Here is a 57206-nt window from a genome sequence, read left to right on the forward strand (position 1 = left end):
ACAGATCGGCAATGGCAATACGTCACGCGTCACCCAGCTGACTGGCCAGGCCGATGTGCTCAACAGCGCGACGGTGACCCAGAGCGGTGATTTCGGCCTGTCCGAAATCACGCAGACGGGCAGCTCGAACGCGGCGACCCTCAGCCAGGGTGGACTGAACAACGAGAGTTACATCGCGCAGACCGGAACGCTCAACACCGCGAGCGTGACGCAGACCGGTACGGATAACCTCTCGACCATCGACCAGAACGGTAACGGCAACACCGCGACCGTCACTCAAGGCAACTGAAACCAGTGATCCGGGAGGGCGATTGAGCTCTCCCGGCATTCTTTCTTAGCGAGTAAACATCATGAAAAAGACAATCCTTGCCGGCGCATCGATCCTTGCGCTCGGCCTCGCAGCTCCCGCCCTCGCGCAGAGCACTTCGGACATCGACCAGACCGGCAACGGCAATGGCGCAACGGTCGGTCAGACCGGTTCAAGCACCTCAGACATCGATCAGGACGGCGACGGCAACAACGCTGGCGTCGACCAGGACGGCGATGGCAACAGCTCGACCATCGACCAGGATGCATTCGGGGCCTCTGCCGACGTGAGCCAGACCGGCGACGACAATTCGTCGATGGTCGACCAGAACGATGCCAACCCGCTGCCCTCGGGGGTGTTCGATCCGACCGCCACGGTCACCCAGAACGGTTCGCTCAATGGATCGACAATCACGCAGACAGCGGCCGGCGACGCCACGCTGCTCGACGCCTCGGTGGACCAGAGCGGCTCGGGCAACATGTCGATGATCACCCAGAGTGCCGACGGTGCGGGCGCAGCGACGGGCAATCTCAGTGCCTCGGTCGTCCAGACCAATGGTGCCATGTCGAGTATCAGCCAGAACATCACCGCTGATGGGGCCAACAACGCCGCGGCCAATATCACGCAGGACGGAGCGAGCTCCAGCTTCGTGATCCAGAACCTTACCAAGGACGATTCCAACACTTTCGACGCCACGGTCAACCAGACCGGCGATGCGCACATGTCGACCGTCCTGCAGGAATCCGCTGGCGGAGGGACGCCGAACGATCTCCAGGCAGTCGTGACCCAGACCGGGTTCGACAATACATCGACTGTCACCCAGAAGGGCAGCCGCTCGCGCGCGGGCGTCATCCAGTCGAACTCCGGCAACACGTCGAACATCCTTCAGGGCCCGTTCGACCAGGAGGTCGACGTCAACCAGTCGGGCGCCGACAACTTTTCGGATGTCTTGCAACGCGGCTTCGGTGAAGATGCCACGATCGATCAGTCGGGTGATCGCAACTCCTCCTATGTCACGCAGGTGAATTCGACCAACCGCTCGGACGCCTTCATCAACCAGACGGGCGACGACAATACGTCGAACCTTCTGCAGAACGGCGGAAGCCTGAATGTCGCCACCGTCAACCAGGGCGGCCAAGGCAGTTCGTCGGACATTCTGCAGACCGCGAGCTCCTGGGAGGACAGCGCAACCGTGAACCAGTTTGCCGGAGCCGACCAGAACAGTGCGTCGATCACCCAGCGCGGCGTCGGCACTGGCGGCAACCTCAGCCAGAACAGCGCCGAAATCACCCAGGATGGAGGGCTGTTCAACACGTCCTCGATCGAACAACTGGGCCGGCTGAACGATGCAACCAGCTGGCAAGACGGTTCCAACCTGGCCTCGACGATCTTCCAGGATGGAACGAGCAATGCGGCCACCGTCATGCAGTCCGGCGACGGTAACGTGTCGAATGTCAGCCAGTCCGGGGATGGCAACAGCGCAAGCGTCAATCAGGGTACGGTCGCACCGCCCGTACTGTAACCGTTCGAAGCGGGCGGCGGCTGCCGCCGCCCGCCGACTTCTTCATCGGAGCACGCGATCATGGCTAGCCTCAAATATGTACTTGCCGCATTCGCCGGTCTTGCTCTGGCCGCCACCCCAGCGCTCGCCGGCAACAAGGACGGTCATCGCAGAGGAGGCGGTGCCGGAGAGCATGTGCCGCCCGGCGATCCGTGTGGAGACGGCCCCGGCAGGGGTACGGGGAACCCATGCAAAGGCAACAACGGCAATTCCGGCAGGAACGGCAATGTCGGCGATCCTTGGCAATTTCAGGAGATCGAGTTGCCGGTGGCAGAGGATGCAGGGGTGTTCATAACGCAGATCGGCGCGACCAACTCCGCCACCGCCCGCCAGACCGGCTCGCAAAGCTATGCCGAGGTCGTGCAGAAGGGCGAGGACAACGTGGTCGACATCGACCAGCGGACGGGCAGGCATTACGCCACCGTGGCGCAGGATGGGAACGGGAATGGTCTGACTCTCGAGCAGACCGGAGCCGGACAGACGGCGCTCATCTTTGCGCAACAGGGTAACGGCAATTTGGCCGAACTTCTCCAGAACGACAACGGAGCTTCCTATACTGCTGCGGCAGTTGCCCAGAATGGCAATGACAACAGTCTGACCCTCATACAGGATGGCGACGACAATCAGGCTCGCCTTACCCAAAACGGGTCTGGCAATGCCATGACGGCAACACAGTTGGGTACTAGCAATCGGCTCGAATGGACGCAGAATGGCGATGGCCTGTCTGACCTGCAGATCGAACAGACGGGTAGCGCCACGATGCAAGTGACCCAGTCCAACGGCGGCCAGGGCAACGCCTACGGTCATGGCCAGGGCAACGGGCACGGCAGCGGGAGCTGAAAGGACCGGCAGGCATGATACTATCAGCTACCATCGCGCTTCTTCTGATGGGACAGGACAGCATTTCGGTCACCCAGATCAGGCCCAAAGAGCCCGAAAAGCGCGAGGCGCCGATCGAGCAGCTCAGCGAACCCGGTGAGGGACTGGCCGAAAGCGCGCCCGACCTGGAAAACGACCAGACTCCAGGCGTTGTCCCGCAGCTTTCGACCAGCAATGGCGACGTCGAGCTCGGTCGGGTGGAGGGCATGGATCGCTGCAGTGCCGAACTGTTATCCGCTGCCGACGCGGAGTTTTGTGCCCGGCGACTGGAAACGCGGTCGGCCGAGTTCGCGACCGACAACAAACCCCAGCTCTCGGCGGAGCAGATCTTGATCGGCGAGCGATTTGCCTCGGCCGCGGATGGCGATGTCGCCGAACGTTCCCGCACGATCGGACGTCGCGATGCCCGCGCTGACGACCGCGATCTTCAGGCCCTTGCCTTGATCACGCTCGGGTCGGGGGCAATCATCGAGGAGCCTGCGGAAGATGATGGCGCGAGCGGCCTCCCATCGGAAACCCAGGCCTTGATCGAGGCGATCGTCGAAAGGCTCGGGGATCCGTCAGGGGGCGGCACGTGAGTGCGGTTTCGGCGGTTTATGCAGTGCTACTGGGAGGGACGATGATGAACGGCACGGAACCCGTTGAGCGCGCCATCGACATGGAGATTTCGCGCGAGGGTGAAACGATCGAGGTCGTCCTTAGGGGAAACTCACCTCGCGACCAGCGGGTCCAGTACGAGCTCGAACTGACTGGCGCCTCGACCAGCCGCCACAAGGGCAGCACCATGTTGCGGGCCAATGATGCTTCTGTGCTGTCGACGATGCGAATGAGCGCTGCACCCAGTTGGTGTGTCACTGCGCGAGTCACCGAGCAGGACGGCACGACCTACGAGTTTCTGGAAGGCACCTGCGCTTGATCGCCTGAAGGTAATTCGATCAGGAATTCGTCATACACCGGGTCATAACGAATGGGGATGCCCATCGCCGCAAGTACATCGACGGCAACGTACTCGGATGCTGCGGAAGATTGCGAAAGGCGCTCGAATTCCGCTGCTTCGAACCGGTCGGAAACCAAGTTGAGCAGTGACCCCAAGCGCACGCTAAGGATCTGGGATTCATCAGAGAACTCCAACTTTCCAGCGGAGCTGCCGGAAACAATGGCCTGTAGCGTCTTAGGTTTGTGGGTTCGTTCGACATCGGTCCACGACGTGGTGTCGGATTTGGGCAGCGACACGAAGTCATCCTCGGCTGGAAATGAGACAACCTCATCCGCGGCGATGCTGACTGCAGGGTAAGAATTGCGTTTGCCTCGTGTGATCGGCTCCGGCGCCTGCTGCGGCTGGTGTCGAGTGACTACCGACAATGCCGAATTCACGGCACGGCCAGTCTCTTGGAAATCCCCTACGGACCCAAGGGAACCATCGGCTGCTTTGGGCAGGACGACGCGCGAAACGAAGCCGACCTGGCCCAACGAATATTGTGCGGCGGGCTGTCCGACTAACAAGCAGATCAACAGGCATGGGGCGAGACCGGGATACGATCTACCGGTACGGTTCTGCGGTGGAAAGCGCCTAAAGGCAGGACAATCGGGAAACGTTGCCGCGAGCGCCTCAGCATTCCCGGCCAGCGCCTGGGAATGCAAGCTCGCTTGCCATTCGAATTGGCGAAATGTCCCGTACATGCCCCCTCCCCGTCAGGAGCCTAGCACGGCACCCAGCAATCAAGAAGCGAGCTGTACGCTGGCAATGGAAATCTCGATGAGATGCTCCTCTATACCGGCTGCTTCGGCAATGGATTTTCGTCCTCTGGCTATCGCCTCGGCCAATGAAGGCTTGCTGTCGCCAGAAGATCCTTCGAGGGGTGAGGCCATACCCGCTGCCGCCCCATATGCGAGTTCCACCTCAGCAACGCGCAATGCGCCGCACAGTCCCCTGAAATGGTGCTGTGATGGTAGAATCTTCCCAGTTTCCCACTTCCATATGGTCGGTTTGCTCACGCCAATCGCTCTTGCCAGGCCAACCATCGACAGACCGGCTTCTTGACGGAGTCGCTTGATACGCGGTCCGATCGGCTCGAGTTCGCGTGCATTGGGTCCGTCACTGCGAAGTGCCGAATTGACCAGGTCGACCCGGCGAAGCGGTTTCTCGAAATGGCATCCGACAAACTGTCCCGAGGACCAAACAACTTTGGCACGCCGTAAATCGACGTCAGGTATAACCACTGTAATAGGCTCTAATTCATGAAAACTAAAGCTTGTCTCAAGCAACATTCCGGTGCGTGAAATATTTAAAATTCGCGCATTACCTTGGACGGATCCCTGACGAACGCCGGCCAAAACATTGAGGCTGAGACGCGGCTCTCCCCGCCTGGGTTCGGAAGTCTCGGCGATTTGCCCTAGAATCGCGCCTGCGCTCATGAATTTCAGTCTGGCAAAGAGCTGATGTGCTGGCAACCACTCTATTACTTCATGAATTGAGTAACGCTGTGCCTGAATTTTCGGAGTCAGCCAGTCTTTTCATCTCGACTATGCTCTTGGCCCCTTCCGAAAAGATCATTCAAATTGTCCGCTTTCAGGCCAGCTCAAACATGAGCGGTATATCCGACTTAGGGCGCAAAGCGGCCGTATGCTTCGGTCCCGAAACAATCCACAACACCCGCCCCACTGCCGCACTTACCCCACCCCCCATCTCGCACCCGCAAAAAACAACAAGCCAAACCGGACATTTGTCGCTATAGGCGCGGCACCCCCGTGCGCCCCGAGCCGTGCCCCCCGCATCGCCGCGCCGGACAAGATACGAGATTCCATGGCTTTCGATACCCTCCCGCCGATCCTCGGCGAAGCATTGGCCGCACGCGATTACGATGCGCTCACCCCCGTCCAGCAGGCGGTCACCGCGCCCGATGCCAAGGGCCGCGACCTGATCGTCTCGGCGCAGACCGGCAGCGGCAAGACCGTCGCCTTCGGACTCGCGCTGGCCGACCAGCTGCTCGCCGACCTCGGCGCCGCGCCGCTGGTCGAGCGCCCGCTCGCGCTGGTCATCGCCCCCACGCGCGAACTCGCGCTGCAGGTCAGCCGCGAGCTCGGCTGGCTCTATGCCGGCGCGCATATCCGCATCGCCACCTGCGTCGGCGGGATGGACGCGAGCAAGGAACGCCGCAATCTGCGCGGCGGCCCGGCGATCGTCGTCGGCACCCCCGGGCGCCTGCGCGATCACCTCGAACGCGGCGCGCTCGACCTCTCCGACCTCACCGCGGTGGTGCTCGACGAGGCCGACGAGATGCTCGACATGGGCTTCCGCGAGGACCTCGAGGAAATCCTCGACGCCACGCCCGAAACGCGCCGCACGCTGCTGTTCTCGGCCACCATGCCGCGCCCGATCGAGCGGCTGGCCGAACGCTACCAGCGCAATGCGCTGCGCCTCAGCCTCGTCGGCGAGACGCGTGGCCATGGCGACATCGCCTACCAGGCGATCACCGTCAGCCCCTCGGAAATCGAGAATGCGGTGGTCAACATGCTGCGCTTCCACGAGGCCGAGACCGCGATCTGCTTCTGCGCCACGCGCGAGAGCGTGCGGCGGCTGCACACCACGCTGCAGAACCGCGGCTTCGGCGTCGTCGCGCTGTCGGGCGAGCATTCGCAGAGCGAGCGCAACACCGCGCTGCAGGCGCTGCGTGATCGCCGCGCGCGCGTCTGCGTCGCCACCGACGTCGCCGCGCGCGGGATCGACCTGCCGACGCTGAGCCTCGTCATCCATGTCGAGATCCCGCGCGATGCCGAAACGCTGCAGCACCGTTCGGGCCGCACCGGGCGCGCGGGCAAGAAGGGCACCGCCGCGCTGGTCGTCCCCTACAACCGCCGCCGCCGCGTCGAGGGCATGCTGCGCGGCGCGCGGATCGAGGCCGAATGGCTCGATGCGCCGACCCCCGAGATGATCCGCGCCAAGGATCGCACGCGGCTGATCGAGAAGCTGACCGAGCCGCGCGAGATCGAGGATTACGACCGCGAGCTCGCCGCCGACATCATGGCGCGGATGACGCCCGAGGACATCGCCGCGGCGCTGGTCCAGGCCTGCCGCGCCGAAATGCCCGAGCCCGAGGAACTGCTCGCCAACACGCCCGAGGCGCGCGAGCAGGCCAAGGCCGAGCGCCACCGTCCCGGCTTCGACGACGTGGTGTGGTACAAGATGGACATCGGCCGCCGCCAGAATGCCGAACCGCGCTGGCTGCTGCCGCTGATCTGCCGCCGCGGGCACATCACCCGCAACGAGATCGGCGCGATCCGCATCGGCCAGCACGAGAGCTGGTTCCAGGTGCCGCGCGCGGTCGCCGCCAAGTTCGCCGATGCCGTGGCGCGCACCGCCAGCCCCGAGGACGAGCAGGACGCGATCGCCATCATCGAGGCGCCCGAGGGCCCGCGCATGGAGGCGCGCGAGAACCGCAAGCAGGGCGGCCCGCGCGTGCACGCACGCCCGATGGGCAAGGGCCCGGGTGGCGGGTTCAAGGGCAAGGGCCCGGGCAAGCGTCCCGGCGGCGACAAGCCGTTCAAGGGCAAGAAGTTCGCCGGCAAGCGCAAGCCCGGCGGGAAACCGCGCGACTGACACCAACCGCTTGGGTTTCCCCGCCAAAGCTTGCTAAGACGTGAGCCGAGAGGGGAAACCGGGCATGGCGAACGAAGCGGGCGCGCAGCGCGCGAAGTACTGGCTGCTTGTAGCGGGACTGCTGCTGGCACTGGCGGGCGGCTGGCTGGCGCAGAGCGTGCGGACCACGGGCGGGACGGCGGTCACCGACGTGCGCTTCACCGGCGCGGGCGGCCAGCGGATGAGCGCGCTGCTCTACGTCCCCGCAGGCGCGTCGCCCGAGAGCAAGGCGCCGGGCATCCTCGCGGTTCACGGCTACATCAATTCGCGCGAGACGCAGGACGGCTTCGCGATCGAGTTCGCGCGGCGCGGCTATGTCGTGCTCGCGCTCGACCAGACGGGGCACGGCTATAGCGACGGACCGGCATTCGCGCATGGCTTCGGGGGGCCCGACGGCCTCGCCTACCTGCGTTCGCTGCCGATGGTCGACACCGACAACATCGGGCTCGAGGGGCATTCGATGGGCGGCTGGACCGTCCTCGCCGCGGCCGCCGCCATGCCCGATGCCTACAGATCGGTGGTGCTCGAAGGCTCCTCCACCGGCGCGCCCTTCGCGCAGGAAGGCTCGCCCCAATGGCCGCGCAACCTCGGGCTGGTGTTCAGCACGCATGACGAATTCTCCGCGCTGATGTGGGGCACGCCCCGCGCGCTCGATGTGGCCAAGAGCGAGAAACTGCAGGCGGTCTTCGGCACCGAGGGGCCGGTGGTCGCTGGGCAAACCTATGGCGACATCGCCGCGGGCACCGCTCGGCGCCTCTATCAGCCCGTGACCACCCATCCGGGCGACCATTTCTCGCATGCCGCGATCGGCGATGCGACCGACTGGTTCGCGCGCACGCTCGAGGGCGGCAAGCCGCTTCCCGCGACCGACCAGACCTGGCTGTGGAAGGAGATCGGGACCGGGATCGGCCTCGTCGGCTTCGTCTTGGTGCTGCTCGGCGCCTTCGACCTGCTGCTGCGCCTGCCGGGCTTCGCCGCGCTGCGCGGCGTGCCCACCGCCGCCCGCGAGACGCGCGACAAGCGCTGGTGGCGCGATTTCGCGCTCGCCACGCTGGTCCCCGCGCTGCTGTTCTTCCCCGTGTTCGGAGCAGTCTACCTGCTCGTCCCCGTCTCGGCAGCGCTGCCGCAGCAGGTGACGACACAGGTGACCGCCTGGGCGCTGCTGGTCGCGGCGATCGGGCTGGCCATCGCCCGCTTCACCGAACCCAAACTGCCCGACACACGTCCCCACTGGCTGCGCACGGCTCTGCTGGCGATCGCGAGCGTTGCGGCAGGTTACGCCGCGCTGTGGCTGGCCGATGCGCTGTTCCTCACCGACTTCCGCCTGTGGGTGGTGGCGATCAAGCTGCCCGCAATGCATCACTGGACGAGCGTGGCAATCTACCTCGTTCCGCTGACGCTCGCCATGCTCGCGATCATGCGCACGCTGGCGGGGCTGACGGTGGCGCAGGACGGGACGGGCAAGCGGATGCTGGCCGCCGTCGCCGCGCTCGCCGCGGGCATGGCGGCGATGCTCGCTGCGATCTACGGCATCTTCTTCGTCAGCGGGACGCTGGTCACAGCCTTCGACCCGCTGAGCACCGTGATCGCGATCCAGTTCGTGCCCGTGCTGGCGGCGCTGGCGGTGATCGGCACCTTCGTCTGGCGGCGGACGGGCAGCTATCGCCCGGCGGGGCTGATGGCAGGGCTGCTGGTGACGCTCTACGTCGTGGCGGGCACCGCGACGCAGGCCTGAGTGCCGCCCCGGCCGCTAATGCGTCATCAGCAGCGGCAGGCGCACCTTGTCGAGCATGGCGCGCGTAACACCGCCGAAGATCCGCTCGGCGAGCCGCGTGCGACCATAGGCCCCCATCACCACCAGACCGCATTGGCGCTGTTCCGCGGCCTCGACGAGCGCGCCCGCGACGCCTTGCTTGCCCGGATCGGGGAGTTCGACCACGTCGCAGGCGATCCCATGCCGCGTGAGATAGTCCGCGCCGCCTAGCGGGGGCAGTTCGCTGTCGCCGGCCCTTTCCTCTGCCACGCTGGCAAGAAAGACGCCTTCCGCCCGCGCGAGGAAGGGGAGCGCGGCGCGCAGCGCATGGCTGGCCTCGGCCGATCCATCCCACGCGACCAGCGCGGGCGCCGCGACGTCGAACCGCTTGCTGTCTTCTGGCAGGACCAGCACGGGGCAGCGCGCCGAGATCGCGAGTTCGCCGGCGGTCCACGAGGGCGCGCGACCAAGGTCGACGGGCTCGCGCGCGCCGAGTACGATCAAATCCATCAGCGAGGAGTGCTGGAGCAGGCCGAGCGCGGCGGGTCCGATCGCCTCGTGCCAGTCCCACGGCACGTCCTCGTTCGCCATGTCCGCCGCAACCTTGGCGCGCATCTCTTCCGCCTGCTCCTTCCATATCGGCGCCATCGCGGCGAAGGCGGCGCCCTGCAGGTCGGTCATCGTCCCGACCGAATAGGGGAAGGTATGGAGAATCGTCAGGTGGCCGTCGAAGGCACGGGCGAGATCGAGCGCGACGTCGAGCCGCCTGTCGAACGAACCGTCGTCATGGGCGTGGAGGAGTATCGAGCGCATGGGGTCTCTCCTTGTGGGCAGACCGCCGAGGCACGCGCGGCCTTGCTTCGGATGAGAAGCTAACGCGAGTGCGCAGCGCGGGTCATTGATCTGCATCAATTTGCGGCCATTCTCCGTCGCCGGCCCGCGCACCCGGAGGGCGCGGGCCTTTGCAAGCATGGGCGCAGCCGGTTAGGGTCGCCCTGCCCTCAACCGGAGATTTCCATGTTCCTTCGCAGCCTTGCCGCATCGACGGCGCTTTTCCTCGCGACATCCGCCATCGCGCAGCAGGAGGCGGACACCAGCGGCATCGACACCGAGCACCTGGTGGAGACCGTGCGCACCATGGCGTCGGACCAGTTCGAGGGGCGCGCGCCGGGGACGGTCGGCGAGGAGCGGACGATCGGCTATCTGATCGGGCGCCTGCAGGGGCTCGGCCTCGAACCGGCGGGCGAGGACGGCACATGGACGCAGAAGGTCCCGCTGCTCCACACCCGGCTGGGCGAGCCGCAGACGCTCGCCTTCGCGCATGACGGCGCCACGACGGCGCTGGAATTCCCCAAGGACATCTACGTCTCGACGCTGCAGCCTTCCGACACCGCGCGGATCGACGACGCGCCGCTCGTCTTCGTCGGCTATGGCGTCGATGCGCCCGAGCGCGGCTGGGACGATTTCAAGGGCGTCGACCTCAAGGGCAAGGTCGCGGTGTTCCTGGTCAACGATCCCGATTTCCATGCCGGCGAGGACGAGCCGGTCGCGGGCAGCTTCGGCGGGCGGACGATGACCTATTACGGGCGCTGGACCTACAAATTCGCCGAGGCCGCGCGGCAGGGCGCGGTCGGCGCGCTGATCGTCCACGAGACCGAGGCGGCGGGCTATGGCTGGAACGTGATCGAGAGCCCCGGCGGCGAGAATTACGACGTCGTCCGCAAGGCGGAGGACGTCACCAGCCTCGCGCTGCAGGGCTGGATCTCGGGCGAGACCGCGACGGCGCTGTTCGCCGATGCGGGATACGACCTAGCCGAGCTGAGCCAGGCCGCGCGGCGCAAGGATTTCAAGCCGATCGACCTCGACACCACCCTCTCCGCCTCCTTCCCGGTGACGCAGGAGGTGGTCGACAGCCAGAACGTGCTGGCGAAGATACCGGGCACCGCGCGACCCGACGAAACCGTGATCTATGGCGCGCACTGGGATGCCTATGGTGAGGGCAAGCCCGATGCGCAGGGCCGCATCTACCGCGCGGGCGCCAACGACGACGCGCTGGGCGTGGCCGGCCTGTTCGAGATCGCGCGCGCCTTCAAGGCTGCCCCCGCGCCCGAGCGCAGCGTGGTCTTCGCCTTCTGGACCGCCGAGGAGCGCGGGCTGCTCGGCTCCGAATATTACGCCGCCAATCCGCTCTTCCCACTCGCCAAGACGGTCGCCAATTTCGACCTCGACATCCTCCAGACCGCGGGGCTGGCGAAGGACGTGATCCTCGTCGGCAAGGGCCAGGGCACGCTCGAGGACGATCTCGCGCGCTTCGCCGCCGAACAGGGCCGCACGGTGAGCGAGGAAAGCCTGCCCGAACGCGGGCTGTTCTTCCGCGCCGACCATTTCAGCCTCGCCAAGCGCGGCGTGCCGGTGATGCTGATGATGGGCATCGCGGGCGCTTCCGACCTGGTCGAGGGCGGCAAGGAGGCCGGCCAGGCCTGGGTCGATGCCTATACCGGCGATTGCTACCACGCCGCCTGCGACGCCTGGAACGAGGACTGGAACCTCGCGGGCGCGGCGCAGGACATCGCCCTGTTCCGCGACATGGGCGCCGAACTGGCCAACAGCGATAGGTGGCCGGGGTGGAAGGACGGTTCGGAGTTCAAGGCCGTGCGCGAGGAGAGCGCGGCGGTGCGTGGGGAGTAGGCTGGTCTTCGAGAGACTAGGCTTTAGCGCCCGCCAACACTAAAGCGGTGCTCTCCACCGAATTAATCCGTCAGACTTCAGTTCATTATGCACGTCAAATGATTGGCGTTGCAGTCGCTTGTCTATGAAATGTCTATCACTAATCTTGTTTCCGATAGCTAGCGCTTCGGCTTGAGTGACAACAGCATCGTTAATTGCTGTAATGAGCTTTCCCGAAGGCTGATTCGCGAAGGCATCCGGCACATCACGACTTTTTGCGAGAATTAGAAGTTTGTTCGGGCCGATAGGAAGCATCACAAAACTGTGAATGTGATGCAGTCCGTCTGACAAAATGGTTGGTCGATCTGACGTCATAAGACGATGCTTATTTTCGCCTACAGACAACAGGAATATCGAAAAACGAACTAACTCCGAGATCATCATGTCGGATGCCACGAGATCGGTGAACACCCCTAAAGCTGAATGTCGGAAAAAATCATCGGGCAACTGCTCAGGATTGAAATCCTTCGGCAATCGATTCCTCAGTTCGTTCTGCAGAAATTGGATTCTTCCTGGAGTACGATGAATGAAGGAAAGGAGCAGCTGAACGATATGTATTTTGTCATTGGGACTTGCAGCTTCACCACCTTCCAGTTTTTTGAGGGAGGCCGCGCCCTTTGAATCGATCTTTTGAAGAAAATCGGCTTCAATAGTTTGGCGATGGCGAGGGTCTTCCGGACGGGGATAGGCATATAAATTAGGTTGGAAACCGATCGCTTTCGGGGCGACGCGGCGTGCGTGAATTTCATGCTTCGGACCTCTCGGTCGTAAAAACCTCCAAAGCACTCCATCGACGGTCCAGCGAGAAAGATAGAACTCTGGGAGGTAGTGGTGGCGATTTGGCTCAGACAATGCTTTCCTCACCCACCCGCGTGGTAGAAATCGTAGATCTGCTGCGCCACGCCCTCGCTGATCCCCGGCGCGCGCTTCAAGTCGTCGAGCGCCGCGGCGCGGACCTTCCCCGCGGTGCCGAAATGCAGCAGCAGCGCGCGCTTGCGCGAGGGGCCGATGCCGGGGATCTCGTCGAGCGGTGAGGCGGTGATCGCGCGGCTGCGCTTGGCGCGGTGCGCGCCGATGGCGTAGCGGTGGACCTCGTCGCGCAGCGTCTGGAGATAGAACAGAAGCGGCGAATTGACCGGCAGCGTCTTCTCGCGCCCGTCGGGGAAATGGAACACCTCGCGCCCCTCGCGCCCGTGATGCGGCCCCTTGGCGATGGCGATCAGCGGGACGTGCTCGATGCCCATCTCCTCGAGCGTGTCACGCACCGAGGACATCTGCCCCTTGCCGCCGTCGATCAGCACGAGGTCGGGCCAGACGGTCTCGTGGCTGTTGGCCTTTCCCTCCTCGCCCTCGGGGTTTTCGGCGAGGTTGCGGAAGCGACGCGCCATGACCTCGCGCATCATCCCGAAATCGTCGTTGGTCTGCGCGGTCTTGATGTTGAACTTGCGGTACTGGCCCTTCTCGAAGCCCTCGGGGCTGGCGACGACCATCGCCCCGACCGCCTTGGTGCCCTGGATATGGCTGTTGTCGTAGACCTCGATCCGCTGCGGCGGCTCGTCGAGCTCGAGAAATTCGGCGAGCTCGCGCAGGATCTTCGCCTTGGTGCCGCTTTCCGCCAGCCGCCGGTCGAGCGCCTCGACCGCATTGCGGCTCGCCTGCTCCATCAGCTTGCGCCGTGCGCCACGCTGCGGGATCGAGATCGCCACCGCGTGACCCGCCTTTTCCGCCAGCGCCTCGGCTACCAGCTCCTGCTCGGGCAGTTCGCGATCGGTCAGGATGGTGCGCGGCGGCGGCACTTCCTCGTAGAATTGCAGCAAGACGTCGGACAGCACTTCGCCCAGCTCGAGATCGCCCGTGTTGCGCGGGTAGAAGGTGCGGTGGCCCCAGTTCTGGCCACCGCGGATGAAGAAGGCCTGCACCCCGACCTGCCCGCCCTTGGCGGCAAGCGCGAAGACGTCGGCATCGCCCACGCCTTGCGCATTGATCGCCTGGCTGCCCTGGATGAAGGTCGCCGCACGCAGTCGGTCGCGCAGGATCGCCGCAGTCTCGAAGTCGAGATCCTCCGCGGCCTTCGCCATCTGCTTCTCGATCTCCGCCTGCACCGCCGATGACTTGCCGCCGAGGAAGTCCTGCGCCTCGCGCACCAGCGAGGCATAGCCCGCCTCGTCGATCCGCCCGACGCAGGGGGCCGAGCAGCGCTTGATCTGGTAGAGCAGGCAGGGCCGGTCGCGATTGGTGAAGAAGCTGTCGGTGCAGCTCCGCAGCAGGAAGAGTTTCTGCAGCGCGTTCAGCGTCTTGTTCACCGAGCCCGCGCTGGCGAAGGGGCCGTAGTAATTGCCCTTCGCCCGCCGCGCGCCGCGATGCTTCTGGATACGCGGGAAGGCGTGATCGGCGCGGAGCAGGATGAAGGGGAAGCTCTTGTCGTCGCGCAGCAGCACGTTGAACGGCGGGCGATAGCGCTTGATCAGCTGCGCCTCGAGCAGTAGCGCCTCGGCCTCCGAATTGGTGGTGACGATCTCCATCGCGCGGCACTGGCTGATCATCCGCTGGATGCGGTTCGAAAGCCCCTTGATCTGCGTGTAGTTCGCCACCCGCGCCTTGAGGCTGCGCGCCTTGCCGACATAGAGCACGTCGCCGCGCGTATCGAGCATGCGGTAGACGCCCGGGCGCGGCTTGAGCGTCTTCACCGTCTCGCGGATCGCGGTGATCCCGGCTTCCAGATCGGGCTGCGCGCTGGCGACCGTATAGGTGGCGCGTTCCTCGTGGAACCGCTCCTGGCCTCTCGGATCGTGCGGGGAACCTGCCTTGCTGCGCGACATGGCGGTGGAGATAGGCGGGCAAAGCCCATTGCACAATCGCGTGCCTTGCCAATCATTTGTCATGCTGTATTGCTACACCAACACAGAATGGGGAATGCATGCAGGCCACCGCCACAATCCAGCCGCTCGAGACAGAGCGCACCGCAAACTGGTGGGTCGTCCCCGAAGTGCTCGCCTTCGCCGCGCTGGCCTTCGGGTCGCGACTGGTCTTCGCGCAATTTGCCTGGGCCTATTCGGGGCCGATGTCGCTCCTGCTGACGCTGGTGGTGCTGACGCTTTATTTGCGCGCCCGCGGCGTCGCCTGGCGCGACATGGGCCTGATCCGCCTGCCCGGCTGGAGAGCAAAGGCGCTGGTCTTGCCCAAGGCATTGGTACCTTTCGCGCTGTTCGCCGCAGCGGTGGCACTGGTGATGTTCGTCGGCGAACCGATGGGTCTGACGCGCACCGATACTGCCGGGGTCGAGGAGCGCTGGGGCAACGTCGAGGGCAATTTGCCCATGCTGCTGCTGTGGCTCGGCCTCGTCTGGACCAGCGCGGCCTTCGGCGAGGAGATGTTCTTCCGCGGCTACATGGTCACCCGCCTTGCCGCCGGACTGGCGGGTGTGCCCGGCCGGCTGGCGATCGCGGTGCTGCTGCCCGCGCTGATTTTCGGCTACGGCCACTATTACTACCAGGGGCTGTTCGGACTGGTAATGACCGGGCTCATCGGCCTCGCCTTCGCCATCTCCTTCCTGCTGCTGAAGCGCAATCTGTGGCCGCTGGTGCTGGTCCACGGGACGATCGACACGATCAACTTCGTCGCGCTCTATCTCGGCGAAGCCTGAGGCGGCGACAAGCCCGCTTGCGCGGGCAGGCGTTTGCGGGCACCCCAGCGCCCATGGACGGGACCAAGATCGCACCGCCGCGCACAGTCGGCTTCTGGGGCACATCGCTCTTTCCGCTCAACGGGATGATCGGCGCGGGGATTTTCGCACTGCCCGCGGTCTTGGTGGCGGCGGTGGGCAGCTTCGCACCGTGGATGATGCTGATCGGCGGGATCCTCTTCCTGCCGCTGGCGCTGTGCTACGCTTGGATGGCGAGCCGCTTCGAGCACAGCGGCGGCTCGGTCCTCTATGGCGAGGCCGCCTTCGGGCGCTTCGTCGGTTTCCAGGCCGGCTGGGCACGCTATGCCAGCGCGATCGTGACCGCGGCGGCGAACATGCATGTGATGGTCGCCTATCTCGCCGCGCTGTTCCCCGGCCTCGCCGGACCGATCGCCGCGCCGGTGGCGGTGGCCATCGGCCTCGCGCTGATCACGCTGGTCAATCTCTACGGCATGCGCGCCTCGGTCGGCACGCTGGGAGTGATGACCGCGATCAAGCTGCTGCCGCTTGGCGCGCTGATCGTGGCTGCCGTCTTCGCCGATGGCGGCTTGGGGGCAGTCGCACTGCCGCAGTTCAGCGCGGTCGAAAGCGTGGTGCTGCTGACCTTCTACGCCTTCATCGGCTTCGAGGGCGTCGTCGAGGCGGCGGGCGAGTTCAAGGACCCGAAGCGCGACGTGCCGCGCTCGATCGTCACCATGGTGAGCGGGGTGACGCTGCTCTACATGGCGATCATCTGGGCCTTTATCGCCATCGGGCCGCAGTTCGCGGGCGAGACCAACGCGCTGGCCGGCGTGGCCGAGGCTTCGATGGGCCCGCTCGGCTCGCTCGCCATCGTCGTCGCGGCGAGCTTCAGCATCGGGGCGAACAATTTCGCCAGCGGCGTCGCACAGCCGCGACTGATGTACGGCATGGCCGAGCGCGGCATGCTTCCACGCTGGTTCGAATACGTCCACCCACGGTTCCTCACGCCCTTCAACGCGATCCTGTTCTACGGCGTGGTGTCGATCCTGTTCGGCCTGTGGGAGGGCTTCGAGGTGCTCGCAATCGCGGGCACGCTGGTACGGCTGGTGACCTATGTCGTGACGAGCTGCGCGCTGCCCGTGCTCGAACACCGCGAGGGGCGGATCAATCCGTGGCACCTCGCCTGCGTGATCATCGCCGTGGCGAGCTCGCTCTACATCGCGCTGCAGGCGCAGGCGCAGGCCTGGCTGGTGCTGGCGGGCTTCGTCGCGGCGGGAACGCTGCTCTATTTCATCGCCGCGCGGCAGCCCCCCGAATACCCGCTCGACGAGGCGTAGATGTCCGACAGCTACGATGCGATCGTCCTCGGCGCCGGCGCCGCGGGCCTGATGTGCGCGGCTCGTGCGGGGCAGCGCGGGCGACGCGTGCTGGTGCTCGAAAAATCCGACAGGCCGGGCAAGAAGATCCTCATCTCGGGCGGCGGGCGGTGCAATTTCACCAATATCGGGGCCCGCCCGGCGAACTACCTCAGCGCCAATCCGCATTTCGCCAAGTCCGCCCTCGCCCGCTACACGCCGCGCGACTTCCTCGACCTGGTCGAGAGTTACGGGATCGCCTGGCACGAGAAGACTCTGGGGCAGCTGTTCTGCGACGGATCGGCCAGGCAGATTGTCGACATGCTGCTGGAGGAATGCGCCAAGGGCGACGTGACCTTGCGCTGCGGCGAAGAAATCGGCTCGGTCGAGCATGGCAATGGCTTCACCGTCACGACGCAGTCGGGTCGCTTCAGCGCCCGCGCCCTCGTCATCGCCACCGGCGGCCCCTCGATCCCCAAGATGGGCGCGACCGGTTTCGCCTACGACCTCGCGCGGCAATTCGGGCTCAAGCTGGTCGAGCCGCGCCCCGCACTCGTCCCGCTGACGCTGGGCGGCGAGGAAGTGCTGTTCCGCGAGATTTCGGGCGTGGCCGCCCCGGTCGTCGCCATCGCCGGCAAGACCGGCTTCGCCGAAGCCGCGCTGTTCACCCATCGCGGGCTCTCGGGTCCCGCGATCCTGCAGGCGAGTTCCTACTGGCGTCCGGGCGAGCCGCTGCTGATCGATTTCGTGCCCGATCGCAGCGCGGAATGGCTGCTCGAGGCCAAGCGCGACACGCCGCGCACGGGCGCCAGAACGCTGCTTCGCGAAGCGCTCCCGGCCCGCCTCGCCGACATTCTGGCGGAAAAACTCGGTCTCGACGGCGACATGGGCAATCTGCCCGACAAGGCGCTCCGCGCTGCGGGCGAGCGGCTCAAGCGCTGGACCTTCCGCCCCAACGGCACCGAGGGTTTCGCCAAGGCGGAGGTCACGCTGGGCGGCATATCGACCGCCGGGCTTTCGTCCAAGACGATGGAATCCAAGCGTATTCCGGGCCTCTTCGCCATTGGCGAGGCGGTCGACGTGACCGGCTGGCTGGGCGGCTACAACTTCCAGTGGGCCTGGGCGAGCGGCGTCGCCGCGGGCGAGGCGATCTGAGCAGCGACTTCCGCAACGTCAGCGATTGACCGGCGCGGCAAGTTGACGGCGCTCCGCCGCGTGCTAGCCTTCCCCTTCGCACCCGCAAAAGCGGGGCATGCAAGGGGAACAGGATGCAGCAGCTCCAGGGCATGGATGCGAGTTTCGTCGCGCTCGAGACGCGCAATTCGCCGATGCATATCGGCTCGATCCTGATCTACAATCCCGAAACCGCGCCCGACGGCTTCGTGCGGTTCAAGGACATCCTCGCCTTTTTCGAGAGCCGCCTGCAGCTTTCCAAGACCATGCGCCAGCGGATGGTGCGCGTGCCCTTCGATCTCGATTATCCCTACTGGATCGAGGATCCCGACTTCGATCTCGAATACCATGTCCGCCATGTGGCGCTGCCCGCGCCGGGCGACTGGCGGCAATTGTGCATCCAGGCGGCGCGCATCTTCGCCCGCCCGCTCGATCTCGACCGCCCGCCGTGGGAATTCACCGTGGTCGAGGGGCTCGACAATGTCGAAGGCCTGCCCAAGGGCTGCTACGCCTATATCACCAAGGTCCACCACGCGGCGATCGACGGGATGAGCGGGATCGACCTGATGGAGGCGACACATACGCTGCGGCCCGACGAGCCGCCCCCGCCCGGGCCCGACGAGTGGAAGCCCGAGAAGGTCCCCAATCCGATCGAATTGCTCGGCAAGAGCTATTTCAACGCGATCGCCAATCCGCTCAAGCAGATCGAGGTTGCGGCCAAGGCAGCCCCTGGCCTCGCCAAAGCGCTGAGAGGCCTCGCGGCGAAGGAATTCGACGTCTCGACCGAGATGATCGCGCCCAAGACGCGCTTCAACCGGAAGATCAGCCCGCACCGCGTGGTCGAGGGCGTCAGCGTCCCGCTGGCCGATATCAAGACGATCCGCGGCGCGGCCGAGGGCGCCAAGGTCAACGACGTCTTCCTCGCCATCATCGGGGGCGCGATGCGGCGCTACCTCGACAGCAAGGGCGAGCTGCCGAAGAAATCGCTCACCGCGATGGCGCCGATCTCGGTCCGCTCGACCGACGAGAAGAACGCGATGGGCAATCAGGTCGCTGCGATGATCGCGCCGCTCGGTACGCAGATCGCCGATCCGATCGAGCGGCTCGCGTGGGTCCACGACCGGACGACCAATTCCAAAGCCATGACCGACGCCATGGGCGCGCGCAACATGACCGAGATGAGCAAGGTCAGCCCGGCACTGTGGATGAGCCTCGGCGCGCAACTCTATACCCGCCTCAGCCTTGCCAACCGCGGCGTCGGTCCGATCTTCACCACTGTGGTGACCAATGTGCCCGGCCCGCCGGTGCCGATCTACTCGGCCGGTGCGCGGCTCGAGAGCATGATGGGCCTGATCTGCCTGACCGACGGCATGGGCCTCGCCCATGTGGTGCAGAGCTACACCAAGGAAGCGACCATCGCCTTCACCGCCGACCGCGAGATGATGGACGATCCGGAATTCTACGCGGCCTGCATTCGCGAAAGTTTTGAGCAATTGCGCGATGCTGCAGCGGGAAATGCCGCGCCTGCGGAACAAAAACCTGCGGCAAAGAAGAGCTTAGCCAAATCCGCACCCAAGAAGCCCGCCGCCAAGAAGCGGGCTGCACCGAGGAAAAAGCCGTCCGAACCCGCAAAAGGAGGCACAAAGACCTCCACGGGGCGTTCGAAGAAGCCTGCCCAGCCCCTGAAAGGTCCGACCACCGAATGACGACAACCACCACCGAAGCCCGCCCGCCCAGCCGCCTGCTGACGCTGGCCGAACCGGGCCGCGCGATGGGCGAACTGGCCAGCTTCTACGCGCTGCGGCCGCTGCTTTCGATGTTGCCACGCGGCGACGGCCATGGCGTGCTGGTGCTGCCCGGCTTCATGGCGTCGGATTATTCGACCGCGCCGCTGCGCTCGCTGCTGTCGGATCTCGGCTACGACGCGGTCGGCTGGAACCTCGGTCGCAACGTCCGCGTCGACAATGCCCGGATCGAGGCGATGATGGGCTGCGTCGATGAACTGAACGAACGCACGGGCGGAACGATCAGCATCGTCGGCTGGAGCCTCGGCGGTGTCTTCGCGCGCGAACTGGCCAAGCTCGCACCCGAAAAGGTGCGCGGGGTGATCAGCCTCGGCTCGCCGATCAGCGAAGATCGCGGGCATACCAACGCTGCTCGCCTGTTCGAATATCTCAACGGCAAGGAACCCGAGCCGATGCAGGGCGGCAATTTCCGCAAGCTGGCCGAAGCGCCCCCGGTGCCGACCACCTCGATCCTCACGCGGACCGACGGCGTCGTCCACTGGCGGGGATCGGTGCAATGCGGCGATCATGCCGAGTGCGAGAACATCGAGGTCCACGCGAGCCATTGCGGGCTCGGGGTGAACCCGGCGGCCGTCTATGCCATCGCCGACCGGCTGGCGCAGCCCGAAGGGGCTTGGAAGCCCTTCCGCGCGGCAGGCCTCGCGAGCCTGTTCTTCCCGCGCCGCGCGCTCGCCTGACCGGTCAGAACATCTTCCGCAGGTCGATGCCGAGATAGCGGCCCACCGGATCGATCCGGCGCGGGTCGTAGGCATCGGGCACGTCGCCATTGGCGTCGACCACGCGGCGCTGACCGTCGAAGATATTGTCGACCACGAAGGCGACGCGGAAGCCCTTCAGGAAGCCCTCCTCGCGCTGGAGTATCTCGCCGAGGTCGGCGAACAGCCGCAGGTCGAAGGTGACCAGATCGCCGAAGAAGAGGTCGCTCGATCCGGGCAGCCCGCTGCCGCGCAGCACCGCCTCGCCGAGGTAATTGCCCGAAAGGCGCGCGCCATAACCGTTCATGAACATGCCGCCTTCGAGCCGCGTGCTGTGCCTGGGGATCGCCCCGCTGCCGAGCACATAGCCGTCGAGCTGGTCGAACACCGGCCCGCCTTCGGCCAGTGTGACCTCGTTCTGCAGGGCGATGGTGTGGTTGAGATTGACGAAATAGCGCCCGCCTCCGCCGCGCCGGGCGAAGGGATTCATCCCCGCCCCGCCGCCGCGCTGGCCGCCCTCGCCGCGCGGCGGGCCGCCGGCACCGTCTGCCGCGCACATGCGGGTGCGGAACTGGCCGAGCCGCTCCTGGTCGATCTCGCCATCCTCGCCGCGCAGCCGTTCGAGCATCTGCAGGGGTAATTCGTCGATCCGCGGCGGTTCGGCACACAGCGCCTCGCGCATGGCAGCGAAGCGGCCGACATCGGCCTCGCCATCGGCGCTGCACAGGCGCTGGCGCAGCATCTCGACCCGCACGGGATCGGGATTGCCGTCGGCATCGACCAGCCGCGCGCGCATGCCCTCGGGCAGCTGCGACAGGTCTGGCGTGTCCGAGGCCGGCGTGGCGCAAAACTGTTCGCGCAACTGGGCGAAGCGTTCGGGATCGAAGCGCGGCTGCTGGCTCTCTCCGCCACCGCCGCCACCGAACCCGCCCGGCGGGCCCCCGCGCGAACCGCCGGAGCGGCCGCCCCCGGATTCATCCGAACCGCCGATGCGCCCGCGCATCGAGAGGCCGAAGCTGAGCGTGCGGCTGCGTGTCTCGTAAAGCGTCACCGGACGCCGGTCGATGGCCAGCAGCTCGCCCCCCGCATCGCGCGTCACCCGCTCAGGAAAGGCCTGTTCGAAGGCGGCGGTAAAGGCGGGCGAGGACAGCGTCACGTCGCGCGAGCGGTTGATGCCGTAGTCGACCTGCAGCCGCATGCCGTCGATCGGCAGTTCCCAATTGGCCCCCAGCTTCCAGTCCGACTGCGTCTCCGCGCCGAGATTGGGATTGCCGCCGGCGGTAACCGTGGCGAGCACGTCCTGCCCGGTCGCGAAATCGAACACGGGCACGTTGAATTCATCGATCCGTGGATTGCCCAGCGCCGAGATCCCCGGTGCCGCCTCGCGCCAGATGCGCGTGACCTGGAAGTTGAGCTTCTCGACGGGCGACCAGTTGAGGCCCGCGGTCCAGTTGGCGAGGCTACCGAAATCGGACAGGTCCTCGGCCCCGGCGGACAGGTTGAGGCTCGCGGTACCGATCGCGCCCCAGGCCTCGCCGCGGCGAGCGATGGGGATATTGAGGCTGATCCCGCCATCGAAGCGGCGGCGCGTGATCGAGGCATCGGTCGCCGAGCGCGTGTCGCTGCTTTCCAAGCGCTTCCAGTCGAAGCCGAGGTCGAGCGTGGCCGACACTTCGCCCGCTGGCAGTTCGACCGGATAGCCGGTGAAGGTCGCCTTGTTGACCACCGTCCGCGTGCGCGCTTCGGCGGTATCGAAACCGCTTCCCGTTCGGCGATCGATCTCGGTATCGCCATTGGCGAGCACCGCGTCGCTGGTGAAGGTGGCCTTCCACGACCCGATGCTGCGGTTGTAGGCCGCGCCCAGCGAAAGCGTGTCGGTCCGGCTGCGGCGCTCGATCGGCTCGATCGCGCTGCCCGTGTCGCGCAGGCCCGAGAGGCCCGTTCTCTCCGCCCGCGAAGCAGTCGCGTTGAGGCTGAGCGAGGAGCCGCTGTCGATGAAGGCGCGCGCGTAGTTGGCGGTCCCTTCGACCTGCCAGGTGTCCGACACCAGGCTGCGGAAGGGCGCCTCGTCGGCGACGCCGGGGATCGACGAGGGCACTGTGAAGCCGCGTTCGGCCTCGGTCAGCAGGCTGGTATCCTCGACGTCGAGGTTGAAGTTGAGCCGCGCGCCGTCGGCGATCCTGAGATAGGTCGCCTCCTCCTCGTTGCGCCGGTAGCCGCCGCGTGCGGGCGCCTCGAGCTCACCTTCGAGCGTGAGCGCCGAATAGTCGTTCTTGAGCACGATGTTGACGACGCGCTGGTCGGGATCGTAGCCGAAGCGCTGCGCGACCTCCTCGGCGAAGACCTCGATCTTGGCGATGCTTTCGGGCGGGTAGGAGCGGAATTCGCGCGGGCTCGACACGCGGATGCCGTTGATGAGGAACACCGGCCCGCCGCCGCCACGGCTGCCGCGCGCACCGCCCGTCGAAGGCTCGATCGCGGCGATGATGTCGGCGATCGAACTGCCGCCGAAGGCGGAAATGTCCTCGCTGTCGTATTCGGCGACCGCCGGCTGGTCGACGATCAGCTGCCCGCGGATCCGCTCGCCGGAGACGATGATCGTACCCGGGGCGGCAAGGTCCTCCTCGCCGGTTTCGGAAGCGGCATCGGCGGCCTGCGCCACATCCTGTGCCTGGACGCTGGTGGCCCAACCGATGGCTACCAGCGAAACTGCTGCGATCCTTAGCGATTTCAAGAACGGGCCTTCCTATGGACGATGTCGAGCCGCCCCCCGAAAGAAGGCTATGTGGCCAAGAATGCCCCACCGCAAGCCCGGTTTCCGTATCGCATTGTCGCTGGTCGGGCGGGATAGGTGGTCCGTAGATGGGCGCCGCGTGTCGCCAAGGCTTCCCTTTTCGCGCCTGCGCCGCTAAAGGCCGCCGCTCGTATTGCAATCGAACGGACACGACAGACTAGATGGCCAAGGAAGAACTTCTCGAAATGCGCGGCAAGGTGGTGGAACTACTGCCCAATGCGATGTTCCGCGTCGAGCTCGAGAACGGCCATGAAGTGCTCGGCCACACCGCCGGCAAGATGCGCAAGAACCGCATCCGCGTGCTGGTGGGCGACGAAGTCCTGTGCGAGCTGACGCCCTACGACCTGACCAAGGCGCGCATCACTTACCGCTTCATGCCCGGTCGCGGCGGCCCCGGCCCGCAATAAGCGCCCGTGGGCCAGCCCACTCTCATTCTAGCATCGGCCAGTCCCCGCAGGCGCGAGCTGCTCGCCCGCCTCGGTGCGACGCCTTCCGCCATCGCGCCCGCCGATATCGACGAGACCCCGCGCAGGGACGAACTGCCGCGCGACTACGCCCGCCGCATGGCGCGCGAGAAGGCCGAGGCGGCGGCATCGAACGACGGCTTCGTGCTCGCGGGCGACACCGTGGTCGCCGCCGGGCGCCGCATCCTGCCCAAGGCCGAGGACGAGGCCACCGCGCGCCAATGCCTCGAATTGCTCTCCGGCCGCCGTCACCGCGTGCTCTCGGCAATCGCGCTGCGCGCGCCCGACGGCAGCATGCGCGAGCGGCTGAGCGAGACCGTGGTCATCTTCAAGCGACTCTCGGCCGACGAGATCGACGCCTATATTGCCAGCGGCGAATGGCATGGCAAGGCAGGCGGTTATGCCATCCAGGGCGTGGCCGAAGGACTAGTTCGCCGCATCCAGGGCAGCCATTCGGGCGTGGTCGGCCTGCCGCTCTACGAAACGCGCACGCTGCTCAAGGCGGCTGGGTTCGACCTTGCCTGAGTGGCTGATCGAGGAGGGCATCGGCGAGCGCCGCGCCCTGCTGATCGAAGGCGACGAAGTTCTGGCCGCGAAGCTGCGCTGGCCGGGCGAACTTGCCGCGGGCGACGAATTCGAAGGAAGGCTGCTGCGCAAGAACGGCGCGCGCGGCTTGGCCGAACACCCCTCCGGCCGCGAGGTGCTGGTCGACAGGCTGCCCCGCGATACAAGCGAGGGAGCGAGCTATCGCTTCGCCGTGGCCCGCGCAGCCATGACCGAACGCGGGCGCTTCAAGCTCCCGGCCGCACGCCCGGCGAACGAGGCCAGCCCGATTGCCGAGGATGTCTTCGAGACCGGAATACCAGTCCGCCGCCTGCCCTCCGGCTCGTGGGAAGAGGTCTGGCATGCCGCATCCTCGGGCGAGATCGGTTTCGCCGGCGGGTCGCTGCTGTTCTCCGTGACACCCGCGATGACGCTGATCGACATCGACGGCGACCTTCCCCCGCGCGAACTGGCGCTGGCCGCCGTGCCCGAAATCGCGCGCTGGCTGCCGCTGTTCGATCTCGGCGGCTCGATCGGGATCGATTTCCCCACGCTCAAGGCCAAACTCGAGCGCAAGGCGGTCGACGCGGCGCTCGAAGAGGCGCTGGCCGACTGGCCGCACGAGCGCACCGCCATGAACGGCTTCGGCTTCGTCCAGATCGTCGCGCGGCTAGAAGGGCCCTCGCTGCTCCATCGCTTCGCCATCTCGCGGGTCGGACTGGCCGCGCGCATGGCCTTGCGGCGCGCGGAAATGGTCGAGGGGCCGGGCGCAACGCTGTTGACCGTGCATCCGGCGCTCAAGGCCAAGCTCAAGCCCGAATGGCTTGCGGAACTCGAGCGGCGCTCCGCGCGCCCGGTGCGGATAGAGATCGATCCGGGCCTTGCGATCGAGGCCGCCGCGGCCCAGATCGTGGGCCATGACGACTAAGCCCCGCCCCTGCCCGATCTGCAAGAAGCCGCGCAGCGAGGAATACACCCCCTTCTGTTCGAGCCGCTGCCGCGACCGCGACCTCTCGCAATGGTTCGGCGACGGCTATGCGGTGCCCGGGCGGCCCGCGCTGCCCGAAGAAATCGTCGCCGAGGTCATTCAGGGGAAAGAGGACTAATTACCCCCTTGCCAAGGCGGTCCCGCTTCGCCATAGGCGCGCTCTCATTGCTCGCGGGGCCGCACCGGCCCCCTTCGCCGAAGCAGTGTGCCCGGGTAGCTCAGTGGTAGAGCAGACGATTGAAAATCGTCGTGTCGGTGGTTCGACTCCGCCCCTGGGCACCACTTCGCTGCCCGGCCTTTTCAGAACTTCACCGCTTGTTCGCCGGACGGTTTGCCGGGGCCATCGCAGGTCGCGACGACCTGCCCTCCAACAGTACCGATAGGTAGCGCTTCGGCCGATCGCTTCGGCCGCTCCAATGGCGCCATCCGGCGACACGCGCGCCGGATGGCCAACTGTCGCCGCGCCTTACTTCGGCTTCCTGAAGAACAGGATATCCTGGCCGAAATTCGCCCCTTCGCTCAGCGGCGAGTTCTTGCGCCATGCCCCCCAGATCGGGCCATGCGACAACTCGACACCATGCTTGGCGAAATTTTCTTCGAAGAAGCCCTGCTCGTAGCCAACGGCCACTTCGGGCATCTTCGGGTCGATGAAGCTGTGCCGGTCCTCGGTGTGCGCGAAAGTGCCGATTTGCCCCTCGCGCCCATGATCCATCAGGAAGGTCGTGACCATGCAGTGGCCACCCGGCGCGAGCATGCGCGATATTTCAGAGATGTACTGCTCCACGTCCTTCGTCAGCATGTGCGTGAACACGGAAACGAGGAAGATCACGTCGAAGGCGTTATCGTCATAGGGAAAGCGGTATTCGTGCGCGTCATACTTCCCGTTCGGATTGTATTCGTCGTTGCGAACGTCGAGCGAATCGAACTTGAATCCCTTGCGTTTGAAAACGCCGCGTTGCTGGCAGTCCTCAATGCTCACCCGCTCGATGTCCATACCGGTGAACCCGCCTTGCTCGAGCCGGTCGAGCAGGGCGTAGGCAGTCCTACCCACACCACAGCCGATCTCCAGCACGCGCGAACCGCTGGTGAGGCCGGCATGGGTTTCGAGATAATTGGCCAGTAGATTGCCGAGATGGGCGAACTTGCCGCCTCCGAATTGCCCGCCGACCCCGTTGGAGCGGATGCGGCGGGAATACCGCGGAAGATGCCCGAGACCCCGCGGGACACGCACCGCCCAATCGACGGGATCGAGCGCGAGAAAGCCCGCATTGAGAACCGGGTTGTCCCAGGACGCCCCCTTCAGGAATTTGCGCGCGATCTGCCTGATCAATGATCCCTCCGATGTATGGAAAAAATATGGAAAAATAGTCCCGTCGCTGCAACTATAACCGTGAACCCGACCAAGACAAGAAGTCGAATCGTCGCTCCGCGCATCTTGCTTGGGAAAGGGACGATATCGCTCAGGACAACGGCATGACCGGCTCTGCCATGATCAGGAATGGTCGCAGGCGGAGGGCACAACCTTGGCCTTGCCGATGTCACGCGCTACGCAGCGGCCATGCATGACACCGCCAGCAGTGCGCTTTCCGCTTTCGACCTCGCCGCGCTGCTCGTGGTCGCCGCGGCGCTGCTCGGCTGGTTCAACCACCATGTCGTCAAGCTGCCGCATGTCATCGGCCTGACCGTGATGGGCGCACTGACCGCGATCGGGCTGATGATCGCCAACGCCTTCATCCCCGCCATCACGGTGGACGACTGGGTCGCCGAGACGCTGCAGCGCCTGAACTTCACCGAGACGCTGCTGCAGGGCATGCTCAGCTTCCTGCTCTTCGCAGGCGCGCTGCATGTCGACCTCGACCGGCTCAAGAGCGCCTGGCTGCCGGTGCTGCTGCTGTCGACGCTCGGCGTGATCGTTTCGACAGTGCTCGTCGGCCTGGCCATGTGGGGCGTCGGAATGGTGCTGGCGCTGCCCGTGGCGCCGATCTGGTATTTCGTCTTCGGCGCGCTGATCGCCCCGACCGACCCGGTCTCGGTGCTCGGCGTGCTCAAGGAAGAGAAGGTCCCGCAATCGCTGCAGAGCGCGGTGGCGGGCGAGAGCCTGTTCAACGACGGGGTCGGCATCGTCGTCTTCACCATCCTCTTCGGCGCGGCGCTGACCGGTGCGGACTTCTCGCTCGCCGAGGGCGCGCGGCTGTTCGCGGTCGAGGCGGGCGGCGGCGTGCTCGTCGGCCTCGTGTTCGGCTGGATCGGCTATCACGCGCTCGCCAGCATGGACGAATATACGCTCGAAGTGCTGATCACGCTGGCGATCGTCATGGGCGGCTATGCGCTGTGCTCCTCGCTCCACATCTCCGGCCCGCTGGCGATGGCGGTCGCCGGGCTGCTGATCGGCAACCAGGGGGTTACCTATGCGATGAGCGACGTGACCCGCGACTATGTGATCAAGTTCTGGGAGTTGGTCGACGAGCTGCTCAATTCGGTGCTGTTCCTGCTGATCGGGCTCGAGATGATCGCGCTCGCCGCCGGGGCGGACGACCTGCTCTTCGGCCTCGCCGCAATCCCGCTGACGCTCGTAGCGCGCGCGATCGCGGTGACGCTTTCGACCAAGGCGATCCCGGCGGCGCGGCTGTCGGACAAGGGGGCCGGACGGGTGCTGTGGTGGGGCGGCCTGCGCGGCGGCATCTCGATCGCGCTGGCGCTGTCGCTACCGCCCGGCGAGACGCGCGAACTCATCCTCGCGGCGACCTTTGCCGCCGTGCTCTTCAGCGTGCTGGTGCAGCGCGCGACACTTGGCAGGCTGATCGAGAAGCTGAAGGACGATCATGCCCCGGCGGTCGAGGATACGCCCTCGACGGCGGTGCACTAGAGCGCGCCGATCCAGAACTGCATGGCATGCGGGATTTCGTCCGCGCTGTCGTGCGTCTTCCAGTCGAACACGGTGGTCAGCCCACTGGCCTTCTCATAGCCGCGGCCGCGCCAGAAGTCGTCGAGCGGGTGATAGGCCGCAGGCCTGCGCGGATCGTCCTCCGCCCGGACCACGGCGCAGAAGCACGCATGGGTCGCCCCGGCCACGCGCGCCGCCTCTTCGCGCAAATCGAAGAAGGTGTGGCCGATTCCCTGCCCGCGATAGGCGGGCAGCAGCACGCTCTCCCCGAAATAGAACAGGCGGGCGATGTCGTGACCGCGCTCTTCGAAAGGGCGGCGGAACTCGGCCTTCTGCCCGGCCATCGGCGAGGCGGTCGCGGCGCCGACTATCCGCTCGCCGTCCGTGGCGGCGATCAGGACAGATCCCGGTTCCAGGGCGAATTCGCGGAGGTATTCGCGCTCGTATCCGGCATCGCCGTCATAGAGATAGGGAAAGTCCGCGAAGACCGTGATCCGCAGCGCCGCGAGCGCATCGAGTGCGTCGGTCAGCGCGCTTCCCTGCAACCGTTCGACCGATACCCCCATGGCCCCCGGCTACTGCGCGCAACCATGCCGCGCAATTGCTTTCGCGCACCCGCTTCTGTATGGGGCTTCGCACACGCCCCGGCAGTCGCAATCGCCCGTCGATTGAGCGCCGGGGCGACTGTCTTTTACGCGCGAAGGAATGCACGCCCATGGCTCGTCGCCGCCAGATCTACGAAGGCAAGGCCAAGATCCTCTACGAAGGCCCCGAACCGGGCACGATCATCCAGTATTTCAAGGATGATGCGACCGCGTTCAACGCCCAGAAGAAGGGCACGATCAACGGCAAGGGCGTGATCAACAATCGCATCAGCGAATATGTCTTCACGCGCCTCAGCCACATCGGCATCCCGACGCACTTCATCCGCCGCCTCAACATGCGCGAGCAGCTCGTCCGCCAGGTCGAGATCATCCCGCTCGAAGTGGTCGTGCGCAACGTCGCGGCGGGAACGCTGTCCAAGCGCCTCGGCATCGAGGAAGGCGAGCTGCTGCCGCACACGCTGATCGAATATTGTCTCAAGGACGACAGCCTGGGCGATCCGAAGGTCTCCGAAGAGGAAATCGCCTGCTTCAACTGGTGCAGCCATGAAGAGCTGCAGGACATGTCGTCGATGGCGATCCGCATCAACGATTTCCTGTGCGGCATGTTCAGCGCGATCGACATCCGCCTGGTCGACTTCAAGCTCGAATTCGGCCGCATCTGGGACGGCGACTACAGCCGCGTGATCCTGGCCGACGAGATCAGCCCCGACGGCTGCCGGTTGTGGGACATCAACACCGGCGAGAAGCTCGACAAGGACCGCTTCCGCCGCGATCTGGGCGGCGAGAGCGAGGCCTATCAGGAAGTCGCGCGCCGGCTAGGCCTGCTCCAGAACGACGACAGCGGCCCGGGCGAAGTGCTCGACATGAGCGCCCATCGCGGGCGGCTGCGCACGCCGAGCAAGCCGAAGAAGTGAGGTTCACGCAGCTTGCGGTCCACGTGGCGGCAAGAATTGCGGGAAAGCTTGGCTTAAGCCTGCCGATTGCATAGCGTCGGACCATGTCCGGCCTCGGCCGCAATCGCACAGGTTTCCGTGTCCGTATTTTCCACCGGCCGCATACTCGCGGCGCTCCCGCTTCTCGCCCTCGCCCACCCGCTGATTGCGGGCGAGGCGCGCGTCGTCCCCCCTGGCCAGACCGTCGAGGCGACGACCGGCTGGGGACATCCCGTCTACGATATCGACCCCGATCCAGCGGTACGCTTCGGCAAGCTCGCCAACGGCATGCGCTATGCCATCCTGAAGAACGGCACGCCCGAGGACACGGCGGTGATCCGCTTCGGCTTCGATGTCGGCTACATCGACGAAGGCGATAACGAGCTGGGCCTCGCGCACATGCTCGAGCACATGGCCTTCAACGGCTCGAAACAGGTGCCCGAAGGCGAGATGGTCAAGCTGCTCGAACGGCTCGGGCTCGCCTTCGGGGCGGATACCAATGCCTCGACCGGATTCGAGGACACGATCTACAAGCTCGACCTGCCGCGCACCGACGAGGCGCTGCTCGACACCGCGCTGATGCTGATGCGCCAGACCGCGAGCGAGCTGACCATCGCCGACGACGCGGTCGATCGCGAACGCGGGGTGATCCAGTCCGAAACGCGCACGCGCAACAGCTATTCGCTGCGCCGTATCAAGCACTGGTTCGGCTTCGTCGCACCCGACACGCTCTATTCGCAGCGCTTCCGGGCCGACGGGACCGAGGAGATCGTCGATACGGCGCCGGGTGCAGTGCTGCGCGATCTCTACCGCCGCTACTACCGGCCCGACAATTCCGCGATGGTCGTGGTCGGCGACGTCGATCCCGACACTGTCGAGGCGAAGATCCGCGCGACGTTCGGCGACTGGACGGCGCCCGCCACGGCGCGGGTCGAGGTCGACAAGGGTGCGCTCGACCTCGAGCGCGGGCCAGCGGCGGCCAATTTCGTCGATCCCGATGTCCAGACGCTGGTCACGATCGATCGCTTCGCCCCTTATGTCGAACGGCGGCCCACCGTGGCGGAAAGCGACGAGAGCCGGCTGGTCGCGCTCGGCACCGCGATTCTCGACCGTCGGCTGCAGAAGATCGCCAATGGGGCAGAATCGCCAATCATTACCGGCAATGCCTCGGCCTCGGACTTCTTCGACATCCAGCGCGAGGCGCAGGTCGCGATCCAGGCGCGCGAGGGCGAATGGCAGCGCGCGCTGGAAGTCGGCGAGCAGGAATGGCGCCGCGCGGTCGAACACGGCTTCACCGAGGCAGAACTGGCCGAGCAGCTCGCCAATTTCGAGCAGCGTTATCGCGACGCGGCGCGCCAGCAGGACACGCGGCGGAACTCGCAGCTCGCCGACGGGATCCTCTCGACGGCGCGCCGGGAGCGGCTCTTCGTCACCCCGCAGACAACCTACGAGCTGTTCCTCGCGCAGAAGCCCGGGATCACCGCCGAAGCGGTGTCGCAGGCCTTCGCACGGCACTTCGCACTGTCGGACCCGCTGATCCACGTTTCGACCAAGCAGCCGATCGCTGATGCGCAGGCGACAATCCTCGACGCCTGGCGCACCTCTGCTGCCGAACCTGTCGATCCACCGACCGATATGGGCCAGCAGGCCTTCGCCTATGACGATTTCGGCGTGCCCGGGACGGTGGCGGAAGATGGCATGGTCGAAGACCTTGGCCTGCGCATAATTCGCTTCGCCAACAATGTCCGGCTCAATCTCAAGCCAACGCCCTTCGAGAAGGATCGGGTCCGCTTTGCGATCCGCGTCGGTTCGGGCCAGCTGGCGCTGCCGCGCGACCAGATGGCGCAGGCGGTCTTCCTCTCTTCGGTCAGCGCGCTCGGCGGGCTTGGGAAGCAGGGCTACGACGAATTGCGCGAGGTCCTCGCCGGACGGCGGGTGACCTACGGCTTCGATGCGGGTGAGGACAAGTTCACCGTGCGCGGTAGTACCACCATGGCCGACCTGCCGTTGCAGATGCGTCTCAGCGCCGCCTATTTCACCGATCCCGGGTTGCGCCCCGAAATGCTCACGCGCTGGCAGGCGGTGATCCCGCCCTATGTCGCGCAGCTCGATGCGACCCCGCAGGCGGTGGCGCGCGCGCAGGTTCCGCGAATCCTCGCCGACGCCAATCCGCGCTTCGGACTCCCATCCGAAGAAGAACTGACATCGGTCACGCTGGAGCAGGCCCGCGCGCTGGTGACCGAACAATTCGCCCGGGCACCGATCGAAATCTCCGTCGTGGGCGATTTCGACAGCGACGCGGTGATTGCCGCGGTCGCCGCGAGCTTCGGTGCCCTGCCCCAACGCGCGGCGACGCTCGAAGGCTGGGACAGCGAGCGGGAGGCACAGTTCGCGAGCGACCGCAGCGAGCGTGTCCTCACGCATGCAGGGGCGAACGACCAGGCGCTGGCGCTCACCTATTGGCCGACCACCGACGACGCCGACGCGCAGGAAGAGGCGACCATGCAGATGCTCGCGCTCGCCATGCGGCTCGAACTGCTCGACCGCATCCGCGAGCAGCTCGGTGCCTCCTATTCGCCCGGCGCGGGATCGAGCATGTCGAGCATCTATCGCGGATACGGCACCTTCTCGACCTCGGTCGTGGTCAAGCCGGAGCAGGCCGACGAGGTCTTTGCGGCGGTCGACGCGATCGTCGAAGATTTCCGCAAGGCGCCGATCGATGCCGACCTGATCGAGCGCGCGCGGACCCCGCTGCTCGAGCAGATCGCATTGAGCCGGCGCGAGAACGGCTGGTGGCTCGCGGTGATCGATGAGGCGCAACTTCACTCCGAGCGGCTCGACCGCGTGCGCAGCTACGAAGACCGTATCCGCGCGGTCACGCCCGAAATGCTGCAGGTTGCGGCGCAGCGCTATCTCGACCCGGCGCAGGAACTCCGCATCCGCGTGGTTCCCGCCGAACCTGCCGCGCAGCCATAAAAATGGGCCGGAGGGATCGCTCCCCCCGGCCCCGATTTTCTGACGCGGTCCCGCCTCAGTAGCTGACGCGCGCCGAGATGCCGAACACGCGCGGATCGTTGACGAAGGCGGTGTTGTTGTTGAAGTCGATGCCGCCCTTCACATTGTCGGCATCGGTGATGTTGCGCACGAAGGCCGCGACCTCGAACGTGCCGTCGGTGCGGGCATAGCCCACGCGCAGACCGCCTTCGATCTGGTTGTTCGCGTTGAACTCTTCACTTTCGTAGAGGAAGAAGTTGGTCTTCCCCTGATAGGCCCAGTCGGTGAAGAAGAAGACTTCACCGGCATTGCCGACCGGGAAGGCGTAACGCGCGGTGACGTCGGCGATCCATTCGGGGGCATTGGGGAACGGGTTGCCGTCGACCAGAGCGCGGGTGGTGCCCGACAGAACGACGGTCGGATCGGTCACGGTGCACTGCGCACAGATGCCCACAGCCAGGTTCTCGTCCTGGATCTTGGTGTTGTTCCAGCTCAGACCGGCAGTGAGCAGGAAATCCGGCGTCACCTGGAACGCGCTGTCGAGTTCGAAGCCATATCCGCGTCCCTTGTTGGCATTGACCAGCTGGACGAGGTTGTCGGCACCGCCAACGGCAGTGAACTGCGGGTCCTCGATCGTGTAGTAGTAGACTGCGCCGTTGAGGCGGACGCGGCGACCGGCCATTTCCGACTTGAAGCCGGCTTCGTAGCTCATGATCTTTTCCGACGTCGCGATCGACGGCGGCGAACCGAAGGCCACGTCGCGGCCCTGGATGGTCGGAGCGCGGAAGCCGTTGGCGAGACGCGCATAGACACTGGCGTCGTCGCTCACGTCGAGGAAGGCCGACAGGTCCCAGCTCAGACGCTCGTCCTTGACGATGCGGTACTTCGAGCCGGGTCCGGAAATGAACGACGTCTGGGTGACGGCGAATTCCTTCTTGTCGTCGGTCCAACGCAGACCGCCGGTGAGCTTGAGCACGTCGCTCGCCCGCACCGAGACCTGGCCGAAGGTCGCCCAGCTGTCGTTGGTGTGGCGCACGGTGACCGCCGGCGGGAAGCCGAAGCCGACCGTGGTGACGTCGAAATCGCTCTGGAAGACGAACATGCCGACCTGCCAGTCGATCATGCCACCCGGGTTCGAAGCGAGGCGAACCTCGTGCGTGAACTGCTCGAGATCGATCGAGTCCTGCGTATCCGACTCGAAGGGAATGAAGCCGGGGCCGGTCTCGATCACGATATCGGGGTCGGTTGCATCGCGAATGACGAAGCCGCCGTCGATGTCGCCGCGGCTCGAACCTTCGCTATTGGCCCATGCAGTGATGCTGGTCAGCGTCGCAAAGTCGGCGTCGTAGTCGAGCTTGAAGCTGCCGACGAAGGCATTGTACTTCGCCACATTGCCGCCGCCGGCATCGTAGAACACCGTGTCGCGGTCGTAATTGGCGTTGAGGTCGTTGTTGCCCGGGCCGAGGATATTGGCGCGGAACAGCGTCGAAGTGCCGTCGAGATCGCGGAAGGCGACCGAGCCGAGCAGCGACAGGCGACTGTCGGGCGTGATCAGCAGCTGCGCGCGGCCGGCGAGCTCGTCATAGCCGCCAAGCACGTCGTCCTGACCGGTGAAGCCGTTGTCGACCCAGTCGTCTCGGTGCTGGTAGAGGCCCGAAACGCGCAGCGAGGCGACCCCGGGGGCGATCGGAACGGTCACGCCGCCGTCGAGCGAGAGCGAGTTGAAGCTGCCGTAGCTCGCCGAAAGCTGCGCGGCGAACTGGTCGCCCGGCTTGGCGGTGTCGATCTTGACGATGCCGGCCGGCGTGTTGCGACCGAACAGCGAGCCCTGCGGACCGCGCAGCACTTCGATGCGCTCGACGTCGAAGATCGGGAAGCTCTTCAGCGTGACGTTTTCCATCACGATGTCGTCCATGACGACCGAGACCGGCTGCGAGGCGGCGAGATCGAAATCGGTGTTGCCGAGGCCGCGAATGTAGAAGCGCGGCGCGGCGCGACCGTTCGAGCTTTCGACGAACAGGCCCGGGACGCGCGCGGCGAGCGCGGTCACTTCGGCGCCGGCGTCGAAGATGGTCCTCACCATGCTCGAATCGAGCGTGGCAGCCGAAACGGCGACGTCCTGGAGGTTTTCCTCGCGCCGGTTGGCAGTGACGATGATCGTGTTGAGCTGGCCCTGGGTGGCTTCAGCTTCCGCGGGAGCATCGGCTTCCTGGGCGAAGGCGGGCTGCGCGGCGATGGCCGCGAGCGCGAGAGTGCTGGCCCCGAGGAGATGGGCAGCGGTCGAACGGATGGTCATGGTGGGGAGCGTTCCTGCTTGAGCTCGCATGGAATCATGCGGGCATTTGGAGGTATGCGGCAATATCGCCGTCCGCGCCCGATAGCATGTCGGCCGGATTTTTGGGGTGCGACACTCGGTTTCGCGGCAGTTTCGTTTCAATTGTTGCAATTGGGCTACAGGCGTTCCGAATATGTCACGCATGCGACCGAAGCGAGCGATCCGCGTCCGACGCTTGAATGCGCGCGGTGGCTGCGCCATAGGCGCGGCAAACGAAAGGCCTTGCCCGATGAAGATCCGCGTCCATGTCTCGCTCAAGCCCGGCGTCCTCGATCCGCAGGGTCGTGCCGTCCATCATGCGCTCGAAGGCCTCGGCTTCGCCGGGGTGGATGATGTCCGTGTCGGCCGGATGATCGAGCTCGACGTCGCCAACGATACTAGCGACGATGCCCTCACCGAGATGTGCGAGAAGCTGCTCGCGAACACGGTGATCGAAAACTACCGCATCGAGAAGGTCGGCTGATGTCGTTCCGCGCCGCCGTCATCACCTTCCCCGGATCGAATTGCGACCGCGACATGGCGGTGGCAATCGAGAAGGTCTCGGGGACTGCGCCGATCCGGGTCTGGCACGGCGATGCCCACCTGCCCGAGGATCTCGACTTCATCGCCCTCCCCGGCGGCTTTTCCTATGGCGACTATCTGCGCTCGGGCGCGATGGCGGCCAACAGCCCGATCATGCGCAGCGTCAAGCGCCGCGCGGAACGTGGGGTGCCGGTGCTGGGGGTGTGCAACGGCTTCCAGGTCCTGACCGAAGCTGGCCTGCTGCCCGGCGCACTGATGCGCAATGCCGGCCAGACCTTCATCTGCCGCACCGTCGCACTGACGGTCGAGAACAGCCAGACGCTGTTCACCGGCGGCTACGACAACGGCCAGACGATCCGCATTCCGGTGGCGCATCACGACGGCAACTACTTCGCCGACGAGGACACGCTCGACCGGCTCGAGGGCGAAGGCCGCGTGGCCTTCCGCTATGCCGAGAATTGCAACGGCTCGCGCCGCGATATCGCCGGCGTGCTCAATGCCGCAGGCAATGTTCTCGGCATGATGCCGCACCCCGAACGCGCGGTCGATGCGGCGCATGGCGGTACCGACGGCCTCGCCCTGTTCGAGAATGCGGTGAAGGCGCTGGCCGAGGCCTGATCAGGCGCTCTTGAGGCGCCACTCCTCGGCCTGGCGGCTGAGGATGGCGCGGACGTCGCTCGCGGGCATCGGCCGCCCGAAGTGGAAGCCCTGGATCTTGGTGCAGTTGAGGCCGCGGATCATCGCCGCCTCTTCCTCGTTCTCCACCCCTTCGGCGGTGGTGGTCATCCCGAGGCTGTCGGCCATGGCGACTACGGCACGGATGATCGCGATCGATTCGGGGCTCTGCTGCGCGGCCCCCTGGACGAAGGTGCGGTCAACCTTGATGGTCGAGAACTTGAGCTTGCGCAGGTAGCCGAGCGAGGAATAGCCGGTCCCGAAATCGTCGAGCGCAATCGAGCAGCCGATCGCCATGCATTCCTCGAGCGCCTTGCGCGCCACGCTGGCGTCGCGCAGGAAGATGCTCTCGGTGACCTCGATCTCGAGCCGCTTGGGATCGAGCCTGCTTTCGCTCAGCGCGCGCACGACCGTGGCGACGAAATCGGGCTCGAGCAGCTGCTCGGGCGAGACGTTGACGTTGACGCGCACATTGGCCGGCCAGTGCGCGGCGGCCTCGCGGCACGCCTGCTGCATGACCCAAGTGCCGATCGGAACGATGAGGCGGGTGTCTTCCGCCAGGGGCACAAACTTTCCTGGGCTGACGAAGCCGTGCTCGGCGCTGTTCCAGCGGATCAGAGCCTCGAAGCTGACCACCCCCTCGGTCCGGGCGTCGACCACCGGCTGGTAGTGCAGCACCAGCTCGTCGCGCTCGAGCGCATGGCGCAGCGAGTGTTCGAGCTGGCGACGTTCTTCGGCATTGGCATGCAGCGAAGGCTCGTATTCGCGATGCGTACCGCCACCCTCGTCCTTCGCGCGATAGAGCGCGAGGTCGGCATTGCGCAGCAGTTCCTCGACCGTGCGTCCGTCACGCGGGCCCAGCGCCGAGCCGACGCTGGCGCCGACGTAGAGGACGTGGTTTTCGATTTCATAGGGTTCGGACAGGCGCTCGATGATTTCGCGTGCGAGGTTCTCGATCCGGTCGCGTTTCGCCGCGTCGCGGATGACGACCGCGAACTCGTCGCCGCCCAGCCTTCCGCAGACCTCGTCATCGGTCATCAAGCTCTTCAATCGCGCAGCAACTTCGGCCAGCATCCGGTCGCCGACGAGATGGCCGAGCGAATCGTTGATCGCCTTGAAGCGGTCGAGGTCGATCATCATGAAGGCGCAGCGCGAGCGCCACTGGGCGGCATATTGCAGCGCCTCGCCCAGCGCCTCGTTGAGCATCCTCCGGTTGGGCAGGTGCGTCAGCGTGTCGTAGCGCGCCAGATATTCGATTTTTTCGGAGGATTCCCGTTGCTCGGTGACGTCCGAACCGACACCGCGGAAGCCGTGGTAATTGCCGAATTCGTCGATGATCGGCGTACCCGACAGCTCCCACCAGCGATCCTGCCCGTCGATCGAAACCTTGACCAGGAGGTTGGAGAAATTCTCCTTGCGCTTCAGCCGTTCGGCCAGCTCGTGCAGGCTTTGCGGGAAGCGCCCGGTCTTCCAGCCATTGCCCGAGATGAGCTGGAGGAAGGACTGGCCTTCGACCTGGGTCGATTCCTGCCCCAACGCAAAGGCGAAGCGGGGCGAGACCGACTTGAGGCGCCGCCGCGTATCGATCTGCCACAGCCAGTCGGCCTTGCCCTCCTCGAACTCGCGCAGGAGCATGGAAACGACTTCGCTCTTTTCCTGCATCGCCGATTCGGTCAGGCGCACGGCTACCGCCACGCGCGCGCTCTCGATGACGCCGAAAACCGACATGAGCGTCGAAAGAAGCACCACTGTGGCCAGGATGAACTGCCCGGCAATGAGCGCGGCGAGCAGCCCGCCGGCCCCCACGGCTAGCGTGAAGCTGATCGAGGAGAGCGATGCGCCGAAGCGGCTGGCGCTGCTCGCCAGCACCATCATCGCCGCGATGCTCCACACCAGAACTGTCGCAGCAGGATCTGCGACCAAGGCGCTCAGGATCATGCCCACGCCCCACATCGCGCCCTTGGCGGCAGAGGTCGTGGCATGCGTCTTGATTTCGTCGAGTGAGATGCTGCGCGTGTCCGCGTCGCCCAAGCGGCGATCGGCGCGGGCCGAAAGGCCGACGGCGAACAGCAGCGCCATTCCCCAAACGCCTAGCAGGGGAAGCGGAACGGCACTGTAAAGCATTGCTGCAGCGAGAAGGAAGCCGAGCACGTGCAGCGCGGCACGCACACCCATGCGTTCCTTGAGCAGGGCATATTGATGGCCGTGGACCTGCGCCCAATCGCTACCCTCGGGAGCATCCATCCCGATGACCTGCCCGATCGACAGCGAGGCCGCTTTCGCCTTGAGGGTGGATGCCTGTTCGCTCACGCTAATACTGTTAACCGGAAATCCTTATCTCCGGGTAAAGGCCTACCACACCGTGGAACTCTGCCTGTGCCACCTACTCGACGGTCACCGACTTGGCCAGATTGCGCGGCTGATCGACATCGGTGCCTTTGACGCAGGCGACGTGATAGGCGAGCAACTGCACCGGAATGGCATAGACCAGCGGCGCGATCAGTGGGTGGACGCGCGGCATCTCGATCGTGGCAAGGCATCCCTCGCCCGCCTGCTCGAGACCTTCAGCATCGGAGATGAGCACGATCTGGCCGCCGCGCGCGCGCACCTCTTCCATGTTAGAGACGGTCTTCTCGAACAGCGGCCCCGACGGCGCCAGAACGATCACCGGAACCGCGTCGTCGATCAGCGCGATGGGCCCGTGCTTCATCTCGCCGCTGGCATAGCCTTCGGCATGGATATAGCTGATTTCCTTGAGCTTCAGCGCACCTTCGAGCGCCAGCGGGAAGTCCGGTCCGCGGCCGAGATAGAGCACGTCGCGCGCCGGAGCGATGAGATGCGCCATGCTGGCGATGTCGTCGTCGTGATCGAGCGCGGCGTTGAGCGCGGCGGGGGCCTCGAGCAGGTGCGCGACCACCCGTTGCTCTTCCGCCCGGCTCATCAGCCCCTTCTTCACCGCCATATGCGCGGCCAGCGCGGCGAGCACCGCGAGCTGGCAGCTGAAGGCCTTGGTCGAGGCGACGCCGATCTCGGGGCCCGCATGCGTCGGCAGGAGCAGGTCGGCCTCGCGTGCCATCGAACTGGTCGGCACATTGACGATCACGCCGATCGTCTGGCCGTTTTCCTTGCAGTGACGCAGCGCCGCGAGCGTATCGGCGGTCTCACCGCTCTGCGAGATGAACAGCGCGAGCCCGCCCTCCTCGAGCACCGGCTCGCGATAGCGGAATTCGGAAGCAACATCGATGTCGACCGGCACGCGGGCGAACTGCTCGAACCAGTATTTCGCCACCATGCCGGCATAGAAGGAGGTCCCGCAGGCGACGATGGTGACACGCCGGACGCTGGAGAGGTCGAAATCGAATTGCGGCAGTGCGACCGAATTGTCTGCCTGCCGGAGGTAGGAACCGAGCGTCTGCGCGACCACGGTCGGCTGCTCGAAGATCTCCTTCTGCATGAAGTGGCGGTAATTGCCCTTCTCCACCGCCGCCGCGGAAGCGCCGGAGGTGCGCACCTCGCGCTCGACCCGGGTGTTCTCGGCATCGTAGATCGTCGCGCCCTCGCGCGTCACCACCACCCAGTCGCCTTCCTCGAGGTAGCTGATCTGCTGCGTCAGCGGGGCGAGCGCGAGCGCATCGGAACCGATGTAGGTCTCCCCTTCGCCATAGCCGACCACGAGCGGCGAACCGCGCCGCGCCCCGATCAGCAGTTCGGGATGGTCGCGAAAGGCGATCGCCAGCGCGAAAGCGCCGCGCAGCCGTGGCAGCACGTCGGCCACGGCCTCCTGCGGGCTCTTGCCCTGCTCGACCAGCCAGGAAATATGCTGCAGCACGACCTCGGTATCGGTGTCGCTTTCAAGCGTGCGGCCCGCCTCGCGCAATTCGGCGCGCAGTTCCTTGTAATTCTCGATGATGCCGTTGTGCACCAGCGCGACATGCTCGGTCGCATGGGGGTGCGCGTTTTTCGCCGTCGGCGCACCATGCGTGGCCCACCGGGTATGGGCAATACCGACTTCGCCGGGGGCAGGATTGGCGGCCAGCTCGGTCACCAGATTGGCGAGCTTGCCTTCCGCACGGCGGCGGATCAGTCGCCCTTCGTGCAAGGTGCAGACGCCGGCACTGTCATAGCCGCGGTATTCCATCCGCCGCAGCCCGTCGACCAGGCGATCGGCCACGGCCTCCGCACCGACAATACCGATAATTCCGCACATGAGGCCTGTTCTCCGATTTGCTGTGGGAGCCGACTTAGCCATTCCTCGCCGGCAATCAAACGATGCTTGGAATTGTCGGCGCGTGGACGGTTCCGCACGGCCCGTCCCCGCCCGCACCATTAGGGATTAATCAAGGTTTCCTTTCTATTCACCACAACCCGTGAGACGGGCTTTGCCACTGTAAGGCACGGTCCGTCCGATGAATCAGGATTTTCCTCGGGGGTGACCGGAATGAGCGCATTCGGACGGAAGAACGGACCGGCAGGGATTAGTGCCGGTGCGCGTCCGCAATTCGGGGTGGCCAAGCCCATGCGTGGCGGCACTCCGCCCCCGGCGCAGACTCGCGTCGATCGCGACAACGACAGCTCCCGCAGCGGCCAGCAATTCCCGCCCTTGCCCGAAACCGATTCCGCGGTGCCCGCTCCCGTAGCGCCCTCGAATGGCGACGCCATGTCGCGCCTCGAGGAACGGATGAACTCCACCCACTCGGGCCAGAGCGAAGTCGGCGGATTCGAAGCCAGCGTCCACAAGATCAAGGAGCAGGTGCTGCCGCGCCTGCTCGAACGCGTCGATCCGGAAGCTGCGGCGACGCTGACGAAGGACGAGCTGTCGGAAGAATTCCGCCCGATCATCATGGAAGTGCTGGCCGAGCTGAAGGTCACGCTCAACCGGCGCGAACAGTTCGCGCTGGAAAAGGTGCTGGTCGACGAACTGCTCGGCTTCGGGCCGCTCGAGGAATTGCTCAACGATCCCGACGTGTCGGACATCATGGTCAACGGTCCCGACCAGACCTATATCGAAAAGAAGGGCAAGCTGGTCATCGCGCCGATCAAGTTCCGCGACGAGACCCATTTGTTTCAGATCGCCCAGCGCATCGTCAACCAGGTCGGCCGCCGGGTCGACCAGACCACGCCACTGGCCGACGCGCGCCTCAAGGACGGCAGCCGTGTCAACGTGATCGTGCCACCGCTGAGCCTGCGCGGCACCGCACTGTCGATTCGTAAGTTCTCCGAGAAGCCGATCACGCTCGACATGCTCAAGGACTTCGGGTCGATGAGCGACAAGATGTGCACCGCGCTGAAAATCGCAGGCGCCTGCCGGATGAACATCGTCATATCGGGCGGTACCGGTTCGGGTAAGACGACGATGCTCAACGCGATGTCGAAGATGATCGACCCCGGCGAACGCGTGCTGACGATCGAGGACGCGGCCGAACTCCGCCTGCAGCAGCCGCACTGGCTGCCGCTCGAAACGCGTCCGCCGAACCTCGAAGGCCAGGGCGCGATCACCATCGGCGACCTCGTCAAGAACGCGCTGCGTATGCGCCCCGACCGCATCATCCTGGGCGAAATTCGTGGCGCGGAGTGTTTCGACCTTCTCGCCGCGATGAACACCGGCCACGACGGGTCGATGTGTACGCTGCACGCCAACTCGCCGCGCGAGGCGCTCGGCCGTATGGAAAACATGATCCTGATGGGCGACATCAAGATTCCCAAGGAAGCCATTTCGCGTCAGATCGCGGAATCGGTCGATTTGATCGTGCAGGTGAAGCGCCTGCGCGACGGTTCGCGCCGCACCACGAACATCACCGAGGTGATCGGGATGGAGGGCGACGTGATCGTGACGCAGGAACTGTTCAAGTTCGAGTATCTCGACGAGAGCGAGGACGGCAAGATCCTCGGCGAGTTCCGCAGCTCGGGCCTGCGCCCCTACACGCTCGAAAAGGCGCGCATGTTCGGCTTCGACCAGGCCTATCTCGAAGCCTGCTTGTAAGTACGCGCCGCATTACGTCGGCTTCGTACAATCAGTCCCGTGCATTTCGGCGTATACCTTGGTTCAAGGTAGGACGACGCGATGCTCGACAAATTGTTTTTTCTTGGTGACCGCAAGCCGACGCGCAAACAGACGTTGCGCGATCTCGACCGCGAGCGGCACTTCGAAGCGCTCTACATGCAGAGCTTCACCGAGATGCGGGCGCGCAGCTCGAAGCCGCAGCTGGGCTAGCTTCCCAGGATCACGGGAACCGCCAGGGCGAGCAGCCCGCCGCCGATCACCGCAAAGGTCAAAAACAGGCCGGTCCACGGCATCCAGCCGACCCGGTTGATCTCGGCGCGCTTCATCCGCCGCCGCTCCATCATCAGGCAGGCCAGTGCCGCGAGGACGCAGGCCGCACCCCAATAGGCGGCCAGTTCGGCATCGCTGGCGAAGAGCAGGAAATCGGGCTCGGTCACGGGGCAGCCATATGGGCACGGCCCGCGGCCCGCGCAATCTCCGGCTTGCACTGCGATGTGGGTGGTCTAACCGCCAAGGTCGATGCAGGCCGAGAGCGACCATCCCCACCACCGCCCGCTGCTCGCGCTGGGGCTGCGCCTCGCCGCCGCCTTCGTGCTCGCCGGGTTGCTCGCCTGCGTGAAGCTGGCGAGCAACAAAGGCATCCATCTCGCCGAGATCATGTTTTGGCGCCAGCTGCCGACGATCCCGATCCTGTTCGGCTGGTTCGCCCTGCGCGGCAGGCCCGACCTGCTGCGCACGCGGCGCACCGCATCGCACCTGCGCCGTTCGGGCTTCGGCCTGCTCGGCATGACGATGAACTTCGGCGCGGCGACGCTGCTGCCGCTCGCGGTCGCGACCACGCTCAACTACAGCTCGGCGATCTTCGCGGTGCTGCTCTCCGCGCTGGTTCTGCGCGAACCGACGGGGCCGTGGCGCTGGAGCGCGGTGGCGATGGGGTTTGCCGGCGTCGTGCTGATCGCCCAGCCCTGGGGCAACGACCTGCCGCTGCTGGGGGCGGCGATTGCGCTGGGTGCGGCGCTGATGATCGCGCTGATCTCGGTCCAGTTGCGTGATCTCGGGAGGACCGAGCACCCGCTCACCATCGTGTTCTACTTCTCGCTCTTCACCGTGCCCATCCTCGCGCTGGCGATGCCCTTCGTCGCGACGACGCATACGCCGGGCGAATGGCTGCTGCTGCTCGCCTGCGGGGTCATCGGTCTGCTCGGCCAGGCGCTGCTGACCGCAGCCCTACGCTACGGCGCCGTCGCCAACGTCATCGTGATGGACTATTCGGGCCTCGTCTGGGCGACGCTGTTCGGCTGGCTGGTGTTCGACAATTTGCCGCCTTCCTCGACCTGGCTCGGCGCGCCGCTGGTGGTGGCCGCAGGCCTCCTCATCGCGTGGCGCGAACACAAGCTCGGGCTTGAGCGTCGGGCGCTGGCGGAACCGATCGAGGCGTGACCCGTTCCATTGCGCGGAGCCAAGCTATTGAGCCCTTCGGCAAGGAGATCACAATGATCAAGAAGATCCTGCTCGCATTCGGCATCACCGCGATGTCCCTCTCGGCCGCAGCCTGCAACACGGTCCGCGGCGTTGGCAGCGACCTCCAGTCCGCCGCAAACGCCGTCGACGAGGAAACCTGAGCCCAGCGCACAGCAACAGGAAACGCGCCCGCCTCAAATGGCGGGCGCTTTCTTTTGGGAGCAGCGAATCGCCGCCGACCGTAGCCGGCGCTAATTGACCTGGCGGTCGCGCCCTTCCCAATAGGGCGCGCGCAGTTCGCGGCGCAGGATCTTGCCGCTGGCATTGCGCGGCATTTCGGGGATCACGTCGATCGTCTTGGGGACCTTGAACCCGGCCAACCGCTCGCGGGTAAAGGCGATGATGTCCTCGGGATCGACCTCGCTGCCGGGCTTGGCCACGACGCAGGCCTTGACCGCCTCGCCCCAGGTATCGTCGGGGACGCCGATCACCGCCACCTCGCCCACCGCCGGATGGCCGTAGATCGCGCTTTCGACCTGGGCGGGATAGACGTTCTCGCCGCCCGAGATGATCATGTCCTTGATGCGGTCCTGGATGTAGACGTAGCCGTCCTCGTCCATATAGGCGGCATCGCCGGTGTACATCCACCCGTCCTTCAGCGCGCCGCTGGTCGCATCGGGCAGATTCCAGTATCCCTGCATGTTCGACGGGCTCTTGCAGATCAGCTCGCCGACTTCGCCGCGCGGCAGTTCCGCGCCATCGTCGCCCACAACCCTGAGTTCGGCCCCTGGCACTGCCTTGCCCGCGGACTTCATCCGCTGGTTGCCTTCGAGCGTATGGTCGTCGGGCGGCAGCATGGCGATGGTGCCGGTGGTCTCGGTCATGCCATAGCACTGGAGGAAGCCTGCCCCGGGGATCGTCTGGACCGCCTCGCGCAGCAGGTCGAGCGGGATCGGCGCGGCACCGTACATGACGTATTTCACGGCGGAAAAGTCGGTGTCCTTCGCGCGCGGATGCTGGATCACCATCTGCAGCGCGGCGGGGACAATGAACAGCCGAGTGATCCCCTGTTCGAAGCCGTCAAGAACGCCATCGGGGGTGAATTCGGACTGGACGATGGCGCGGATGCCCGCAGCGATCGCCATGATGCCGAGCCCGGTCCCGCCGATATGGGCGCAGGGCATGCAGACGAGGATCGCCTCGTTCTCGTCCCATTTCGACCATGGCTGGGCCGCTTCCTCGGCCGGCAGGCGCAGCGAGAAGAGGTTGGCGTTGGTGAGCACCGCGCCCTTGGGATTGCCCGTCGTTCCCGAGGTATAGAGCTGGAGCACGGCGTCGTCGGGCCCCGCCCCTTCGAAATCGTCGGCCGGGGCGGCAGCGATCTCGGCCTTGGCGGTGGACGTGTCGACGATCTCGGGCGGATCGTCCATCTGGCCGCAGGCCTTGGCCGCGAGCTCGTCGAAACCCTCGTCGATGAACAGCAGCCGGGCGCCGGTATCGCCGAGGATGAAGGCGATTTCGGGCGCTGCGAGACGCCAGCCGATCGGGACCATGACCACGCCCATCCGCGCCGCCGAGTAGAACAGCTCGAAATAGTGCCGCGCGTTCTTGCCCAGCCAGGCGATGCGATCTCCCTTCGACAATCCATGCGCGCGCAGCATTGCCACGATCCGCCGCGAGCGTTCCTCAAGCTGCGCGAAGGTCAGCGCATCGCCATCCTGCTCGATCGCCACCTGATCGGGTTTCTCGCTGGCCCAGTGCCTGATGAGCTCATCAAAGGTGAGCTTCTGCGTTCCGGTCATCTATCCTCTCCGCTGTTATCAGCTTTGAGAGCATCATGACATGTCGGTTGCGCCGTGCAACCCGATTCGCACTAGCGCCAGCGCCCGCCTGCCCGGGCGCGCCTTTCGCGCAGACCGAGCCACAGCAGCGGGCCGAGCGGCCCCGCCACAAAGGTCGCCAAGAGGACCGGCGCCTGGACCAGCCGCGAAAACTTCTTGGCGTCGGCATCGCGTGCGATCCAGAGCCCGGTGAAGAGGTCAAAGGCGAGATAGTGGATCCAGCCGATGGTCGCCCCGCCATCGCTGGCGAAGATCGCGCGAATGCCCGCGATGGTCGAGAAGTCGATCGGTGCCCGTGCCCCGCCGGGATCGAAGCCGCCCGACACTATGCCGATGATCCCGGTTGCATACGCAAGGCACAGCAGCCCGACGCCGAGATAGAGTATGGCCGAGAGCAGGGCCGGCCAGCGCGGAAGCAGCACCAGCGCCGTCCACATGACCATTGCCAGCAGGTTCGCCGCGCCGAAGACCGTGTCCCACATTACGCCGGTTCCGGCGCGATGAGCGGCAGAGTCCTGGCGGCGCGGTGGACCGCGTCATTGTCGTGGACGAAGCGCCCGCGCGCCGCGCGCTTGGCGAGCGCCAACGCCGCCTGTGCGACCACGTCCGCCGGGATTGCGCGGTACTGGCGATACTTGCCGTGCAGCAGCAGATTGCCGAGCGGCGCCGCGGCCAGGCCCAGCCTCTCGGCAGGACGATGGTCCTCCGCGCGCTTGCCGCGCAGCAGCCCAGGGCGCAGGATGTCGAGCCGGTCGAAGCGCAGCTTGGTCACCTCGCGCTCGGTCTCGCCCTTCACGCGCAGGTAGAAGGTCTTGGCGAGCGGGTCGGCCCCGACCGAGCTGACGAGGATGAAACGCTCGACTCCCTGCTCCTTCGCCGCCCTTGCCGTGGCGAGCACGAGATCGTGGTCGACAGCGCGGAAGGCGGCCTCGTCCTCGCCCGCCTTCTTCCACGTGGTGCCGAGAGCGCAGATCATCGCCCGCGGGCGGACCGCCTCGATCACTTCGCCCCACTTCGCCGGGTCGGCGACGAACAGTTCCATGCGGATGCCGCTCGGCAGCTTGGTCTCGCGTCGGGCGATGCCGGTCAGCCGCACATCCTCGCGCCCGACACATTGCGCCATGACCGCCGAACCGATCAGGCCGGTGGCGCCGACCAGTGCGATTCGCACCGAGTCAGACATTGCTCAGCCCCTCGGGCATGCGACCGTAGATGCGGGCGCACTGGGTGATGGCATAGCGATCGGTCATGCCGGCGATGAAATCGGCGATGTGGCGGCTGCGCTGCGGCTCGGCCGCGGGCAGGCTGGCAAGCCAGTCGGCGGGCATGGCGGTGGGATCCCGATGATAGGCGGCGAACAGCTTCGCGATCACGTCGTGCGCGCGCTTGGCCGTGGCAAGCTGTTCCTCGTGATAGTAGAGCCGGTCGTACATGAAGCGCTTGAGCACGCGTTCCTGCTCGCGCATCGTCGGCGAGAAACCGGCGAGCTGGCGTCCCGCGCCGCGCACTTCCTCGACGCTGCCGATGTCTTTGACCTGTTCGCGCGTGTGCGACAGCATGTCGTTGACCATCAGTCCGATCTGGGTGCGGATCAGCTCGCGCAGCTGGCGGTCGCGCGGGGCATGCGGAAAGCGCCTTTCGACCGCGCGCCACTGGTCGGCGAGCCAGTCGAGCACCAGCAAATCGTCGAGATCGAGAAAGCCCGCGCGCAGGCCGTCGTCGATATCGTGATTGTCATAGGCGATGTCGTCGGCAAGCGCGGCGACCTGCGCCTCGAGCGAGGGCCAGCTGTGAAGGTCGAGCGGGAACGCGTGGTCGATCTCGGCGAGCGCCCAGCTGGGCTCGGCGAGCGGACCGTTGTGCTTGGCCAGACCCTCGAGCGTTTCCCAGGTGAGGTTGAGCCCCTCGTGGTCGCAATAGGGGCTTTCGAGCCGCGCCAGCGTGCGCAGCCCCTGCGCATTGTGATCGTAACCACCGGCCGCGGCCATGGCTTCTTCGAGCGCCTGCTCGCCGGCATGGCCGAAGGGCGGATGGCCGATGTCGTGTCCAAGGCACAGGGCCTCGGTCAGGTCCTCGTCGAGGCCCAGTTCGCGCGCGAGGACGCGGCCGATCTGGGCGACCTCGATGCTGTGCGTCAGCCGGGTGCGATAGTGGTCGCCGTCGGGCGAGACGAACACCTGCGTCTTCGAGCGCAGCCGGCGGAAGGAGATCGAATGGACGATGCGGTCGCGATCGCGCTGGAACTCGCTGCGCGGCCCGCGTGATCCTTCGCGTTCTTCGCCGAATTCGCGCCCGCGGCTCGCGGCAGGGTCGGAGGCGTAGGGAGCTCTGTTCATTGATGCGCGGGCTTAGAGTTCATGCCGCCCGCCGACAACGTGAACGAATAGCGAACCCAGCCGGTTTTCGGCCAAAAGAAAGGGCCGCACGCCCGATGACGTGCGGCCCGATCGAGGTGCGACCCAACCGAGATCAGTTGATGCCGATGGTGTCCGGATTTCCATCCGGATCCCCATTCACAGTGCCGCCGCTGCGGGGCGTGCCGAGCAGCAGCAGGCCGGCCATGTGCGGGCTGGCCATCGAGGTACCCGACAGCGTGGCGTAGCCGCCATTCTTGTAGGTCGAATAGATCGACGAGCCCGGCTCGGCGAAATCGACCGGCGGGTTGCCGTAGTTGGAGAAGCTCGACCAGTTGTCGCCCTGCGCGAACGAGCTGATCGTGTAGATATTGGCACCATTCGCCGAAGCGGGCGACTTGGTGTTGGCATCGGTCGACTCGTTGCCCGCGGCGAGCGCGAACTTCAGGCCTTTGCCTGCAGCGGCGATGACGGCATCGTTGAGCGCCTGGCTGAAACCGCCGCCGAGGCTCATGTTGGCGACGTCGCCGGGCTGGAAGTTTGCACCGGCATAGTCGACCCCGGCGATCACGCCGCTGTTGGAGCCCGAACCGCGGCGGTCGAGGACCTTCACCGGGATGATCTGCGCACCGGCGGCGACGCCGACTGTGCCGATGCCGTTGCCCTTGATGCCTGCGATCGTGCCCGCGACGTGACTGCCATGGCCGTTGTCGTCATCGGGCGTACTGGTGCGGGCGATGAAGGTCGCGCCTTCGGTCTGGTTCACGTTCAGGTCCGGGTGATCCATGTCGACACCGGTGTCGATGACCCAGGCGCGCCGCGTGACACCGGTCTGACCGCCGCCGACACGAGCAATGCCCCAAGGGGTCTGTTCGGGAGGCTGGGTCGTGCCGCCGCCGGGCTTGCCCTTCGCGCCGTCACCCGGCTTGGCAACGGTGGTCATCATCTGGTCCTGCTCGCAATAGGCGATGCGCGGGTTCTTCGCCTGCATGTTGGCGATGCCCTGTGCCGACGCATTCACCGCAAAGCCGCGGATCGTGTTCTGGTATTCGAACTTGACCTGCCCGTTGGCTGTCTGAGCGGCGCGAGCCGCCTCGGCCTTGACGTTGCCCTTGGCGACGAGGCCGGGCTGGAAGATGCAAATATAGCTGTTTTCGATCTTCTGCGCCGAAGCAGGCGCAGCGATGCCTGCACCCGCGAGCGCAACAATGCTCGCGGCCGCAAGGCGACCCAGTTTCATGTTCATAAGCCAGTCCCTTCCCTTGAGTGGGAAGGGCAGCATGCGGCGATCTACGCCAGCTTCAATCGGTGCATGGTTAATTTGCACCGAATGCCCGGGACCTGTCGCCGAAATGTCGCATTCTTACAAGTTGGGTTTCAATCGAGTATCCATTCCGCCGCCGCGCGGCAGTGAATATCAGTCGAATCGAACACGGGCAGCACATTGGCATCGGTGTCGACCACCAGCTCGAGCTCGGTGCAGGCCAGCACGATCGCCTCGGCACCTTCCTTTTCCTTCATCGTGATGATGGTCTTGAGCGCGCGTTCGGCGCCGCGTGTGACGCGGCCGAGCATCAGCTCCTTGTAGATGATCCCGTCGACCATCTCGACGTCGTCGGGATTGGGCGGGAGCAGGTTCACGCCATGCGCGACCAGCCGCTGGCGATAGAAAGGCTCGGTCATCACGAACCGCGTGCCGAGCAGCGCGGCGCTCTTGCATTCGGCCTCTTCCATCGCCGTGCCGACGCTGTCCGCGATATGGAGCACGGGAATCGACACGGCCTCGGTCAGCCGCTCGTGAACCTTGTGCATGGCGTTGGCGGCGATCACCAGACCTTCGGCCCCGGCGGTTTCGAGGCGGCGCGCGGAATCGACCAGCGTGGCGGCGATCGCGTCCCAGTCGTCGGCCTGCTTGGCCGCCGCGATGGGCGCATAGTCGAGGCTCTCGATGAGCAGCGGCGGGCTCGCCATCGGGGCTGCGCGCTTCTGCACGAATTTGTTGATCCGTTCGTAATAGGCGCGGGTCGAGATCCAGCTCATCCCCCCGATAATGCCGAGCTTGCGCAAGCCTTGATCCCTCTTCTTCCGCCCTGTCGTCCAGTCGATCGCGGTTGGCCCGCGTATCAGTGGGTTGCAACGGCTGGGTTACGAGGCGGTTCCATCCACCGTGGTATCCTTCGAGGCAAGCACCTCGGAAAGCCAGACCTCGAGGTCGGTAACGCTGCGTTCGGGCGCCTCCTCCATCGGGATATGGCCGATGCCCGGATAGCTGGCGAGCGTCGCATTGGGCAGCTGGGCCATGTACCAGCGCGCCGCGTCGAACGGGATCAGCGCATCCTCCTCGCCCCACATGACCAGCGTCGGCACGTGGACCTTGGCAACGGCTTCGGCGGCGAAGCTCTTGCGCGGCGTCGAGAAACGCTTGCGCGTCGCCGCGCGATTGCCCGGGTAACGCGCCAGCTCCCAATAGCGATCGACCGCCTCGGGAGTGACCACCTGCTGGTTCGAAACGCTCTGCGAGAGGCTCTTGGCGACCAGCGAGCGCGGCAGGAGCTGGCTCATGGCATCGCCGATCACGGGCGAGCCGGCGAGCCGGAAGGCCAGGTTGCCGCTCCCTTCGCGCTCGATCGGTGCACCGCCCGCATCGACCAGCACCAGCCCGTCGAGCCTCTCGGGATGGGCGATGGCGTAGCCCATGGCGATCGCCCCGCCCATCGAGTTGCCGACCAGGGTGAAGCGGCCGACATTGAGCGCATCGGTCACCGCATCGATGTCCGAAATGAAGCCGTCGAGCTCATAATTCCCGTCGGGGGCCGGCCCGGTCAGTCCGTGCCCGCGCTGGTCGTAGCGGATCACGCGATAGTCGAGCTTCAGCTCGTCGACCCACTTTTGCCAGGTGTGCAGGTCGGAATTCGAACCGTGGAGCAGGATGATGACCGGCGCATCGCGCGGTCCCTCGTCGCGGACATGGATGCGGCGGTCGCCGTCGATCGCGAGCATCCGCGAAGGCGGGGCGCCGTATTTGGCGTACATCGCATCGGGATCGGTATCGGGTACGCGCAGCACGAAGAACGCGACCACCAGCGCGAGCAGCAGCCCGCCGAGAATGCGCCAGAGCCATTTCACGGCGCCATCTCCTCGATCCAGCGGCGGACGATGTCGAGCCCTGCCTCGTCCACCGTGGCCTTGCCGAGTTCGGGCATGGCGACACCGGGTTCGGGGCTGCCCATGCGATAGGTCAGGATCGAGCTGTCGGGCGCGCCAGGGACGATATCGAACAGGTGCCCGCCGGCCCCGCGCCCGGCCGCGACGGGGCGCTTGCCGATGCCGACGGCGTCGGGCGATTGCTGCTCCCACCTGAGGTCCAGCCCGCTGTTCGAGGCGGTCGCGCCGGGGCGATGGCAATGCGCGCAATTGACATCGAGATAGCCGCGCGCGGCGGCGGTGAGATTGGCGCTGTCGCGATGCTCCCATACGGGCAGCTGGTCCGCATCGCGGGGCATCTCGTCGATGTGGCCTGCCTCGACCATCGCGGCTAGCCATTCGTGCGACAGGTTGCGCGCCTTGGGGCCGATGGGGACCACCGCTCCGTCGAGCCCGTGGCATTCCTTGCACTGGTTCTTGTTCGGCACGCGGTAGCTGATCGCCTCGCCGCCGGGCGTGACGACAGGGACTCGTGCGCCCGCGATCGCCAGCTGCGCGTCGGTCTGTTCCTCGTTCCACAGATAGGGCAGCGCGAGCCAGCCGTCGGCACGGTGCAGCAGAACGCGCGTTTCGACCAGGCGGCGGTCCTCGCCCTCGCCGAAAGCGAAGGTCTTGATCAGCGCGCCACCGACTGGGATGTCGAGCAGGCCCTCGCCATCGGCCGCCATGGTTGTGCCATCGGGCAGGTAGACGAACCGCAGTTTCTCCGCCCCGTCCGAATAAAGTGGCGTGTTGAGCCTGTAGGGCGTCACTCGCGCATTGGGGATTTGCGCGGCAGGATCGGCGAAGAATCCGTAGGCCGACAGCGTTCGCGGCATTCCAGGATCCATGATCGCCGCATCGGTGTCGATACGCGGCGCGGTTGCCATCGCCGCCACCGCGCTCAGCAACGCGGCTCCGAAGATGGCCTTGCGGATCATCCGCCGAGCCTCTCGTCGAGCGCGGAAGGTGCACCGATGCCGCTGCGATCGAATTCGCCTGCAGGTGCGGAGACCGCCAGCGGGCCGGGTTGCGCCGCGTCGAGGCCCTTGCCCTGCTCGGTCAGGTTGAGGCTCCATCCAGAGGTCCCTTCGACCGCCGAAAGGCTGCCGAGCCCGTCCCACAGGACCGGCGGGAGTTCGCCACCGAAGGCCGCGAGGAGCATCTCGGCCCCGTCGAGCTGCGGATCGTAGCCGCCCCCGTCATAGAGGTTGTCGCCCACCACCACATCGCGAGGAAGCGGGTTGTAGCGTTCGTCGTCGAAGCCCTGCGTATAGGCGATCACCATCACCGGGGCAGTCGGGTTCTGCGCCAGGATATTGTTCTCGATGAGCACCTTGTCGTTGGCCATCACGAGGATGCCCGTTCCGCGCCGCACGCCCGCGACGATATTGCCCGGGGGCGCGAAATTGGGCGTGTCGTTGGCCACAACAAGGTTATTCGCGACGATGACGTTGCCGCCGCCCATCACCGGCAGCGCGGGCAGGTCGAACACCAAGATCCCGCCGGTGTTGCGCGTGGCGACATTGTGCTCGACGAGCGCGTTGCGGCTGTTCTCGATCTCGATCCCGGCGACATTCGCCTCTGCGATAGAATTGCGCACGGTGATGTGGTTCGACTGGCCGACATAGATGCCCGCGTCGGAGGCGCCGGTGACCTTGGCCCCGTCGACGAGGACGCCGTCGCTCTCGACCGGATAAATGCCATAGGCGCCGTTTTCGGGGTGCGGCCCGCGCGTCCAGGTCACGCGGATACGGTGGTAGACGATATTGTCCGCGCCCTTGGACTTGATCCCGTCGCCCTTGGGGTTCTCGAGCGCGAAATCGCGCAGGGTGACATTGTCGCTCGTGACCAGCAGTCCCTCGCCCGATCCGGCCTGGGTGGTGAAATCGAGCACGGTGCCCTCCATCCCTGCCCCGCGCAGCGTCACTCCGTCTACATCGAGACTGAGCCCGTCGGTGAGCTCGTAGCGCCCCGCCGCCAGCACGATCTCGTCGCCTGGCTCGGTAAGGATCAGCGCCTCTTGCAGGGCCTCCTGCGCATTCTCGCCCGGAGCGATATCATGCGTGGCGGCAATAGCGGGCGCGGCGGTGGCGAGCAGCGCGGCGGCAAGCGTCGGTCTGATGGTCATGAGTCTCTCCCTTGCAACCTATTGTGCCGCAAGGGCGAATGATTGCAAGCGCGTCAGCGCTGCGAGAAGGCGCAGACAGCTGCCGAACCCGCCGCCACTTCGAGCACTTCGGGATCGTCCACCCGGCGGACGCGCTCGAGGAACTCGGCGACGTTCAGCGGGATGTCCGCCTCGCCCTCTTCGGGTGCCAGCTTCATGAGCTTGCGGATCTGGTTCACCGACAGGCGTTCCGCCATCCGCCCGGCCATGCATTCGGCCATCGGCTGCGGCAGGCCGCGCGCGACCAATTCGGCCTGGAGCCGTTCTTCCACGCTCCCCTGCAGGCCGCCACCTACGGTCGCCCAGAGGAGCGCCCCGGCGACCGCCAGCAGGGCGAGCACGATCACAAGCCGTTTCACGTCAGTCGAGCGCCTTCACGATTTCCTCGACCATCTTCTTCGCGTCGGACAGCAACATCATCGTCTGGTCCATGTAGAAAACATCGTTGTCGACCCCGGCATAGCCCACGCCGCCCATGCTGCGCTTGATGAAGAAGACCTGCTTGGCCTTGTCGACGTCGAACACGGGCATGCCGTAGATCGGGCTGGACTTGTCGGTCTTGGCCGCCGGATTGACCACGTCGTTGGCGCCGATGATGAAGGCGACATCGGCTTGCGCGAATTCGGAATTGATGTCCTCGAGCTCGAAGACCTTGTCGTAATCGACGCTGGCCTCGGCGAGCAGCACGTTCATGTGCCCCGGCATGCGCCCCGCCACCGGGTGGATGGCGAATTTCACCTCGACGCCCTTGTCCTCGAGCACGTCGGCCATCTCGCGCAGCGCGTGCTGCGCCTGTGCCACCGCCATGCCGTAGCCGGGGATGATGATGACCTTCTCGGCCTGTTCGAGCATGAAAGCGGCATCCTCGGCGCTGCCCTGCTTGTAGGGGCGCTGCTCCTTCGCCTCGCCTCCGCCCGCGCTCTCGTCGGCGCCGAAGCCGCCCGCGATCACGCTGATGAAGCTGCGGTTCATCGCGCGGCACATGATGTAGCTGAGGATCGCGCCCGAAGAGCCGACCAGCGCTCCGGTGATGATCATCGCGGTATTGCCGAGCGTGAAGCCCATCGCCGCCGCGGCCCAGCCCGAATAGGAATTGAGCATCGAGACCACGACCGGCATGTCGGCCCCGCCGATGGGGATGATCAGCAGGAAGCCGATGAGGAAGGCGAGTACCGTCAGACCGATGATGAGCGGCATGGTCTCGGCAGGGCCGGCCATCGCGAAGAGAGCGGTCAGCACGACGATCGCGGCGAGCGTGCCGAGATTGATGACGTGGCGCGCGGGCAGCAGGATCGGCGAACCGCTCATCCGCCCCGACAGCTTGGCAAAGGCGATCACCGAACCCGAGAAGGTGATCGCCCCGATGGCGATACCGAGCCCCATCTCGACCTTGGAGACCGGTTCGATCCCGTCCGCACCGAGGATGCCGAAGGACCCGGGATTGAGATAGGCAGCCCAGCCGACCAGCACCGCGGCGAGGCCAACGAGGCTGTGGAAGGCCGCGACCAGCTCGGGCATCGAGGTCATCGCGATGCGGCGGGCGATCACGAAACCGACGATGCCGCCAATGGCGATGGCCACGCCAATCTCGACGACGTTGGCAACCTCATGCGTAATCAGCGTCGTCACCACCGCGATCAGCATGCCGATCATGCCGAAGCGGTTGCCCGTCCGGCTCGTCGCGGGCGAGGACAGGCCGCGCAGCGCGAGGATGAAGAACACGCCGGCGGCGAGATAGGCGAGCGCGACCCAGGGGTTCACGGGGGCGCCGGTCGAGGCCGAGGCCGGGGTTGCGAAGTAGGCAGCCACAAGAGCAAACGTCACCCCGAACTTGATCCGGGCCCGGTGCTTTTCTTCGGAAGCGGCGCTCGAAGGAAGCGCTGCCCCGGATCGATGTCCGGGGCGACGAAGGAGTGCAGTGAGCGCCCGCATCACTTCTTCTCCTTCTTCTTGTACATGGCGAGCATGCGCGCCGTCACCGCGAACCCGCCAAAGATATTCACGCTCGCAAGCACGATGCCGAGCAGCCCCAGCCATTTCGCGCCGGGCACGTCCGCCGCCGCCGCCGCGATCAGCGCGCCAACGATGATCACCGAGGAGATCGCATTGGTCACCGCCATCAGCGGCGTGTGCAGCGCGGGCGTGACCGACCAGACCACGTAATAGCCGACGAAACACGCCAGCACGAAGATCGACAGGATCGAAATGAAGTCCATGTCTATTCCCCTCCATCTCCGCCAGCCGGTACGCTTTGAATGCGAACGTGCGGATTTGTCTCGTAAGTACTGTACTTGACGATCCAGAACAGGATTGCGCCGACGAGTAGTACTGCGGCTCCAAGATCGACTGCGGAAAACTTCAACCCGCCAGCCTATCGTTCACGACCTTGCCGCCCTGCGTCAGGCGCACGGCATCGCCGATCTCCTCGTCGAGCACGGGCTTGCCCACCTCTTTGTCCCAGAAGGCCGACAGGAAATTGTAGAGATTGCGCGCGAACAGCGCCGAGGCGTCGGCGGCGAGGTGGCCGGCGGTGTTCGAGAAACCGACGATGGTCACGCCGTGCTTCACCACCGCTTCGTCGGGCTTCGAGCCTTCGACATTGCCGCCCTGCGCCACCGCGAGGTCGAAGATCACGCTGCCCGGCTTCATGCTGGCGATCTGCGCGTCCGAGATCAGCCGCGGCGCGGGCTTGCCCGGGATCAGCGCAGTGGTGATGACGATATCCTGCTTGGCGATGTGCGAGGAGACGAGCTCCGCCTGCGCTGTCCGGTATTCCTCGGACATTTCGGTGGCATAGCCGCCCGAGCCCTCGCCCTCGATCCCCGCGACATTCTCGACGAAGACCGGCTTGGCGCCGAGCGACTGGATCTGTTCCTTGGTCGCGCTGCGCACGTCGGTCGCGCTGACCTGCGCGCCGAGCCGCTTGGCGGTGGCGATCGCTTGCAGGCCCGCCACGCCCACACCCATCACGAAGACCTTGGCCGCCTGCACCGTGCCGGCGGCGGTCATCATCATCGGGAAGGCGCGGCCATAGGTGTTTGCGGCGACCAGCACCGCCTTGTAGCCGGCGAGGTTCGACTGGCTCGACAGCACGTCCATGCTCTGCGCACGCGTAATGCGCGGCATGAATTCCATGCTCAGCGCCTCGAAGCCGGCCTTGGCATAGGCCTCGACCAGCTCGCCATTGCGGAAGGGATCGAAGGTGGCCGCAACCCAGGCACCCGGCTTCGCGCCCGCCAGCGCGGACGGGTCCGGAGCCTGGACGCCGAGCACGATGTCGGCATCCTTCACGATTTGCGCAGCGGGGCCGACTTCGACCCCTGCCTCGCGGTACGCCTCGTCGGTGACAGAGGCACCGGAGCCGGCACCTTCCTCGACAGCGACAGTGGCCCCGAGCGCGGCGAACTTCTTCGCCGTTTCGGGTGTCAGTGCGACCCGGTTTTCACCGGATGCGCGCTCCTTCAGCACCGCAATGCGCACTGGCGGCGCTTAGTCCGAAATCAGGATGACGACGAGCAGGGTGATCAGGGCGATCAGCGGGACCGCCCATTTGAGCATGCCGATGAAGGAGCCGTAGGTCTTGGAGTGCGCCTTCATGTCGTTGGCGGATTGCATGACGAAAAGTCCCTGTGTGATAGTTGTGTTGCGCCGGGTCTATCGCGGAGGGCGGCGGCGCTCAAGCCCCGCAATCGCGGCTTCCCCGGTGCCCCGCGCTTAATCCGCTCTTTACCCTATTGCGATAGGGACAGGACACGGGGCGTGGTCTGGCGTCCGCGGGGCACAAGGGAGCACGGGAAACCCAATGGCGACACGGCAATCGCGCCTGTTGATGCTGATCGACGACGAACCGGCACAGAGCCGGCTCGTGGCCGCGCTGGCCGCGCGCGAAGGCTGGCGCACGCTTACCGTCGCCAGCGGCGAGGACG

Annotated in this window: 53 protein-coding genes and 1 tRNA gene (2 of these 54 running past the window's edge); 28 read left to right on the plus strand and 26 right to left on the minus strand. The window is 65.8% G+C overall.

What is annotated here, in order from left to right; translation table 11 throughout:
• The 5 genes from K3181_RS10515 to csgH form a co-directional block, all read left to right on the plus strand.
• Positions 1-289, plus strand: the end of a protein-coding gene (locus tag K3181_RS10515; protein ID WP_221603067.1) for a beta strand repeat-containing protein. Its footprint begins 2162 nt before the window's first position; only the last 289 of its 2451 coding nucleotides appear in the window; the start codon falls outside the window, past its left edge; the stop codon is at positions 287-289.
• 61 nt (positions 290-350) lie between these two features.
• On the plus strand, positions 351-1829 hold the full coding sequence (locus tag K3181_RS10520) for a beta strand repeat-containing protein (protein WP_221603068.1): 1479 nt from the start codon (positions 351-353) through the stop codon (positions 1827-1829).
• A gap of 60 nt (positions 1830-1889) precedes the next feature.
• The gene (locus tag K3181_RS10525; protein WP_221603069.1) at positions 1890-2708 is read left to right on the plus strand and encodes a hypothetical protein; all 819 of its coding nucleotides are present in this window, start codon (positions 1890-1892) and stop codon (positions 2706-2708) included.
• Between the two features lie 47 nt (positions 2709-2755).
• The gene (locus K3181_RS10530) at positions 2756-3325 is read left to right on the plus strand and encodes a hypothetical protein (RefSeq protein ID WP_221603070.1); all 570 of its coding nucleotides are present in this window, start codon (positions 2756-2758) and stop codon (positions 3323-3325) included.
• 44 nt (positions 3326-3369) lie between these two features.
• Positions 3370-3663: a curli-like amyloid fiber formation chaperone CsgH gene (csgH, locus tag K3181_RS10535; protein WP_221603071.1), complete on the plus strand. Its 294-nt coding sequence runs from the start codon at positions 3370-3372 to the stop codon at positions 3661-3663.
• Here the strand turns inward: csgH and K3181_RS10540 are convergent.
• Both K3181_RS10540 and K3181_RS10545 read right to left on the minus strand, forming a co-directional pair.
• Positions 3633-4427, minus strand: coding sequence for a hypothetical protein (locus tag K3181_RS10540; protein WP_221603072.1), 795 nt, complete (start codon positions 4425-4427; stop codon positions 3633-3635). The genes csgH and K3181_RS10540 overlap by 31 nt on opposite strands.
• 39 nt (positions 4428-4466) lie before the next feature.
• The gene (locus K3181_RS10545; protein ID WP_221603073.1) at positions 4467-5162 is read right to left on the minus strand and encodes a helix-turn-helix domain-containing protein; all 696 of its coding nucleotides are present in this window, start codon (positions 5160-5162) and stop codon (positions 4467-4469) included.
• Positions 5163-5550: 388 nt separating this feature from the next.
• Here K3181_RS10545 and K3181_RS10550 point away from each other — a divergent pair, with 388 nt between their 5' ends.
• Positions 5551-7344 carry a DEAD/DEAH box helicase gene (locus tag K3181_RS10550; protein WP_221603074.1) on the plus strand — a complete coding sequence of 598 codons (1794 nt, stop codon included), beginning with the start codon at positions 5551-5553 and terminating at the stop codon, positions 7342-7344.
• A 64-nt stretch (positions 7345-7408) separates the two neighbouring features.
• On the plus strand, positions 7409-9118 hold the full coding sequence (locus K3181_RS10555) for an alpha/beta hydrolase family protein (protein WP_221603075.1): 1710 nt from the start codon (positions 7409-7411) through the stop codon (positions 9116-9118).
• A 15-nt stretch (positions 9119-9133) separates the two neighbouring features.
• Here the strand turns inward: K3181_RS10555 and K3181_RS10560 are convergent, their stop codons facing one another.
• The gene (locus tag K3181_RS10560; protein WP_221603076.1) at positions 9134-9949 is read right to left on the minus strand and encodes a universal stress protein; all 816 of its coding nucleotides are present in this window, start codon (positions 9947-9949) and stop codon (positions 9134-9136) included.
• Between the two features lie 204 nt (positions 9950-10153).
• Between K3181_RS10560 and K3181_RS10565 the strand changes: the two genes are divergently transcribed.
• Positions 10154-11824: a M28 family metallopeptidase gene (locus tag K3181_RS10565; RefSeq protein ID WP_221603077.1), complete on the plus strand. Its 1671-nt coding sequence runs from the start codon at positions 10154-10156 to the stop codon at positions 11822-11824.
• Positions 11825-11863: 39 nt separating this feature from the next.
• Here K3181_RS10565 and K3181_RS10570 read toward each other — a convergent pair whose 3' ends face one another.
• On the minus strand, positions 11864-12715 hold the full coding sequence (locus K3181_RS10570; protein WP_221603078.1) for a DUF4238 domain-containing protein: 852 nt from the start codon (positions 12713-12715) through the stop codon (positions 11864-11866).
• An 8-nt stretch (positions 12716-12723) separates the two neighbouring features.
• Positions 12724-14682, minus strand: coding sequence for an excinuclease ABC subunit UvrC (gene uvrC / locus K3181_RS10575; protein WP_221603079.1), 1959 nt, complete (start codon positions 14680-14682; stop codon positions 12724-12726).
• Between the two features lie 98 nt (positions 14683-14780).
• On the opposite strand from uvrC, the gene K3181_RS10580 reads away from it, so the two are divergent.
• The 5 genes from K3181_RS10580 (at position 14781) to K3181_RS10600 (ending at position 20516) form a co-directional block, all read left to right on the plus strand.
• A complete protein-coding gene (locus K3181_RS10580) occupies positions 14781-15506 on the plus strand; it encodes a CPBP family intramembrane glutamic endopeptidase (protein WP_221603080.1) in 726 nt (241 codons plus the stop codon).
• 53 nt (positions 15507-15559) lie between these two features.
• The gene (locus K3181_RS10585) at positions 15560-16843 is read left to right on the plus strand and encodes an APC family permease (protein ID WP_221603081.1); all 1284 of its coding nucleotides are present in this window, start codon (positions 15560-15562) and stop codon (positions 16841-16843) included.
• Positions 16844-18016, plus strand: coding sequence for a BaiN/RdsA family NAD(P)/FAD-dependent oxidoreductase (locus tag K3181_RS10590; RefSeq protein ID WP_221603082.1), 1173 nt, complete (start codon positions 16844-16846; stop codon positions 18014-18016).
• A 113-nt stretch (positions 18017-18129) separates the two neighbouring features.
• Complete coding sequence (locus K3181_RS10595) at positions 18130-19740, plus strand: WS/DGAT/MGAT family O-acyltransferase (protein ID WP_247715071.1); 1611 nt, start codon at positions 18130-18132, stop codon at positions 19738-19740.
• Positions 19737-20516, plus strand: coding sequence for an esterase/lipase family protein (locus tag K3181_RS10600; protein WP_221603083.1), 780 nt, complete (start codon positions 19737-19739; stop codon positions 20514-20516). The genes K3181_RS10595 and K3181_RS10600 overlap by 4 nt, the downstream gene beginning before the upstream one ends.
• A 4-nt stretch (positions 20517-20520) precedes the next feature.
• On the opposite strand, the gene K3181_RS10605 is transcribed toward K3181_RS10600, so the two are convergent.
• A complete protein-coding gene (locus tag K3181_RS10605; protein ID WP_221603084.1) occupies positions 20521-23268 on the minus strand; it encodes a TonB-dependent receptor in 2748 nt (915 codons plus the stop codon).
• Between the two features lie 221 nt (positions 23269-23489).
• Between K3181_RS10605 and infA the strand changes: the two genes are divergently transcribed.
• The 5 genes from infA (at position 23490) to K3181_RS10630 (ending at position 25605) form a co-directional block, all read left to right on the plus strand.
• Positions 23490-23735, plus strand: a complete 246-nt coding sequence (infA, locus tag K3181_RS10610) for a translation initiation factor IF-1 (RefSeq protein WP_047806247.1) — start codon at positions 23490-23492, stop codon at positions 23733-23735.
• A gap of 6 nt (positions 23736-23741) precedes the next feature.
• The gene (locus K3181_RS10615; protein ID WP_221603085.1) at positions 23742-24317 is read left to right on the plus strand and encodes a Maf family protein; all 576 of its coding nucleotides are present in this window, start codon (positions 23742-23744) and stop codon (positions 24315-24317) included.
• Positions 24310-25263, plus strand: a complete 954-nt coding sequence (locus tag K3181_RS10620) for a ribonuclease E/G (RefSeq protein ID WP_221603086.1) — start codon at positions 24310-24312, stop codon at positions 25261-25263. The genes K3181_RS10615 and K3181_RS10620 overlap by 8 nt, the downstream gene beginning before the upstream one ends.
• Complete coding sequence (gene yacG / locus K3181_RS10625; RefSeq protein WP_221603087.1) at positions 25253-25441, plus strand: DNA gyrase inhibitor YacG; 189 nt, start codon at positions 25253-25255, stop codon at positions 25439-25441. Before K3181_RS10620 ends, yacG begins: the two co-directional genes overlap by 11 nt.
• An 89-nt stretch (positions 25442-25530) precedes the next feature.
• Positions 25531-25605 (plus strand) — tRNA-Phe (locus K3181_RS10630).
• Positions 25606-25789: 184 nt separating this feature from the next.
• On the opposite strand, the gene K3181_RS10635 is transcribed toward K3181_RS10630, so the two are convergent.
• Positions 25790-26653 (minus strand): class I SAM-dependent methyltransferase, encoded by an 864-nt coding sequence (locus K3181_RS10635; protein ID WP_221603088.1) that lies wholly within the window; start codon positions 26651-26653, stop codon positions 25790-25792.
• 228 nt (positions 26654-26881) lie between these two features.
• Here K3181_RS10635 and K3181_RS10640 point away from each other — a divergent pair, with 228 nt between their 5' ends.
• A complete protein-coding gene (locus K3181_RS10640; protein WP_221603089.1) occupies positions 26882-28189 on the plus strand; it encodes a cation:proton antiporter in 1308 nt (435 codons plus the stop codon).
• Here K3181_RS10640 and K3181_RS10645 read toward each other — a convergent pair.
• Positions 28186-28773, minus strand: coding sequence for a GNAT family N-acetyltransferase (locus K3181_RS10645; RefSeq protein WP_221603090.1), 588 nt, complete (start codon positions 28771-28773; stop codon positions 28186-28188). The two genes, K3181_RS10640 and K3181_RS10645, sit on opposite strands and share 4 nt — an antisense overlap.
• A 149-nt stretch (positions 28774-28922) precedes the next feature.
• On the opposite strand from K3181_RS10645, the gene purC reads away from it, so the two are divergent.
• Positions 28923-29726, plus strand: coding sequence for a phosphoribosylaminoimidazolesuccinocarboxamide synthase (gene purC, locus K3181_RS10650; protein ID WP_221603091.1), 804 nt, complete (start codon positions 28923-28925; stop codon positions 29724-29726).
• Between the two features lie 117 nt (positions 29727-29843).
• Positions 29844-32720 (plus strand): M16 family metallopeptidase, encoded by a 2877-nt coding sequence (locus K3181_RS10655; RefSeq protein WP_221603092.1) that lies wholly within the window; start codon positions 29844-29846, stop codon positions 32718-32720.
• A gap of 55 nt (positions 32721-32775) precedes the next feature.
• Here K3181_RS10655 and K3181_RS10660 read toward each other — a convergent pair whose 3' ends face one another.
• Complete coding sequence (locus tag K3181_RS10660) at positions 32776-35034, minus strand: TonB-dependent receptor (RefSeq protein WP_221603093.1); 2259 nt, start codon at positions 35032-35034, stop codon at positions 32776-32778.
• A 268-nt stretch (positions 35035-35302) separates the two neighbouring features.
• Between K3181_RS10660 and purS the strand changes: the two genes are divergently transcribed.
• Both purS and purQ read left to right on the plus strand, forming a co-directional pair.
• The gene (purS, locus tag K3181_RS10665) at positions 35303-35536 is read left to right on the plus strand and encodes a phosphoribosylformylglycinamidine synthase subunit PurS (protein ID WP_221603094.1); all 234 of its coding nucleotides are present in this window, start codon (positions 35303-35305) and stop codon (positions 35534-35536) included.
• A complete protein-coding gene (gene purQ, locus K3181_RS10670) occupies positions 35536-36213 on the plus strand; it encodes a phosphoribosylformylglycinamidine synthase subunit PurQ (RefSeq protein ID WP_221603095.1) in 678 nt (225 codons plus the stop codon). Before purS ends, purQ begins: the two co-directional genes overlap by 1 nt.
• On the opposite strand, the gene K3181_RS10675 is transcribed toward purQ, so the two are convergent.
• Together K3181_RS10675 and glmS are read right to left on the minus strand one after the other, a co-directional pair.
• Entirely contained in the window at positions 36214-38580 is a 2367-nt protein-coding gene (locus K3181_RS10675) for a putative bifunctional diguanylate cyclase/phosphodiesterase (RefSeq protein ID WP_345725490.1), read from the minus strand. It lies immediately after the preceding gene.
• Positions 38581-38653: 73 nt separating this feature from the next.
• Positions 38654-40477: a glutamine--fructose-6-phosphate transaminase (isomerizing) gene (glmS, locus tag K3181_RS10680; RefSeq protein WP_221603096.1), complete on the minus strand. Its 1824-nt coding sequence runs from the start codon at positions 40475-40477 to the stop codon at positions 38654-38656.
• A 231-nt stretch (positions 40478-40708) separates the two neighbouring features.
• Here glmS and K3181_RS10685 point away from each other — a divergent pair, with 231 nt between their 5' ends.
• On the plus strand, positions 40709-42250 hold the full coding sequence (locus tag K3181_RS10685) for a TadA family conjugal transfer-associated ATPase (RefSeq protein WP_221603097.1): 1542 nt from the start codon (positions 40709-40711) through the stop codon (positions 42248-42250).
• An 81-nt stretch (positions 42251-42331) separates the two neighbouring features.
• The gene (locus tag K3181_RS10690) at positions 42332-42481 is read left to right on the plus strand and encodes a hypothetical protein (protein WP_221603098.1); all 150 of its coding nucleotides are present in this window, start codon (positions 42332-42334) and stop codon (positions 42479-42481) included.
• Here K3181_RS10690 and K3181_RS10695 read toward each other — a convergent pair.
• The gene (locus K3181_RS10695) at positions 42478-42708 is read right to left on the minus strand and encodes a hypothetical protein (RefSeq protein WP_221603099.1); all 231 of its coding nucleotides are present in this window, start codon (positions 42706-42708) and stop codon (positions 42478-42480) included. The two genes, K3181_RS10690 and K3181_RS10695, sit on opposite strands and share 4 nt — an antisense overlap.
• Before the next feature lie 82 nt (positions 42709-42790).
• Here K3181_RS10695 and K3181_RS10700 point away from each other — a divergent pair, with 82 nt between their 5' ends.
• Together K3181_RS10700 and K3181_RS15745 are read left to right on the plus strand one after the other, a co-directional pair.
• Positions 42791-43711, plus strand: coding sequence for a DMT family transporter (locus K3181_RS10700; RefSeq protein WP_221603100.1), 921 nt, complete (start codon positions 42791-42793; stop codon positions 43709-43711).
• A gap of 53 nt (positions 43712-43764) precedes the next feature.
• Complete coding sequence (locus tag K3181_RS15745) at positions 43765-43893, plus strand: hypothetical protein (protein ID WP_282099801.1); 129 nt, start codon at positions 43765-43767, stop codon at positions 43891-43893.
• A 90-nt stretch (positions 43894-43983) separates the two neighbouring features.
• On the opposite strand, the gene K3181_RS10705 is transcribed toward K3181_RS15745, so the two are convergent.
• The 14 genes from K3181_RS10705 to K3181_RS10770 form a co-directional block, all read right to left on the minus strand.
• A complete protein-coding gene (locus K3181_RS10705; protein ID WP_221603101.1) occupies positions 43984-45534 on the minus strand; it encodes a fatty acid--CoA ligase in 1551 nt (516 codons plus the stop codon).
• Between the two features lie 71 nt (positions 45535-45605).
• Positions 45606-46055, minus strand: a complete 450-nt coding sequence (locus K3181_RS10710) for an ABA4-like family protein (protein ID WP_221603102.1) — start codon at positions 46053-46055, stop codon at positions 45606-45608.
• Positions 46055-46756 (minus strand): NAD(P)H-binding protein, encoded by a 702-nt coding sequence (locus tag K3181_RS10715; RefSeq protein ID WP_221603103.1) that lies wholly within the window; start codon positions 46754-46756, stop codon positions 46055-46057. The genes K3181_RS10710 and K3181_RS10715 overlap by 1 nt, the downstream gene beginning before the upstream one ends.
• Positions 46749-47909 (minus strand): deoxyguanosinetriphosphate triphosphohydrolase, encoded by a 1161-nt coding sequence (locus tag K3181_RS10720; RefSeq protein ID WP_221603104.1) that lies wholly within the window; start codon positions 47907-47909, stop codon positions 46749-46751. The genes K3181_RS10715 and K3181_RS10720 overlap by 8 nt, the downstream gene beginning before the upstream one ends.
• A 133-nt stretch (positions 47910-48042) precedes the next feature.
• Complete coding sequence (locus tag K3181_RS10725) at positions 48043-49173, minus strand: S8 family serine peptidase (protein WP_247715072.1); 1131 nt, start codon at positions 49171-49173, stop codon at positions 48043-48045.
• 131 nt (positions 49174-49304) lie between these two features.
• Positions 49305-49994: an aspartate/glutamate racemase family protein gene (locus tag K3181_RS10730; RefSeq protein WP_221603105.1), complete on the minus strand. Its 690-nt coding sequence runs from the start codon at positions 49992-49994 to the stop codon at positions 49305-49307.
• Between the two features lie 78 nt (positions 49995-50072).
• A complete protein-coding gene (locus tag K3181_RS10735) occupies positions 50073-51053 on the minus strand; it encodes an alpha/beta fold hydrolase (RefSeq protein WP_221603106.1) in 981 nt (326 codons plus the stop codon).
• On the minus strand, positions 51050-52051 hold the full coding sequence (locus tag K3181_RS10740; protein ID WP_221603107.1) for an SO2930 family diheme c-type cytochrome: 1002 nt from the start codon (positions 52049-52051) through the stop codon (positions 51050-51052). The genes K3181_RS10735 and K3181_RS10740 overlap by 4 nt, the downstream gene beginning before the upstream one ends.
• Positions 52048-53241, minus strand: a complete 1194-nt coding sequence (locus K3181_RS10745) for a parallel beta-helix domain-containing protein (RefSeq protein ID WP_221603108.1) — start codon at positions 53239-53241, stop codon at positions 52048-52050. Before K3181_RS10745 ends, K3181_RS10740 begins: the two co-directional genes overlap by 4 nt.
• 53 nt (positions 53242-53294) lie before the next feature.
• Positions 53295-53639 carry a hypothetical protein gene (locus K3181_RS10750; RefSeq protein ID WP_221603109.1) on the minus strand — a complete coding sequence of 115 codons (345 nt, stop codon included), beginning with the start codon at positions 53637-53639 and terminating at the stop codon, positions 53295-53297.
• Position 53640: 1 nt separating this feature from the next.
• On the minus strand, positions 53641-55089 hold the full coding sequence (locus K3181_RS10755) for an NAD(P)(+) transhydrogenase (Re/Si-specific) subunit beta (protein WP_425594551.1): 1449 nt from the start codon (positions 55087-55089) through the stop codon (positions 53641-53643).
• 122 nt (positions 55090-55211) lie between these two features.
• On the minus strand, positions 55212-55496 hold the full coding sequence (locus K3181_RS10760; RefSeq protein ID WP_006833497.1) for an NAD(P) transhydrogenase subunit alpha part 2: 285 nt from the start codon (positions 55494-55496) through the stop codon (positions 55212-55214).
• Positions 55497-55638: 142 nt separating this feature from the next.
• Positions 55639-56760, minus strand: coding sequence for an NAD(P) transhydrogenase subunit alpha (locus K3181_RS10765; protein ID WP_221603110.1), 1122 nt, complete (start codon positions 56758-56760; stop codon positions 55639-55641).
• Between the two features lie 9 nt (positions 56761-56769).
• Complete coding sequence (locus K3181_RS10770; protein WP_221603111.1) at positions 56770-56895, minus strand: aa3-type cytochrome c oxidase subunit IV; 126 nt, start codon at positions 56893-56895, stop codon at positions 56770-56772.
• Positions 56896-57082: 187 nt separating this feature from the next.
• Between K3181_RS10770 and K3181_RS10775 the strand changes: the two genes are divergently transcribed.
• Positions 57083-57206: the 5' portion of a sigma-54-dependent transcriptional regulator gene (locus K3181_RS10775; RefSeq protein WP_221603112.1), read on the plus strand. The gene runs 1295 nt beyond the window's last position; 124 of the gene's 1419 nt are visible here — the first part of the coding sequence; the start codon lies at positions 57083-57085; its stop codon lies off the right edge, out of view.

The sequence above is a fragment of the Qipengyuania mesophila genome, from assembly GCF_019711655.1.
GTDB lineage: Bacteria > Pseudomonadota > Alphaproteobacteria > Sphingomonadales > Sphingomonadaceae > Qipengyuania > Qipengyuania mesophila.

Bases quoted from the DNA above. Each gene is read 5' to 3' on its own strand.
- K3181_RS10640 (WP_221603089.1), top strand. From the start codon at position 26,882: ATGCATGACACCGCCAGCAGTGCGCTTTCCGCTTTCGACCTCGCCGCG.
- K3181_RS10690 (WP_221603098.1), top strand. From the start codon at position 42,332: ATGCTCGACAAATTGTTTTTTCTTGGTGACCGCAAGCCGACGCGCAAA.
- K3181_RS15745 (WP_282099801.1), top strand. From the start codon at position 43,765: ATGATCAAGAAGATCCTGCTCGCATTCGGCATCACCGCGATGTCCCTC.
- K3181_RS10545 (WP_221603073.1), bottom strand. From the start codon at position 5,162: ATGAGCGCAGGCGCGATTCTAGGGCAAATCGCCGAGACTTCCGAACCC.
- purS (WP_221603094.1), top strand. From the start codon at position 35,303: ATGAAGATCCGCGTCCATGTCTCGCTCAAGCCCGGCGTCCTCGATCCG.
- purC (WP_221603091.1), top strand. From the start codon at position 28,923: ATGGCTCGTCGCCGCCAGATCTACGAAGGCAAGGCCAAGATCCTCTAC.
- K3181_RS10700 (WP_221603100.1), top strand. From the start codon at position 42,791: ATGCAGGCCGAGAGCGACCATCCCCACCACCGCCCGCTGCTCGCGCTG.
- K3181_RS10685 (WP_221603097.1), top strand. From the start codon at position 40,709: ATGAGCGCATTCGGACGGAAGAACGGACCGGCAGGGATTAGTGCCGGT.
- K3181_RS10550 (WP_221603074.1), top strand. From the start codon at position 5,551: ATGGCTTTCGATACCCTCCCGCCGATCCTCGGCGAAGCATTGGCCGCA.
- purQ (WP_221603095.1), top strand. From the start codon at position 35,536: ATGTCGTTCCGCGCCGCCGTCATCACCTTCCCCGGATCGAATTGCGAC.
- K3181_RS10590 (WP_221603082.1), top strand. From the start codon at position 16,844: ATGTCCGACAGCTACGATGCGATCGTCCTCGGCGCCGGCGCCGCGGGC.
- K3181_RS10645 (WP_221603090.1), bottom strand. From the start codon at position 28,773: ATGGGGGTATCGGTCGAACGGTTGCAGGGAAGCGCGCTGACCGACGCA.
- K3181_RS10705 (WP_221603101.1), bottom strand. From the start codon at position 45,534: ATGACCGGAACGCAGAAGCTCACCTTTGATGAGCTCATCAGGCACTGG.
- K3181_RS10660 (WP_221603093.1), bottom strand. From the start codon at position 35,034: ATGACCATCCGTTCGACCGCTGCCCATCTCCTCGGGGCCAGCACTCTC.
- uvrC (WP_221603079.1), bottom strand. From the start codon at position 14,682: ATGTCGCGCAGCAAGGCAGGTTCCCCGCACGATCCGAGAGGCCAGGAG.
- K3181_RS10600 (WP_221603083.1), top strand. From the start codon at position 19,737: ATGACGACAACCACCACCGAAGCCCGCCCGCCCAGCCGCCTGCTGACG.
- K3181_RS10720 (WP_221603104.1), bottom strand. From the start codon at position 47,909: ATGAACAGAGCTCCCTACGCCTCCGACCCTGCCGCGAGCCGCGGGCGC.
- K3181_RS10760 (WP_006833497.1), bottom strand. From the start codon at position 55,496: ATGGACTTCATTTCGATCCTGTCGATCTTCGTGCTGGCGTGTTTCGTC.
- K3181_RS10745 (WP_221603108.1), bottom strand. From the start codon at position 53,241: ATGACCATCAGACCGACGCTTGCCGCCGCGCTGCTCGCCACCGCCGCG.
- K3181_RS10555 (WP_221603075.1), top strand. From the start codon at position 7,409: ATGGCGAACGAAGCGGGCGCGCAGCGCGCGAAGTACTGGCTGCTTGTA.
- K3181_RS10540 (WP_221603072.1), bottom strand. From the start codon at position 4,427: ATGTACGGGACATTTCGCCAATTCGAATGGCAAGCGAGCTTGCATTCC.
- K3181_RS10525 (WP_221603069.1), top strand. From the start codon at position 1,890: ATGGCTAGCCTCAAATATGTACTTGCCGCATTCGCCGGTCTTGCTCTG.
- K3181_RS10520 (WP_221603068.1), top strand. From the start codon at position 351: ATGAAAAAGACAATCCTTGCCGGCGCATCGATCCTTGCGCTCGGCCTC.
- K3181_RS10560 (WP_221603076.1), bottom strand. From the start codon at position 9,949: ATGCGCTCGATACTCCTCCACGCCCATGACGACGGTTCGTTCGACAGG.
- K3181_RS10595 (WP_247715071.1), top strand. From the start codon at position 18,130: ATGCAGCAGCTCCAGGGCATGGATGCGAGTTTCGTCGCGCTCGAGACG.
- infA (WP_047806247.1), top strand. From the start codon at position 23,490: ATGGCCAAGGAAGAACTTCTCGAAATGCGCGGCAAGGTGGTGGAACTA.
- yacG (WP_221603087.1), top strand. From the start codon at position 25,253: ATGACGACTAAGCCCCGCCCCTGCCCGATCTGCAAGAAGCCGCGCAGC.
- K3181_RS10585 (WP_221603081.1), top strand. From the start codon at position 15,560: ATGGACGGGACCAAGATCGCACCGCCGCGCACAGTCGGCTTCTGGGGC.
- K3181_RS10770 (WP_221603111.1), bottom strand. From the start codon at position 56,895: ATGCAATCCGCCAACGACATGAAGGCGCACTCCAAGACCTACGGCTCC.
- K3181_RS10710 (WP_221603102.1), bottom strand. From the start codon at position 46,055: ATGTGGGACACGGTCTTCGGCGCGGCGAACCTGCTGGCAATGGTCATG.
- K3181_RS10565 (WP_221603077.1), top strand. From the start codon at position 10,154: ATGTTCCTTCGCAGCCTTGCCGCATCGACGGCGCTTTTCCTCGCGACA.
- K3181_RS10715 (WP_221603103.1), bottom strand. From the start codon at position 46,756: ATGTCTGACTCGGTGCGAATCGCACTGGTCGGCGCCACCGGCCTGATC.
- K3181_RS10530 (WP_221603070.1), top strand. From the start codon at position 2,756: ATGGGACAGGACAGCATTTCGGTCACCCAGATCAGGCCCAAAGAGCCC.
- K3181_RS10580 (WP_221603080.1), top strand. From the start codon at position 14,781: ATGCAGGCCACCGCCACAATCCAGCCGCTCGAGACAGAGCGCACCGCA.
- csgH (WP_221603071.1), top strand. From the start codon at position 3,370: ATGAACGGCACGGAACCCGTTGAGCGCGCCATCGACATGGAGATTTCG.
- K3181_RS10725 (WP_247715072.1), bottom strand. From the start codon at position 49,173: ATGAACATGAAACTGGGTCGCCTTGCGGCCGCGAGCATTGTTGCGCTC.
- glmS (WP_221603096.1), bottom strand. From the start codon at position 40,477: ATGTGCGGAATTATCGGTATTGTCGGTGCGGAGGCCGTGGCCGATCGC.
- K3181_RS10740 (WP_221603107.1), bottom strand. From the start codon at position 52,051: ATGATCCGCAAGGCCATCTTCGGAGCCGCGTTGCTGAGCGCGGTGGCG.